At 73.0% G+C, this 40724-nt stretch carries 45 protein-coding genes (1 of these 45 only partly in view); 18 read left to right on the top strand and 27 right to left on the bottom strand.

The genetic code is table 11. From position 1 onward, the window contains the following. The first annotated feature begins 304 nt into the window (after window positions 1-304). Together ACGF4F_RS12785 and ACGF4F_RS12780 are read left to right on the top strand one after the other, a co-directional pair. Window positions 305-445: a helix-turn-helix transcriptional regulator gene (locus tag ACGF4F_RS12785; protein WP_357441060.1), complete on the top strand. Its 141-nt coding sequence runs from the start codon at window positions 305-307 to the stop codon at window positions 443-445. After that, window positions 423-1073 carry a DUF5753 domain-containing protein gene (locus tag ACGF4F_RS12780; protein WP_357441057.1) on the top strand — a complete coding sequence of 217 codons (651 nt, stop codon included), beginning with the start codon at window positions 423-425 and terminating at the stop codon, window positions 1071-1073. The genes ACGF4F_RS12785 and ACGF4F_RS12780 overlap by 23 nt, the downstream gene beginning before the upstream one ends. A 107-nt stretch (window positions 1074-1180) precedes the next feature. On the opposite strand, the gene ACGF4F_RS12775 is transcribed toward ACGF4F_RS12780, so the two are convergent. Beyond that, a complete protein-coding gene (locus ACGF4F_RS12775) occupies window positions 1181-1558 on the bottom strand; it encodes a hypothetical protein (protein WP_393077133.1) in 378 nt (125 codons plus the stop codon). 425 nt (window positions 1559-1983) lie between these two features. Here ACGF4F_RS12775 and ACGF4F_RS12770 point away from each other — a divergent pair, with 425 nt between their 5' ends. Then, a complete protein-coding gene (locus tag ACGF4F_RS12770; protein ID WP_393077130.1) occupies window positions 1984-2445 on the top strand; it encodes a hypothetical protein in 462 nt (153 codons plus the stop codon). A 411-nt stretch (window positions 2446-2856) separates the two neighbouring features. Next, window positions 2857-3210, top strand: coding sequence for a VOC family protein (locus ACGF4F_RS12765; RefSeq protein WP_357441049.1), 354 nt, complete (start codon window positions 2857-2859; stop codon window positions 3208-3210). 109 nt (window positions 3211-3319) lie between these two features. On the opposite strand, the gene ACGF4F_RS12760 is transcribed toward ACGF4F_RS12765, so the two are convergent. After that, the gene (locus ACGF4F_RS12760; protein ID WP_393077127.1) at window positions 3320-3733 is read right to left on the bottom strand and encodes a hypothetical protein; all 414 of its coding nucleotides are present in this window, start codon (window positions 3731-3733) and stop codon (window positions 3320-3322) included. A 74-nt stretch (window positions 3734-3807) separates the two neighbouring features. On the opposite strand from ACGF4F_RS12760, the gene ACGF4F_RS12755 reads away from it, so the two are divergent. Beyond that, entirely contained in the window at window positions 3808-4011 is a 204-nt protein-coding gene (locus tag ACGF4F_RS12755) for a response regulator transcription factor (protein ID WP_357441043.1), read from the top strand. Between the two features lie 142 nt (window positions 4012-4153). Then, on the top strand, window positions 4154-7117 hold the full coding sequence (locus ACGF4F_RS12750) for an Hsp70 family protein (RefSeq protein ID WP_393077124.1): 2964 nt from the start codon (window positions 4154-4156) through the stop codon (window positions 7115-7117). Between the two features lie 161 nt (window positions 7118-7278). On the opposite strand, the gene ACGF4F_RS12745 is transcribed toward ACGF4F_RS12750, so the two are convergent. Then, window positions 7279-7818 (bottom strand): hypothetical protein, encoded by a 540-nt coding sequence (locus ACGF4F_RS12745; RefSeq protein WP_357441037.1) that lies wholly within the window; start codon window positions 7816-7818, stop codon window positions 7279-7281. Window positions 7819-7917: 99 nt separating this feature from the next. On the opposite strand from ACGF4F_RS12745, the gene ACGF4F_RS12740 reads away from it, so the two are divergent. Together ACGF4F_RS12740 and ACGF4F_RS12735 are read left to right on the top strand one after the other, a co-directional pair. Then, window positions 7918-9138 carry a GNAT family N-acetyltransferase gene (locus ACGF4F_RS12740; RefSeq protein ID WP_393077121.1) on the top strand — a complete coding sequence of 407 codons (1221 nt, stop codon included), beginning with the start codon at window positions 7918-7920 and terminating at the stop codon, window positions 9136-9138. A gap of 151 nt (window positions 9139-9289) precedes the next feature. Next, window positions 9290-9712, top strand: a complete 423-nt coding sequence (locus ACGF4F_RS12735; RefSeq protein ID WP_357441031.1) for a hypothetical protein — start codon at window positions 9290-9292, stop codon at window positions 9710-9712. 3 nt (window positions 9713-9715) lie between these two features. Here ACGF4F_RS12735 and ACGF4F_RS12730 read toward each other — a convergent pair whose 3' ends face one another. The 4 genes from ACGF4F_RS12730 to ACGF4F_RS12715 form a co-directional block, all read right to left on the bottom strand. Next, window positions 9716-10186 (bottom strand): ribose-5-phosphate isomerase, encoded by a 471-nt coding sequence (locus ACGF4F_RS12730; protein ID WP_357441028.1) that lies wholly within the window; start codon window positions 10184-10186, stop codon window positions 9716-9718. A 72-nt stretch (window positions 10187-10258) separates the two neighbouring features. After that, on the bottom strand, window positions 10259-11458 hold the full coding sequence (locus tag ACGF4F_RS12725; protein ID WP_393077118.1) for a DUF1015 family protein: 1200 nt from the start codon (window positions 11456-11458) through the stop codon (window positions 10259-10261). A 100-nt stretch (window positions 11459-11558) separates the two neighbouring features. Further along, window positions 11559-11945 carry a hypothetical protein gene (locus tag ACGF4F_RS12720; RefSeq protein ID WP_357441023.1) on the bottom strand — a complete coding sequence of 129 codons (387 nt, stop codon included), beginning with the start codon at window positions 11943-11945 and terminating at the stop codon, window positions 11559-11561. A gap of 164 nt (window positions 11946-12109) precedes the next feature. Continuing rightward, complete coding sequence (locus ACGF4F_RS12715; protein WP_393077199.1) at window positions 12110-12709, bottom strand: disulfide bond formation protein DsbA; 600 nt, start codon at window positions 12707-12709, stop codon at window positions 12110-12112. 247 nt (window positions 12710-12956) lie between these two features. Between ACGF4F_RS12715 and pepN the strand changes: the two genes are divergently transcribed. From pepN to ACGF4F_RS12700, 3 genes are all read left to right on the top strand, one after another. Further along, complete coding sequence (pepN, locus tag ACGF4F_RS12710; protein WP_393077115.1) at window positions 12957-15506, top strand: aminopeptidase N; 2550 nt, start codon at window positions 12957-12959, stop codon at window positions 15504-15506. Window positions 15507-15590: 84 nt separating this feature from the next. After that, window positions 15591-15893 (top strand): Uma2 family endonuclease, encoded by a 303-nt coding sequence (locus ACGF4F_RS12705; protein ID WP_393077112.1) that lies wholly within the window; start codon window positions 15591-15593, stop codon window positions 15891-15893. Between the two features lie 4 nt (window positions 15894-15897). Further along, window positions 15898-16152: a Uma2 family endonuclease gene (locus ACGF4F_RS12700; RefSeq protein WP_393077109.1), complete on the top strand. Its 255-nt coding sequence runs from the start codon at window positions 15898-15900 to the stop codon at window positions 16150-16152. A gap of 61 nt (window positions 16153-16213) precedes the next feature. Here the strand turns inward: ACGF4F_RS12700 and ACGF4F_RS12695 are convergent, their stop codons facing one another. The 14 genes from ACGF4F_RS12695 to ACGF4F_RS12630 form a co-directional block, all read right to left on the bottom strand. Further along, window positions 16214-16627: a DUF5130 family protein gene (locus tag ACGF4F_RS12695; protein ID WP_357441014.1), complete on the bottom strand. Its 414-nt coding sequence runs from the start codon at window positions 16625-16627 to the stop codon at window positions 16214-16216. Then, window positions 16614-16898: a hypothetical protein gene (locus ACGF4F_RS12690; protein WP_073836601.1), complete on the bottom strand. Its 285-nt coding sequence runs from the start codon at window positions 16896-16898 to the stop codon at window positions 16614-16616. The genes ACGF4F_RS12695 and ACGF4F_RS12690 overlap by 14 nt, the downstream gene beginning before the upstream one ends. A gap of 76 nt (window positions 16899-16974) precedes the next feature. Then, window positions 16975-18435 carry an amidase gene (locus ACGF4F_RS12685; protein WP_357441012.1) on the bottom strand — a complete coding sequence of 487 codons (1461 nt, stop codon included), beginning with the start codon at window positions 18433-18435 and terminating at the stop codon, window positions 16975-16977. 123 nt (window positions 18436-18558) lie between these two features. Further along, window positions 18559-19560: an amidohydrolase family protein gene (locus tag ACGF4F_RS12680; RefSeq protein ID WP_357441010.1), complete on the bottom strand. Its 1002-nt coding sequence runs from the start codon at window positions 19558-19560 to the stop codon at window positions 18559-18561. After that, window positions 19560-20084 (bottom strand): 3-hydroxyanthranilate 3,4-dioxygenase, encoded by a 525-nt coding sequence (locus tag ACGF4F_RS12675; protein WP_357441007.1) that lies wholly within the window; start codon window positions 20082-20084, stop codon window positions 19560-19562. Before ACGF4F_RS12675 ends, ACGF4F_RS12680 begins: the two co-directional genes overlap by 1 nt. After that, a complete protein-coding gene (locus tag ACGF4F_RS12670; RefSeq protein WP_393077104.1) occupies window positions 20081-20509 on the bottom strand; it encodes a RidA family protein in 429 nt (142 codons plus the stop codon). Before ACGF4F_RS12670 ends, ACGF4F_RS12675 begins: the two co-directional genes overlap by 4 nt. Window positions 20510-20636: 127 nt before the next feature. After that, window positions 20637-21410: a fumarylacetoacetate hydrolase family protein gene (locus ACGF4F_RS12665; RefSeq protein WP_357441001.1), complete on the bottom strand. Its 774-nt coding sequence runs from the start codon at window positions 21408-21410 to the stop codon at window positions 20637-20639. Next, complete coding sequence (gene dmpG, locus ACGF4F_RS12660; protein WP_073836608.1) at window positions 21407-22462, bottom strand: 4-hydroxy-2-oxovalerate aldolase; 1056 nt, start codon at window positions 22460-22462, stop codon at window positions 21407-21409. Before dmpG ends, ACGF4F_RS12665 begins: the two co-directional genes overlap by 4 nt. Further along, window positions 22459-23424, bottom strand: a complete 966-nt coding sequence (locus ACGF4F_RS12655; RefSeq protein ID WP_357440996.1) for an acetaldehyde dehydrogenase (acetylating) — start codon at window positions 23422-23424, stop codon at window positions 22459-22461. Before ACGF4F_RS12655 ends, dmpG begins: the two co-directional genes overlap by 4 nt. 53 nt (window positions 23425-23477) lie before the next feature. Then, window positions 23478-24275 (bottom strand): fumarylacetoacetate hydrolase family protein, encoded by a 798-nt coding sequence (locus ACGF4F_RS12650; protein WP_357440994.1) that lies wholly within the window; start codon window positions 24273-24275, stop codon window positions 23478-23480. 56 nt (window positions 24276-24331) lie between these two features. After that, window positions 24332-25813, bottom strand: a complete 1482-nt coding sequence (locus tag ACGF4F_RS12645; protein ID WP_357441118.1) for a 2-hydroxymuconic semialdehyde dehydrogenase — start codon at window positions 25811-25813, stop codon at window positions 24332-24334. Between the two features lie 20 nt (window positions 25814-25833). Further along, a complete protein-coding gene (locus tag ACGF4F_RS12640) occupies window positions 25834-27168 on the bottom strand; it encodes an NAD(P)/FAD-dependent oxidoreductase (protein ID WP_357440991.1) in 1335 nt (444 codons plus the stop codon). After that, complete coding sequence (kynU, locus tag ACGF4F_RS12635; RefSeq protein WP_357440988.1) at window positions 27165-28562, bottom strand: kynureninase; 1398 nt, start codon at window positions 28560-28562, stop codon at window positions 27165-27167. The genes ACGF4F_RS12640 and kynU overlap by 4 nt, the downstream gene beginning before the upstream one ends. A gap of 14 nt (window positions 28563-28576) precedes the next feature. Next, on the bottom strand, window positions 28577-29461 hold the full coding sequence (locus tag ACGF4F_RS12630) for a tryptophan 2,3-dioxygenase family protein (RefSeq protein WP_357440985.1): 885 nt from the start codon (window positions 29459-29461) through the stop codon (window positions 28577-28579). A 140-nt stretch (window positions 29462-29601) separates the two neighbouring features. Between ACGF4F_RS12630 and ACGF4F_RS12625 the strand changes: the two genes are divergently transcribed. The 3 genes from ACGF4F_RS12625 to ACGF4F_RS12615 all read left to right on the top strand — a co-directional run bounded on the left by ACGF4F_RS12625 (window position 29602) and on the right by ACGF4F_RS12615 (window position 31954). Further along, complete coding sequence (locus tag ACGF4F_RS12625; protein ID WP_357440982.1) at window positions 29602-30072, top strand: Lrp/AsnC family transcriptional regulator; 471 nt, start codon at window positions 29602-29604, stop codon at window positions 30070-30072. A gap of 112 nt (window positions 30073-30184) precedes the next feature. After that, window positions 30185-30694: a hypothetical protein gene (locus tag ACGF4F_RS12620; RefSeq protein WP_357440978.1), complete on the top strand. Its 510-nt coding sequence runs from the start codon at window positions 30185-30187 to the stop codon at window positions 30692-30694. Between the two features lie 486 nt (window positions 30695-31180). Then, complete coding sequence (locus ACGF4F_RS12615) at window positions 31181-31954, top strand: class F sortase (protein ID WP_357441115.1); 774 nt, start codon at window positions 31181-31183, stop codon at window positions 31952-31954. 30 nt (window positions 31955-31984) lie between these two features. Here the strand turns inward: ACGF4F_RS12615 and ACGF4F_RS12610 are convergent, their stop codons facing one another. Together ACGF4F_RS12610 and ACGF4F_RS12605 are read right to left on the bottom strand one after the other, a co-directional pair. Beyond that, window positions 31985-32524: an HNH endonuclease gene (locus tag ACGF4F_RS12610; protein ID WP_073836615.1), complete on the bottom strand. Its 540-nt coding sequence runs from the start codon at window positions 32522-32524 to the stop codon at window positions 31985-31987. Beyond that, on the bottom strand, window positions 32517-32639 hold the full coding sequence (locus tag ACGF4F_RS12605) for a hypothetical protein (RefSeq protein ID WP_274534575.1): 123 nt from the start codon (window positions 32637-32639) through the stop codon (window positions 32517-32519). Before ACGF4F_RS12605 ends, ACGF4F_RS12610 begins: the two co-directional genes overlap by 8 nt. A gap of 179 nt (window positions 32640-32818) precedes the next feature. On the opposite strand from ACGF4F_RS12605, the gene ACGF4F_RS12600 reads away from it, so the two are divergent. From ACGF4F_RS12600 to ACGF4F_RS12590, 3 genes are all read left to right on the top strand, one after another. After that, window positions 32819-33859 carry a mechanosensitive ion channel family protein gene (locus ACGF4F_RS12600; protein ID WP_357441112.1) on the top strand — a complete coding sequence of 347 codons (1041 nt, stop codon included), beginning with the start codon at window positions 32819-32821 and terminating at the stop codon, window positions 33857-33859. 249 nt (window positions 33860-34108) lie between these two features. After that, on the top strand, window positions 34109-35500 hold the full coding sequence (locus ACGF4F_RS12595; RefSeq protein ID WP_393077194.1) for an MFS transporter: 1392 nt from the start codon (window positions 34109-34111) through the stop codon (window positions 35498-35500). An 83-nt stretch (window positions 35501-35583) separates the two neighbouring features. Further along, window positions 35584-35973, top strand: a complete 390-nt coding sequence (locus ACGF4F_RS12590; RefSeq protein WP_357441106.1) for a globin — start codon at window positions 35584-35586, stop codon at window positions 35971-35973. 48 nt (window positions 35974-36021) lie between these two features. Here ACGF4F_RS12590 and ACGF4F_RS12585 read toward each other — a convergent pair whose 3' ends face one another. The 4 genes from ACGF4F_RS12585 to ettA all read right to left on the bottom strand — a co-directional run bounded on the left by ACGF4F_RS12585 (window position 36022) and on the right by ettA (window position 39622). After that, the gene (locus ACGF4F_RS12585; protein WP_357440974.1) at window positions 36022-36606 is read right to left on the bottom strand and encodes a YbjN domain-containing protein; all 585 of its coding nucleotides are present in this window, start codon (window positions 36604-36606) and stop codon (window positions 36022-36024) included. A gap of 131 nt (window positions 36607-36737) precedes the next feature. Then, the gene (locus ACGF4F_RS12580; RefSeq protein WP_357440971.1) at window positions 36738-37406 is read right to left on the bottom strand and encodes a hypothetical protein; all 669 of its coding nucleotides are present in this window, start codon (window positions 37404-37406) and stop codon (window positions 36738-36740) included. 103 nt (window positions 37407-37509) lie between these two features. Continuing rightward, window positions 37510-37953 carry a thioesterase family protein gene (locus tag ACGF4F_RS12575; protein ID WP_357440968.1) on the bottom strand — a complete coding sequence of 148 codons (444 nt, stop codon included), beginning with the start codon at window positions 37951-37953 and terminating at the stop codon, window positions 37510-37512. Beyond that, window positions 37946-39622 (bottom strand): energy-dependent translational throttle protein EttA, encoded by a 1677-nt coding sequence (gene ettA, locus ACGF4F_RS12570; protein ID WP_357440965.1) that lies wholly within the window; start codon window positions 39620-39622, stop codon window positions 37946-37948. The genes ACGF4F_RS12575 and ettA overlap by 8 nt, the downstream gene beginning before the upstream one ends. Before the next feature lie 311 nt (window positions 39623-39933). Here ettA and ACGF4F_RS12565 point away from each other — a divergent pair, with 311 nt between their 5' ends. After that, on the top strand, window positions 39934-40724 hold the 5' portion of the coding sequence (locus ACGF4F_RS12565; RefSeq protein ID WP_073836622.1) for a trehalose-6-phosphate synthase. It continues 610 nt past the right edge of the window; only the first 791 of its 1401 coding nucleotides appear in the window; the start codon lies at window positions 39934-39936; the stop codon falls past the right edge of the window.

Below are 40724 nucleotides of genomic sequence, written 5' to 3'. Positions count from 1 at the left end.
GCCATGGCTGGTCAGCACCTCGACCAAGCCCGTCCGTCGGAGCGATGCAAGGCACCTTCCAAACTGACGGTGCGGGTTCGATTCCCGTCGCCCGCTCCAACGGCCTCCGGCCCAGGTCAGAGGCTGCATCCCCAGATCCTGGCCGGTCGGCCACTCCCCCCTCTGGTCTTGTGGGCCATCCGTGGGCCATTAGCTGCTCTGGCCGCCCTTGCGTCGGGCCTGCCGGGCGATCCGCCGGTCCATGGCCGAGGCGATTTCGCGGTCCCGCTCGCTGGTTGCGTGCTGGTAAATCAACGCCGCGCGCATGCTCGCGTGCCCCATTCGCTGGGCGAACGGTTGGGCACCGTCGAAGGTCTCCCGACTGGAGAACGGCCGCCAGATGCCGGCCCCCGCCGACCTGTACGCGTGGGCACGCGCCTGCGGTGCCGACGACACCGCCCGCTGAGGACCTGTTGCGGATGCTCGGCGAGGTCCAGGCCGCGCACCGCAGCTGGCGCCGCCAAATGCGCCAAGGCCAGGCCGCTGTCCAGGACAGCTACAACCAGCTTGTCGCCGAGTCGCCCCTCATTCGGCACTTCGAGACCGTGTGGGTACCCGGGCTGCTCCAGACCGCCGACTACGCCCGCCGCGCCCTGACCGAGATGGTCGAGCTGCACAACCTCGACATCGCAGACGTGGACACCGCCGTCGCCACCCGGATGCAGCGCCAGCAGTTCCTCTACGACACCACCAAGCGGTTCGAATTCCTACTCGCCGAGCCTGTGCTGCGGTGGCTGCTCGTTTCGCCCGAGGTCATGCGCGGCCAGCTCGACCGGCTGCAAACCGTCGTCGGCGTACCGAACATCCGGTTCGGCATCCTGCCGCTCGGCGTCCCGCTCGCCACCACCCCGCAGAACTCCTTCCAGATGTACGACGATGTCGCCATCGTAGAGACCTTCGTCGGCGAGACCACCTACCGCGACGACGAAGCAGCCACCTACACCAGGGCCATCGAACGACTCTGGGAGGAAGCCGTTACCGGCGAAGACGCCCGCCGACTGATCGTCCGGGCCGCCCAGGACCTCCAAAACTAGGCACGTCCGCTGTGCGGCCACTGCGCCGGGCCACGCCGTTTAGTCCCGACCTAGCAGGCGACCTCGCGGCAACCAGCCGGCCGGACAAGCAGTAAGCGGGTGGCTGCCTACCAGCTTGCCGTCCAGGTGTACCAGCTTCCCTCGATCTGTTCGAACTGTGGTGCCTCCCAGGCACTGTTTCCAAGGTCATCGTTCGGACCAGCAGGGAAGTAACCCCACCCGGAATCGTCGAAGCCAGGGTTCTCGCCGTAGAAGATGTAGCCGCCCGTCACACCGTACGACCCGAGAATGCGACACGAGCCGATCTTGCTAGGTGCGTCGACTGGGTCGTACGCCTCTGAGTCAGTCGGCGGTGCCGGTAGCTTCGCCACCACCTGGTCGAATGCCGCGCGGTCAAAGGAGCACCCTGAGCGGATGACCTGCTGCAGTCCGACGACGAGCGGCAGTCCGACGACGAGCACGGCCGGTACAACCACGGCGACCACCGCGGGTAACCCCGATGATCCACCGCCAGCGCACGACTCGCATTCGCAGAGTCTGCCAGGCGTCCATGGAGAACCTGAAGGACAGGCGGTGACGGCGTACCACTGTCGAATTGACCTCTTAAGGATCAAGGCGGCCCGCAAGCGGGCCGCGCCGGCCCGGCCCCGGCCTGCTGGCGACCTCCGGCCGGCATCGGCCGGGCCGGCCGGCCACGCTGGCGGACTGCAAGACCTTGAAGACCTCGGGGCGCTGCCCCGAACCCCGGCTCTCCTCAGAGATCGGCCGGGGCGGATCACCTCGCCGGGCACCACAAGGGCTACCAGCCCGACGAGGAGATCCGCTGGCTCTAGCTCGACGGCATGCCATCCAAGAGCGGCGAGCCGTGGCCCACCTGCAGGTGGACGACGCAACCCGTAACATCCGCCCGATGGCTCGAACGAACGACGAGGACCGCGGATCACCATTTCCAAAGCTGGGCGTAGGCATCGCTGACACGTTTCGGGTGGAGTTCACGCCGACTAGCCGCGACAAGAGGTTCGGCGTGTTCCAGCTCTACATCGAGGGCATCCCGATCGGAGACGCCAGCACAACTGCGCTGTACCCGCACATTGCGAACCTTTCCCGCCTGTGCGCCATCGCCGAACATCGCAGCGAGCGGAAGCGGAGCCGGTTGCACCTTGGGGACACCTTCGACCACCTGGACATGTACGTGGAGATGAGCCAGGTTGACGTGCTGTTCACCTTTACCACTCGACCTGAGTGTGGTGGGCCGCCACCGTGGGCACCGCCGGTTGGTAGGAAGATGCGGCTGAGCGTCGCTCGGTCACAGTTCATCAGCACCTGGCGCCAGGCCGAACCGCAGTTCCGGCATCTGTTGGCATCGCAGTAGCGGCCGGGGCTCGCTTGCACCCGGACCGTCGCGGGCCATCCATGGGCCAGTAGCCGGGGCGCATAGCGGTCACGAGCGGTTACGAAACGCACCCGAATCTGAGGGCCACCCGCAGGCGTTTCGGGCATCACGACCAGTTGATCGCGCTCTTCCAGAGTGACGGTGCGGTTCGATTCCCGTCGCCCGCTCCACGCATGAAGGCCCAGGTGGACCGCACAACCGCGGCACTGGGCCTTCCACATCTCCCCCAGCTTTGATCTTGCGCGGCGTTCAGTGCCACATCCGGGCTCGGGGCGGCACCGGGCCTTGTTGCCCAGCCGCAGCCCGGGTGGCCCGTGCTTCCGGCAGCGCCAGCCGCAAACGACGGGGCACTCCTGGTTGACGAGGCTGCCGTGCGGCAGCATGGCCGTCATGGCCATAAAGCGCACAATGCCCGACCTGGCAACCGAGGACATCGCGGCGGCCACCGCCTTCTACGTCGAGGTACTTGGCTTCGAGGTCGTCATGGACATGGGCTGGATCGTCACCCTGAGCGATCGCGCCAACCCGGGAGCTCAGCTGAGCCTCATGACCCACGACGCCACCGCACCGGTTATCCCCGACGTGTCTGTGGAGGTCGATGATGTCGATGCCGCGCATCAGGCCGCCCGGAACGCCGGCGCTGAGATCGTGCACCCGCTCACCGACGAACCATGGGGAGTCCGACGCTTCTTCATGCGTGACCCCAACGGCAGGGTCATCAACGTCCTCACCCACAAGAGCTGACGACCCGTGAGTGATGCCTGTTCGCCGACGTCCGGAGCGGAGCCTCGGCAGGCTCCGGTCGTCGGGCCGACCCGTCACGCGCCGGGCCGACCCGACGACAGGTCCACGCTCAATCCTGGGAGCCGGTCAGCTGCGGCCGCAGCGCCAGGATCAGGCCGAGCATCGTGTAGCCGATGAGCAGGTGGCCCGCGCCGACCCAGTCGGCGATGGGCGAGCCGAAGATCCCGAAAGCCGGCACCGTCACCAGCGCCCAACTCTCCGCGACCGCCGGCCAGACACGGGCGGCGCCTCGCCAGCGAGCGGCGAAGGCGATCTTGATGCCGATGATCGCCATGCCGAGCATCGAGAGCGGCCAGAACACATCCAGGATCGCCACCGGGGCACTGTCCCGCCAGGCCGGCACGGCACCGTGCAGGATGCTCCACAAGGTGGCCAGGGTCAGCAGCACGAACTCCACTCGAAGCAGGCCGCGGGCAGCGCGGGAGGTGCCCGTGGCCGAGGTACGCAGCTGGGTGTGCACCAACGCGAACAGGCCGAGCTGAATCGCTGGCCCGCCGGATCGCCGAGTTCTTCACCGCCGGCGCGACCCCCGCGCAGGTGCCGTTTCCGCAGCTCACGGCGCGCGAGCGGGAGATCCTGGAGCTGCTGGCCGCCGGGCGTTCCAACGCGCAGATCGCCGCCGCGCTGTACCTGTCCCCCAAGACGGTACGCAACAACGTCTCGAACGTGTTCGCAAAGCTGCAGGTGGCCGACCGCCCCGAGGCGATCGTCCGGGCCCGGGAGGCCGGCCTCGGCAGTTGAGCGGCCCGGTACGGCGTACCGGCTGCCCACCGTGATCGGCCAGGACCCGGTTCGACCGTCCCGACCGGCGGATGAGCCGGGCGGCGGGGGCTGCGTACGATGCGGGGCCGGACATCCCCGCGTCGGGTGGAGGTAGCCACGGATGTCAGGCCAGCAGGACGGGTTCGCCCTCGGCGTCGACCTCGGCACCTCGAACACGGTGGCGGTGCTGCGCTGGCCGGACGGGCGGAGCCGCCCGTTGCTCGTGGACGGACACCCGATCCTCCCCTCCGGCGTCTACGTCGACTCCGGCGGACGGTTCCACGTGGGACGGGACGCGCAACGGCTGGCCCAGGCCGACCCGGCCGGGTACGAGCCGAACCCCAAGCGCCGGGTGGACGAGGAGACGGTCGAGCTGGGCGGGCGGGCGTACCGGCCGGCGGAGCTGCTGGCGGCGACGTTGCGGACGGTGGCGGACGCCGCCGTGGCCGCGGTGGGTTTCCTCCCGCCCGCGGTGGTCACCCACCCGGCGGCCTGGGCGGCGCCCCGCCGGCAGGTGCTGCACGACGCGCTCGCGCTGGCCGGCTGGCCACCGGCCGCCGAGCACACCCTGGCCGGTCCGATCACGCCCGGCACCCGCCTGCTGCGCGAGCCGGTGGCCGCCGCCCGCTACTACGCCCAGGTGCTGCGACGGCCGGTGCCGGTCGGGGGAGCCGTCGCGGTGTTCGACTTCGGCGGCGGCACCCTCGACGTGGCGGTGCTGCGTAACGAGGGCGCCGACCCCTGGGGCGACTCGGGATTCGCCCTGGTCGCCAGCGGCGGCGTCGCCGACCTCGGCGGTCTGGACCTGGACGGCGCCCTGGTCGGCCGGCTCGGCGAGTTGGTCGGCGCGGTGCACCCGGCCGCGTGGGCGCGCCTGACCAGCGCGACGACCACCGCGGAGTGGCGGGACCGGCATCAGCTCTGGGACCACGTGCGTGGCGCGAAGGAGATGCTCTCCCGGGCCATGGTCGCGCCGGTGGCCGTACCCGGGGTGGAGGCGGCCGCCCAACTGACCCGGGAGGACCTGGAACTGCTCGCCACTCCCCTGCTGGCCCGGGCGGTGGCCGAGACCCGGGACGTGATCGCCGCCGCGGGGCTGGTTCCCGGGCAGCTCGCCGGCCTCTTCCTGGTCGGCGGGTCGTCCCGGGTGCCGCTGGTGGCCCGGATGCTGCACGCCGACCTGGGGGTCGCCCCGACCGTCCTGGAACAGCCCGAGCTGCCGGTCGCCGAGGGCGCGCTGACGGACCTTCCGTTGCCCCGCCGGGCCGCAGCCGGGGCGCCACCGGCGGTGCCCGCCGGCCCGCACGGTGCGCTGCCCCAGAGCGCTCCGGTTCCGGCCGGGCCCGCACCCGCCGGCCCGCCCGGCACCCGACCGGAGAGCGCACCAACGGTCCCCACCGTGCCCGCGCCCGCCGGGCCGCCCGACACGCTGCCCCAGAGCACGCCGCCGGCCGCCGGACCGCACGGCACGCTGCCGGAGGGCGCGGCGCCCGGGGGCGCGCTCCCGGCGACCACGGTGCCGGTCCCCGCCCCGCACGGCACCCTGGTCGACGACGCGCCGACGCTGCCCGGGTACGCGGGCGCCCTGGCTCCGTCCGGGTACGCCGGTGCCGGGCAACCCCCGGCCGTCCCCGGTCAGGGCGGTTTCCCTCCCGGCGGCCGGGGGCTGCCGGGGACACCCGGCGGGGAGCCGCCGGTCTCGCCGGCGCCGGGGGTCGGGGCGGCCCGGCCGGGACGGGGCCGACGGGCTCTCTGGATCGCGGTCGGTGCCGGCCTCGTGGTGGTCGGCGTGGGGGCCGCGGCGGTGCTGTGGGCGTTTCGGGACCCCTACCCGGCGCTGGAGTTCCACACCCCGAAGTTGATCGCCCGGCCCGCGGCGGGCAGCGAGCGACCGGCCGCGATGTTCACCTCGGTGCTGGCCGACCGGGCCTACCTGGCGTATCCGGGCGCGGACAACCGGCTGGAGGTGGTGGCGGTCGACGCGGCCACCGGCGACGAGCGGTGGCGCAAGCCGACCCCGGTGGCGGCGGACCGTTGGCAGGCCGTGCAGGCGCTGCCCGGCGCGGTCGCCGTGCTCGCCGACGCCTCCGGTGCCAGCACCCCCCGCGACCTGGTGGTGCTCGACGCCGGCTCGGGCAACCAGCGCTGGCGGTTGACCATCCGGGGCGACGACGCCCTGTACTTCACGAAGGAGACGGCGGTCTGGCTGGACCGGACCGGTGGCCGGCTGGTCGGGCTGCGGCTCGACAACGGCCAGGAGAAGTGGAAGCACGACAACCCGCGCAACGAATACGGCGACGCCCGCACCGCAGTGGTGCCGGTCGGCACGGGCGAGGCGCTCGGCGGGCCCGCGTACCTCGACGGATCGCCGCGGGCGCCGTGGCTCGGGGACGCGACCCGGCTCGTCCAGGTGGGGGCGGACCGGTCGGTGCGGGTGGTCGACATGGACAGCGGGGAGATGCGCAACCGGGGCAACGTCGCCGACGTCGACGACCTGGTGGCGGCGCGCGACGACCGGCTGTACGTCATCGAGGACACCCGCGGCTACCGGCTGCTCGCCTACGACCTGGGCAGCCTCGGCGAGCCGGTGGTGCTCTACACCGCCCCGGACGAGCGGCGCCGGGCGAAGGCGCTGGTCACCTGCGGCGAGCACCGGGCCTGCCTGCTGGAGGTGCCGGACTCCGGCGCGGAAGGGACGGAAGTGGTGACGGTCACCGAGGGGAAGAGCACCCGCCACTGGTCGGCCCCGGAGGCCGACGGACTGGTACCGCTCGGCGAGCACCTGCTCGTCCGGCGCGACTCCCCGCAGGACGCGGTCACCCTCTTCGACCCGGAGGGCACGGCGGTGCTGCAGGACCGGGACGGGGTGGCCGGGCGGATCGACGCCGGGAACGTGCTGCTCTTCGCGAAGACGCCGAGCAGCGTGGCGGACGACCGCAGCGTGGCCGGGATGTCGGTGAGCGCCGCCGACCCGGTCGAGATGGGGCTGCTCAAGGGGGTGCGCAGCGAGTCCTGCTCGTGGAACGCCGAGGTGCTCGCCTGCGGTGCCGAGGAGGACTTCGTGCTGTACCGGTTCGCGGACTGACCCGCCCGGACGGACGGCTCAGCCCACCGGGCGACGGATGAACCGGGCAAAGCGGGGTAAGGCGACCACGTCCTGGTGGAGTGACGACCGGCGTCGCGGCATCCCGCGACCGGGCCTGCGGGCGGGCGGCGGAACGCCGACCCGCCCGCGGTCACGGCGGATCAGTTGCCGCTGACCCAGTTCCAGGCGGCCACCACCCACTCGGTCTGCTGCAGGTAGGCGACCCCGACACCGGCCAGGAAGATCGCCGTCACCAGGTGGGCTCCGCGTGCGCTGCGGCGTACCCGGCCCAGCTGCCGCTCCCAGACCACCCGGCCGAGCAGGCGGGCGAGCGCGAAGAGGCCGACGGCCGTGAGCAGGCTGAGCACGAAGGTGAGCAGCGGGGCACCGAGATCGCCCCGGCCGGAGATCGCCCAGATCCCCCAGCAGACGAAGGCGAACAGGGCGCCGGCCGCGCTCCACTCGCCGCCCCGGCGCAGCTGGGCCAGATGCCAGCTCAGGGGGCGGCGCGGGGCGGAGTCACCGGACCAGCCCGCCGTCGGGTCGACGGTGGAGAACTGCTCGGTCCGCGGCCTGCTCGGCTGCCCCACCGCGGCCACCCCGCGTCGGAACGCGTCCCGCTGCGGTGGCACCACCCCGACACCGGGCTGCGGCGGCACCTCCACGGTGCGCTCGGCCCACGGCTGTGTCTGGTCCGCCATCTCGTGTCCTCCCCCTCGACCGACGCCGGCCACGGTTCCGAGGGTAGCGAGCCGGCAAATCGGTCGCCGACCCCGAAGGTGATGGGTTAGACAGTTCCGATGATCGACGCTGTGGTGCCCCGGGCCGAGGACTTCGATGAGATCGCTGGGCTGCTGGCCCTCGCCTTCCATGGCGGCGTGGACCCCGAGCTGCGGGAAATCGAGCGGCCCATCTTCGAGCCGGAGCGCGCCCTGCTGGTCCGCGACGGCGGCGCCGCCGTGGCGCACGCCGGCGCGTTCAGCCGCGAGCTGACCGTGCCGGGCGCGACCGTGCCGGCGGCGCACGTGACGATGGTCTCGGTCGCCCCGACCCACCGCCGCCGGGGCCTGCTCACCGGGCTGATGCGCCGGCAGCTCCGCGAGATCCGCGACGCCGGCCGCGAGCCGGTCGCGGTGCTCTGGGCCAGCGAGGGTCGCATCTATCCCCGCTTCGGCTACGGCCTGGCCGCGCAGCGGTACACGCTGAGCTGCGACACCAGCGAACTGCGGCTGCCGGAACCGGCGTCCGTCGCGGGCACGCTCCGCCTGGACCGGCCGGCCGCGCACCAGGCCGAGCTGGCCCGGCTGTACGAGCGGGTCCGCGTCGACCGCCCCGGCTGGTCGCGGCGGGACGAGCGCTGGTGGGCGTACGTGCTCGCCGACGTGACGGGCCTGCGGGGCGGCGCCACCGAGCATCGGGTGCTGCTGCACGAGGGGCGCGACGGCCTGGACGGGTACGCGCTGTACCGGACGAAGGAGGAGTGGGACCGGACCGGCCCGCGCGGCGAGGTCCGGGTCGACGAGGTGGTGGCCGGGAACCCGGCGGCGTACCAGGCGCTGTGGCGGCTACTGCTGTCGATCGACCTGACCCGGCGCCTGTCGTTCGACCGGGCCGCCGTGGACGAGCCGCTGCTGTGGCTGGTGAACGAGCCTCGGCAGCTCGGCGCCCACGTCTCCGACGCCCTGTGGCTACGCGTCGTGGACGTCCCGGCCGCGCTGGCCGCCCGCCGGTACGCCGTCGACGTGGACGTGGTGTTCGAGGTGACCGACGACCTGCTGCCGGAGAACACCGGCCGCTGGCGGCTGGTCGGCGGTCCGACCGGGGCCCAGTGCGCGGCGAGCGACGCACCCGCCCGGCTCGGCTGCGACGTCCGCGTCCTCGGCGAGCTGTACCTGGGCGGGTCCGGGCTCGGGGCGCTCGCCGCCGCCGGCCGGGTCCGCGAACTGGTGCCGGGCACCGTGGCCGAGGTGGCCCCGGCCTTCGGCTGGCACCGTGCCCCGGCCCCGATGGAGGTCTTCTGAGTCTCCGCCGCTGAGCCCGCCGCCCACGTCGATCATGAGGTTGGCCGCGCGATTCGCCCGGTGGTTTCGCCACCGCCAACTCCATGATCGCCGGCTCGGGCTTGCCGGGCGTGGGCGGGCGCGATCAGCGGTGGGACGGTACGGTCGGGTGATGGGTGATGCGGAGCGGCGACGCCGCCGGTTGCGGCACCACGGCGAGGCCGGGGCGCCGGACGGCGAAGGCGCCGCCGGGCGGGCCGGCAGGCATGAGCCCGCCGGCACCTTCGCAGACGGGCCGACCGCCACCACGGCCGCGGTGCACGACGACGGCTCCAGGTCGCGGCGTGCCGCCAGACCCGCCGAGCTGGATTTGGCGGAGCCGCGGGGGCGCCGCGGCGGCCCCGCCGAGGAGGGTGAGCGGGGGTTGCGCGGCCTGGTCGGCTCGGGCTCCTCGCAGGTGAGCGTGACCGCCGCGCTGCGGGCGCGGGACGCCGCCCGGCCGACCGACGCGGACCTGGCCGAGGCGGAGGCCCGCGTCGTGATCGTCCGGCGCAACTGGGTGCCCCGCGAGGAACTCCCCCGCGCGAACCGCTAGCCGTCAGGCGGGCAGGTCGGGCAGTTCGCGGGTCTGCTCGTACGCGGCCACCTGGGTGATCCGGCGGGCGTGCCGCGGGTTGCCCGAGAACGGCGTGGTCAGGAACGCCTCGACCAGGGCGGTCGCCTCGTCCAGGGTGTGCTGGCGGGCCCCGACGGCGATGATGTTGGCGTCGTTGTGCTCCCGCGCCAGCTGGGCGGTGTCGATGCTCCAGGCGAGGGCGGCCCGGACGCCGGCGATCTTGTTGGCGGCGATCTGCTCGCCGTTGCCGGAGCCACCGATGACCACCCCGAGGCTGCCCGGGTCGTTGACCACCCGGTCGCCGGTGTGCAGGCAGAACGCGGGGTAGTCGTCGTCCGGGTCGTAGCCGTGCGGGCCCACGTCGACGACCTCGTACCCCTGCTTGGCCAGGTGGTTGGCCAGGTGCCCCTTCAGCTCGAAGCCGGCGTGATCGGATCCCAGGTAGACGCGCATACCGCGCAGTCTGTCAGGCCGGCCTCCGTGCCGCCGCGCGGGCGGCGGCACGGAGGCGAATTCGTCACAGCATCAGCGCGGCAGCTCGGCCACGACCAGGCCGGCGCGCGCCTTCGGGGTGAACCAGGTGCTCTTGCGCGGCATCTTCTCCCGGGCCAGGTTCACCGCGACGAAGTCGTCCACGGTCACCGGGGCGATCAGGACGGCCAGCTCGGCCCGGCCGGCGTCCACCTCGCCGGTGAGCCAGCTCGCCGGGTAGTCGCCGCCCACGTAGGTGATCCGCTTGTCGCCCGGGTCGAGGCCGAGCGCGTCGCGCAGCAGCAGCCGTTCGACCAGCGCGTGGTCCAGGTTCTCCAGCCGGCCGCCCCCGACCTGCGGCAGGCTGACCGCGTACCCCTGGCCGGCGAGATAGAGGCGGACGGTGCCGCCGGCCGCCGGGACCTCGACCGGGCCGTCGATCGGGCTGACCTCGGCGCCGGCGGCGCGCAGCCGGTCGAGCAGTTCCGCCGGGGTGCTGGTCAGCTCGCTGACCAGCCGGTTATAGGGCTGGATGGCGACCGAGGCGGGCGTGGTGATCACCGAGAGGAAGCGGGTCAGGCCACCGGTCTGCGCGGCCAGGCTGCGGTGGTTGCCGTCCGCGACCACCAGTTCCCCGCCGCCGGCGAGGGCGGTCAGCTCGTCCTGCTCGGGGCCGGGGCCGACCAGCCAGATGGCGTGCGTCCGCCCGGCCTGGTCGACGTCGGTCGCGGCGGGCGCGCCCGCCGACTCGGTCGCCGCCGCGAGCGCGGCGTGCAGCTCGTCACCCCGCCCGGTCTGCAGCAGGAGTACGGGCGAGAGCAGGTGGCCCAGTGCCTCGGCCAGGGCCACCCGCTCCCGCACCTTGGCGATGAAGACGTCCTCGTTGCGGATCACCAGACCGGGCTCGTCGGCCCGGGTGGAGATCTGGTCGGTGTCGACCATGGCGAACAGCCCGTACGCGGGCTCCTCGCCGGGTGCGCTGATCCGGTAGAGCACCACGACCTGCTCGGCCGGGGTGTAGCTGCCGTCCGCCTTGGCCTCGGCGAGGCGGGCCACCGCGTCGGGGAGCGCGTCGAGGAAGGGCTTCCCGACGCTGTCCGGTGCCCGGTGGGGCATCTCGATGCCGAGAGCACTGTGCGGATTCGCCTCGACGATGGCGCTGATCTCCGCGTCGTCGGCGAACTCGTCGTAGTTCTGCGCGCCGGTGCCGCCAGTGGTGATCCAGGCCCGGGCGATCGGATGCACGACCGTCATGCCCGCTGACGCTACCCGCGCCACCCACCGCGCCGTGCCGGACCCTCGCCGCTTCCATCAGGTGAAAGGAGTGGCGCAGGCGGCCCCTTCTTGACAGCCGTCAGGCGGTGCGGTCGGCGCCGGCGCTGCGGTGCCGGCCGGGGGCCGGCCGACGGCCCGGTGCCGGGGTGGCCGGCCGGGACGCGGCGGAGGAGGCGAGGCGTACCGTCGTCGCGCCCGGCGCGGGCCGGCCGGCCGCCGCGCCGGACCGGACCGGGCGGGCGGGCCCGGGCGGCAGGGCGGCGTCGGCGGGCGGGGTCATCCGGGAGGTGGCCACCACCCGGGCGACGCCGACCACGATCGGCGGGGCCAGCAGGTCCACCATCTCGGGCGGCAGGGTCGGCCGGACGGCCGGCCAGTCGCCTTCGGCCACGGACCAGTACGTCGCACCGGAGTCCTCGGTCGCCGGCACCGGCGCGTCGTCGGACAGGTGGCGGTGCTTAGCCATGGAACGCCTCCAGGAGCTGCCGGGGTGCGGCCCCGCGGGCCGCCGGCTGGGACACCTGATGAAACGAACCCCGCGCCGCCGGGGTGACGCCGGCGCCGCGGGGTCGCGCGCTGTCCGGAAGGGGCCCCGCTCCGCCGAAGCGTCGACCGGAGGCCCGTCCACACTCAGTCGAAGATCGGGCCGAGCTGCCGGGTCCGCTTGAGCTCGTAGAAGCCGGGAGTGCCGGCGACCAGCAGCACGCCGTCCCAGAGCCGGCCGGCCGCCTCGCCCTTCGGGGCCGGGGTGATCACCGGGCCGAAGAAGGCGACCTGACCGCCGTCCGGGCCGGGGGCGTGGATCACCGGGGTGCCGACCTCGGTGCCGACCGGCCGCATGCCCGCCTCGTGGCTGGCCCGCAGCGCCTCATCGTACGCGGTCGTCTCGGCGGCGTCGGCGAGCGCCGGGTCCAGCCCGACGTCGGTCAGCGCGCCGACCAGCATCTCCCGGCCGAGCGGCTCCTTGCCGAGGTGGATCCGGGTGCCCATGGCCGTGTAGAGCTTCGCCAGCGTCTCCCCGCCGTGGGCCTGCTCGACGGCGATGCAGACCCGCACCGGGCCCCAGCCCTGCTTCATCAGGTCCTGGTACTGCTCGGGCAGGTCCCGGCCCTCGTTGAGCACGGAGAGGCTCATCACGTGGAACTGGATGTCCACCTCCCGGACCTGCTCGACCTCCAGCAGCCAGCGGGAGGTGATCCAGGCCCACGGGCACAGCGGGTCGAACCACATGTCCACGGCGGCACGTTCGGTCACGGTGATATCCCTTCACGACTTCGCACGCCGGAACTCCGGCGCCCTCCCCCGATCCTCACCCCGGGCGGCATCGACCGGTGCCGGAATGAGAGCGTGACCTCGGCCACCGAAGGGTGTCATTGCATGGAAGACTCGGTGCGGACCGGCCGTCACGAGCGGGCCGGCGAGGCCGGTGCCGCGGGCCGCGGCGACAACAGTGGGATGGAGACGAACAGTGCCGGGAGTGCGTAACCTGACCCAGGTCGAGGCCACCGAGCGGGCCCGCCTGCTCGACGTGACCGGGTACGACATCAGCCTTGACCTGTCCACCGCCGTGCAGGCCGCCACCGGCCGCACGTTCCGCTCGGTGACGGAGGTCCGGTTCCGCTGCGCCGAGCCGGGGGCGAGCACGTTCATCGAGGTGGCCGCCGACTCGGTCCGGTCCGCCACGCTCAACGGCGCGCCGGTGGACACCTCCGGATGGGCGGCGGAGAAGGGCCTCACCCTGGCCGGCCTGGCGGCGGAGAACGTCCTCGTGGTGGACGCGGACTTCGCGTACTCGAACAGCGGCCAGGGTTTGCACCGCACGGTCGACCCGGTCGACGGCGAGACCTACCTCTACAGCCAGTTCGAGACGGCGGACGCGCAGAAGGTGTACGCCTGCTTCGACCAGCCCGACCTGAAGAGCGTCTACACCTGGCACGCCACCGTGCCGGACCACTGGCGGGTGGTGTCCAACATGCCCGTGGAGCGGGAGGAGCCGGCCGGGGAGGCGCTCAAGACCGTCCACTTCGTCGAGTCGGCGCGGATGAGCACCTACATCACCGCGCTCTGTGCCGGCCCCTACCACGAGGTGCGCGACAGCCACGACGGCATCGACCTGGGCGTCTTCTGCCGGGCCTCGATGGCGCAGTACCTGGACTCGGACGACCTGTTCCTGATCACCAAGCAGGGCTTCGACTTCTTCCACGAGAAGTTCGGCGTGCGGTACCCGCTGGCCAAGTACGACCAGCTCTGGGTGCCGGACTTCAACGCCGGCGCGATGGAGAACTTCGGCTGCGTCACGCACGCCGAGTCGCACTACATCTTCCGCTCGCAGGTCACCGACTTCGAGTACGAGCAGCGCGCCAACACGATCCTGCACGAGCTGGCCCACATGTGGTTCGGCGACCTGGTCACCATGCGCTGGTGGAACGACCTGTGGTTGAACGAGTCGTTCGCCGAGTGGGCCAGCCACTGGTGCAACACCCACGCCACCCGGTTCCAGGACGCCTGGACGACCTTCCTGTCGATCCGCAAGAACTGGGGTTACCGGCAGGACCAGCTCTCCTCCACCCACCCGGTCTACTGTGAGATGCCGGACCTGGAGGCGGTCGAGGTCAACTTCGACGGCATCACGTACGCCAAGGGCGCCAGCGTGCTCAAGCAGCTCGTCGCGTACGTCGGTGAGGAGCCGTTCCTGGCCGGCCTGCGGGCCTACTTCGGCAAGCACGCCTGGGGCAACGCCACCTTCGACGACCTGCTCGCCGAGCTGGAGGCCGCCTCCGGCCGGGAGCTGCGCAAGTTCGCCGCCCAGTGGCTGGAGACCGCGCAGGTCAACACGCTGCGCCCGGAGCTCACCATCGGCGCCGACGGCAGCTACGAGCGGGTGCTGGTCCGCCAGGAGGCGCCGGCCGGGCACCCGACGCTGCGTACCCACCGGATCGGCGTGGGCCTCTACGACCTGGCCGACGGGCGGCTGGTCCGCCGGGAGCGGATCGAGGTGGACGTGACCGGCGAGACGACGGAGCTGTCCGCGCTGCACGGCACGCCCGCCGCCGACGTGCTGCTGCTCAACGACGACGACCTCACCTACACCAAGCTGCGGCTGGACGAGCGGTCCATGGCGAACGTGGTGCAGCACATCGCCGGCTTCGATTCGTCGCTGGCGCGGGCGCTGTGCTGGACGGCCGCCTGGGACATGGTCCGGGACGCCGAGCTGTCCGCCCGGGACTACGTCGCGCTGGTGCTGGCCGGCCTGCCCGCCGAGAGCGACATCAACCTGGTCACCGCCACCCTGCGGCAGGCCACCACCGCGCTCACCTTCTACGCCGACCCGGCGTGGGCGCCGACCGGCTGGGCCGAGGTGGCCCGTACCGCCCGCGCGGCGCTGGCCGCGGCCGAGCCGGGCAGCGGGTTCCAGCTCGCCTGGGCCCGGGCGTACACCTCCGCGGCCCGCTCCGCCGAGGACCTGGCGGCGCTGCGCGGCTGGCTGGACGGCGTCGAGGTGCCGGCCGGGCTGTCGGTGGACACCGAGCTGCGCTGGGGGGTGCTCCAGTCGCTGGTGGCCAACGGTGCGGCCGGGGCCGCCGAGGTGGAGGCCGAGCTGGCCCGGGACCGCACCGCCAGCGGCGAGCGGGAGGCCGCGTACGCGCACGCCCTGGTGCCGACCTCGGAGAACAAGGCGGCGGTGTGGGCGGCGCTCACCGGCCCGGAGGCGCTGCCGAACTGGCGCAACCGGGCGCTGCTGCAGGGCTTCACGCACCCGGCGCAGGTCGACCTCGTGGCGCCGTACCGGGAGAAGTACTTCGCCACGGTGGACCAGGTCTGGGGCAGCCGGGACAGCGAGCCGGCGCAGGAGTTCGCCCAGCTCGCCTACCCGGCCTACCTGGTGGAGGACGACACGGTGGCGGCGACCGACGGGTGGCTGGCGGGCGACGGGCATCCGGCTCCGCTGCGCCGGCTGGTCGCCGAGGGCCGCGACGGCGTGGTCCGCGCCCTGAAGGCCCGGGCCAAGGACGCCCGGAGCGCCTGACGCGCGGAGTACCTGGCCGGGGCCGACGTGGGCGACCGCTCATGCCGGCCCCGGCCGTTATGGTTACGGATGGAGGTGGACGTGATGGCACAACCGACCTACGAGTGGCGCCCACCCGAGCGTGGCTGGCGGGAGCAGGACCTCTTCGACCTGCCAGAAGACGGGAACCGCTACGAGATCATCGACGGAAGCCTGCACGTCACCCCACCGCCCGGATACGGACACCAGTTGCTGGCGGACGAGATCCGGTCAGCGATTCAGGCGGCGGCACCGACCGGCTGGTGGGTCATCCGGGAGGCCGGGCTGCGAGCACCGGGGGCCAACCTGATACCGGACATCACGGTGCTGAGGCCGAGCCCCCCCGGACGGCATGTGGACGCAGGCTGAGGACGTGGCACTCGTCGTCGAGGTCGAGTCGCCGAACAGCCGACGGCAAGACCGGTTGACCAAGCCCGCGCCCTACGCGGAGGCGGGCATCCCGGCCTACTGGCGCGTGGAGCGCGGCGACTTCGGACCGATCGTCTACCGGTACACGCTCGTCAAGGGCGTCCACTACAACCTGGTGGGCACGGTCGGGCCGGACGACCCAATCGAGGTGACCGAGCCGTGGCCGATGCGGCTCGACCCGTCCGTCTGGCCCCGTTGACAGCCCGACGAAAAGCCCGGCCCGCAGACTCGCGGGCCGGGCTTCGTCGTAAGGGGAAGGCTCAGCCCTTGCCGGCGTGGCTGGCGAGCTGGTCGAGGCCCTGGATGATGCCGCCGGCCAGGTCGCCGCCGCCGAAGGACGCCACCATGGAGAGCGCGGCCAGCTTGGCGTACGTGTCCGGGATGCGCTTGCGGGCGTACCGGCCGGTGACGATCTCCAGCTGCCGCTGGTTGGGCGACACGGCGATCAGCACCGACTTGTCCGGCTCGGCGAGCTGCCGGTGCAGCCGCTCGGCGTGCTCCCGGATCGGCTCGTCCAGGTGGCCCACATAGACCGAGAAGACCAGCCCGGTGCCCTGGTCGGCCAGGCGGAGCGCCTCGTCGATGCGGAGCAGCTGACGGGTCGAGAAGGGCCCGTCCAGCACCTGGGGCGGGTTGCCCGTCCCGGTCGCGGCCGACATCTCACCAACGGTCACTTGCGCCTCCGGTACCCGCGGCCGGCGCCTCGCGGCCGGCCAGTTCCTGCTTGCGGCTGCTCAGCGCCGGCGCCTGCGCCCCGGCGGCCAGTGCCGTGCCGGCCGAGTCGGCCAGCTGCTCCGGACGGCCCAGGAACCAGACCGGAGTGAAGTCGAAGGGCCGGCCCGGCCGGTAGCGCTTGGCGCCGCCACCGCCGCCACGGCCACCGACGAACGCCAGTCCGGCGATCACCAGCACCGCGGCCGCCGGGATGCCAGCGAAGACCAGCAACGTCTCGGTAACAGACAATCCCAACGCCCCCAGGCGGAAAGAGAGACCAGGAATTTCCGGGTCGGGTGGACGATCATTACGACGGGTCCCCGACCCCGCTTGTGATGTTCACGTTAGCGGAGCCGACCGCCCGCCAGATTGCGGGGTGCTGATCCCACCCGCCACAGCCGTGCTCCAACTGCGCGGCCGTGCCGATCAATGTGGCGTCCGCGCCGTACCGGCCGGTGAGCAGCACCCCGACCGGCAGGCCGTCACCGGTCCGGCCGAGCGGCAGGGAAACGGACGGATCGCCGGTCACGTTGAAGATGGCGCAGTACGGCGAAAATCGGCGCTGCCGGTCGAAATCCTCGGCCGGATCGAGGGCGGCGAACGCGCCCACCGGCGCCTGCGGCGCCGCCAGGGTCGGGCAGAGCAGCAGGTCGCAGCCGGCGGTCCGGCGGACGCCGAGGCGTACCTGGGCCTGCAGTTCGCCGAGCGCGGCCAGCAGCGGACCGGCGCCGACGGCCGCGCCCCGGGAGCGGAGGAACCGGGTCAGCGGCAGCAGCTCGCTCTCCCGCTCCGGCGGCACCGGGGAGAGCGCAAGCACGTACCAGAGGGTCTCGAAGAGCGGCCACGCCGCCGGGCCGAGCGGTGCGGGCACCTCGACCACCTCGTGGCCGGCCGCGGTGAGCAGCGCGGCGGCCCGGTCGACGGCGGCCACGCAGTCGGGGTGGACGGGCTCGTCGGCGAGCATCGGCGTGGTGAAGCGGCCGATCCGCAGCCGCCCGGGCGCCGCGTCGCGGGCGACGCGCAGGTAACCGCCGGCGGGCGCGGCCGGCGGCAGGTACGGCTCGCCGGGCACCGGTTGGCCCATGACGTCGAGCAGCGCGGCCACGTCGGGGACGGTCCGTCCGAGCGGGCCGTTCACCGGCAGCCCGAACCCGCCGAACCCGAGCGGGCCGCCGGAGACCAAGCCCCGGCTCGGCTTGTATCCGACCAGACCGCAGAGCGACGCCGGGATGCGCAGCGAGCCGCCGCCGTCGGACCCCTGGGCCACCGGCACCAGCCCGGCCGCCACCGCGGCCGCCGCGCCGCCACTGGACCCGCCCGCGGTGTACGCGAGGCGCCACGGGTTCCGCGCCGGTGGCGCCACCAACCCTTCCGAGTAGAGCGAGCAGCCCAGCTCGGAGGTGGTGGTCTTACCGAGGCTGACCAGCCCGGCGGCGGTCATGAACCGAACCACGTCGGCGTCGACCGGCGGCACGAGGTCGGCGAAGGCGGCCGAACCGAAGGTGGTCCGTACCCCGGCGGTCAGCGTGAGGTCCTTGATCGCGGTCGGTACGCCGTGCAGCGGCCCGCGCCGGTCCACCGGCACCGCGTCGGCGGCCCGGGCCGCCTCCCGGGCCCGCTCGGGGGTGACGGTGACGAACGCGCCCACGGTGTCACCGAGCGCCTCGACCCGGTGCAGGTGGTGCTCGACCAGCTCCACGCTGGACAGCTCACCCCGGCGGATCGCGGCGGCCTGCTCCAGCGCGGTCAGCTCGTGCGGCTCGGCCATACCGACATCCTGCCTGGTGGCCACGCCCCTCGCACTCATCACCCGCCGCGTGCCTGCGCGCCACGGCCGGCATCGGGATGTGTTGAGACGCCGGGTGGTGTCGCAGCCGAGGCCCGGCCGCCGTCAGCCGTGCAGGAAGCGCAGGGCGTTGCGGGAGAAGAGCTTGTCGCGCTGGTCGGCGGTGAGGAAGTCTGCCTTCCGGACCACCTGACCGACCGGCCGCTCCCCCAGCGGATACGGGTAGTCGCTGCCCACCAGCACCCGGTCCTCCCCCATGGTGTCGACCAGCAGCCGCAGCGCGGCCGGGTCGAAGACCACCGAGTCGACGCAGAACCGGTCGACGTAGGAGCTCGGCGGGGCGGTGGAGGCGCCGCGTACCAGGTCGCCCCGGCGGTGCCAGGCGTTGTCGGCGCGGCCCAGCCAGAACGGGAAGCTGCCGCCGCCGTGCGCGAAGCAGATCCGCAGCGTCTCCGGCACCCGGTCGAAGACCCCGCCGAGGATGAGCGCCAGCACCGAGAGGTGCGTCTCGGCCGGCATCCCGGTCAGCCAGCGGGCCATCCAGCGGTCCAGCCGCGGGCCGCCCGGCATGTCCCAGGGGTGCACGAAGACCGGGGCGCCCACCTGCGCGCAGTGGGTCAGGAACTGCACGATGCCGGCGTCGTCGAGGTCGCGGTCGCCCACGTGGTTGCCGATCTCCACGCCGACGTGACCGGCCGCCAGGCAGCGGTCCAACTCCGCACAGGCCAGGTCCGGGTCCTGCAACGGCACCTGGCAGAACGGCACCAGCCGGTCGCCCCCGGCAGCGGTCACCGCCAAGGTGAGGTCGTTGAAGATCCGGGCCACCCGGACGGCCTGCTCGGCCGGGCGGTCGTAGCTGAAGAAGACCGGGGTGGGCGAGACCACCTGCACGTCGACGCCGTCGGCGGCCATGTCGGCCAGCCGGGTCGCCGCGTCCCAGCACTCCGCGCCGACCGGCCGGAACTCCGTCTCGCCGACCATGATCATGGCGGCGCGCTCGGAGTCCACCCGCAGCCAGGGCCAACCGGACCCGCCGCACGCCGCGGCGAGGTCCGGCCACCCCTTGGGTACGACGTGCGTGTGCACGTCCACGACACGTCCCGGCATCAGCCCTTGCCCGGGTGCAGCGCGCCGCAGTTGGTGCAGGTACGGGCCTTCTCGTCGGCGTAGAACGCCGAGAAGACCGGGGGCAGGTCGGCCGCGATGTCGCGGACCTGGAGTTCCACCTCGTGCACCTTGTGGCTGCATTCGGGGCAGTACCACTGGAACTTCTCCAGCGTGCCCTCCTCGCGGACCCGCTCGATCACCATGCCGATCGAGCCGGCCTCGGGCCGCTGCGGCGAGTGCGGGGTGTTGCGCGGCAGCATCCACATCTGACCCTCGCGGACGTGCACCGTACGCGGGCCCTCGGGGAGCATCAGGTTGACGTGCATGTTGCCCTTGACCTGATAGAAGAACTCCTCGTACGGGTCGACGTGGAAGTCGGTCCGCTGGTTGGGGCCGCCCACCACCATGACGATAAAGTCATCGCTGCCCGGCAGCATCTCCTTGTTGCCCACCGGCGGCTTGAGCAGGTGCTGGTTCTCCCCGATCCAGCCCTGGAAGCTGAACGGCTCGGCGATCTCACTCACGACTGACCTCCCGACGGAAGTAGGGCCACGGCCTGCATCTCGATCAGCAGGTGCGGATGCGGCAGCTGGTGCACCGCCACCGTGGTCCGGGTCGGCCCGGTGGCGTCGAAGAACTCCGCCCACACCTGGTTGTATCCACCGAAATCATTCATGTTGACCAGGTAGCTGGTGACCTGGACCAGGTCGGACAGGTCGGCGCCGACCGACCGCAGCAGATCCCGGATGTTCTCGATCACGGCCCGCGTCTGCACCCGGATGTCCAGGTTGGTCGTGCCGAACTCGTCCACCGACACGCCCGCGAAGGTGTTGTCCGGCCGCCGGGACGACGTACCCGAGACGAACACGAACCCGCCCGCCACCTTGACGTGCGGGAACGCGCCCCGTGGCACGGCCTTCCCGGCCACCACCCGCGCCTCGCCACTCACGACAGACCACCTGTCGGCACCGACCCGCGGACGCCGGCCCCGACGGGGTGCCGGGCAGCCCGGCCGGCGGAGGGATCAAGCCTGACCGCCCGGAGCCGGCCGGGCTGCCCGGCAGCCTCCACGCTGATCATGACGACGCCCGCAAGGAGGCGGTACCGAGCTTCTCGACCACGGCACGGACGTGGGCGCCCGGGCGCAGTGGCACCGCGGCCGTCGCGGCGCCGGCCAGGAAGAGCCAGCCCTCGCGCAGCCGCACGCCCTGCCGGCCGGCCAGCCGGAGCCCCTCGTCCAGGGCCCGGCGCGGGTCGCCGAGGATCGCCGCGGTCGAGCCGACCTGCGCCACCCGGCCGTCGATTTCCAGCAGCACGCCGAGGTTGTCCAGCCCCTCCGGCACCGGCGACCAGGGCCCGACGACGAACGCGGCGGCCGAGGTGTTGTCGGCGATGACGTCCGGCAGGGAGAAGGTGAAGTTGGCGTACCGGGAGTCGATCAGCTCGATGGCCGGGGCGACCGCGCGCACCGCGTCGGTGAACGCGCCGACCGGCTCGCCGGGTTCGGGCAGGCGGTCCAGCAGGAACGCCACCTCCGGCTCAACCCGGGGGTGGATGAAGGCGGCCACGTCGACGGTCCCGCCGTCGGGGACCCGCATCATGTCGGTGAGCCGGCCCCAGATCACCTCGTCCACGCCGACCTGGGCCATCTTCGCCTTGCTGGTCAACCCCATCTTCAGCCCGACCAGCCGCTCGCCCCGGTCGAGGCGCCGCTGGAGCAGCGCGGTCTGCACCGCGTACGCGGTGTCGACGTCGAGGCCGGTCTCGGCCGCGAGCTGCGGGATGGCGGTGGCCCTGTCGGCGGCCGCGCCCAGCTTCTCGGCTATCCCCGCGATGTCCGGCCCGATCATGAGTTCTCCTTGCCCGCGAGGTCCAGCGCCACGTCCACGATCATGTCCTCCTGGCCGCCGACCATCCGCCGCCGGCCCAGCTCGACCAGGATCGAGCGGACGTCCACCCCGTACTTCGCGGAGGCGCGTTCGGCGTGCCGGAGGAAGCTGGAGTAGACGCCCGCGTACCCCAGGGAGAGGGTCTCCCGGTCCACCTGGACCGGCCGGTCCTGGAGCGGGCGGACCACGTCGTCGGCCGCGTCCATCAGCGCGAACACGTCGCAGCCGTGCTTCCAGCCGTGCAGCTCGGCGACCGCGACGAAGACCTCCAGCGGAGCGTTCCCCGCGCCCGCGCCCATGCCCGCCAGTGAGGCGTCCACCCGGACAGTCCGCCCGGACGGGGAACCGAGTGGCCCGTCCCCGAGGATCCGGCCGTGCTCGACCGCGACCACACTGTTCGCCACCCCGAGCGACAGGTTGTGGTGGGCGTGGATGCCGATCTGCGTCTCCGGCTCGAGCACCTGCCGGTACGCGTCGATCCGCTCGGCCACGTCGGACATCAGCAGCCGGCCGCCGGAGTCGGTCACGTAGACACAGTGCGCCCCGTAGGACTCCATCAGCTTGGCCTGGGCGGCCAGCCCGGCCGGGTCGTTCATGTGCGACATCATCAGGAACCCGGCGACGTCCATGCCGTTCTCCCGGGCCCAGGAGATGTGCTGGGCGGAGATGTCCGCCTCGGTGCAGTGGGTGGCGATCCGGACGCTGGTCACCCCGAGCGCCTTCGCGGCCTTCAGGTCGGCGATGGTGCCGATCCCGGGCAGCAGCAGCGTGGTGAGCTTCGCGCCGGTCAGCACCTCGGCGGCGGCGGAGATCCAGTCGGCGTCGCTGGCCGCACCGTGGCCGTAGTTGACGCTGGACCCGGCCAGGCCGTCGCCGTGGGCCACCTCGATGGCGGCCACCCCGGCGGCGTCCAGCGCGGCGGCGATGGTCCGCACCTGGTCCACGGTGTACCGGTGCGCGATGGCGTGCATGCCGTCCCGCAGCGTCACGTCCTGGATGTAGAGATCAGTCATCGGACGGTCACCTCCGCGTGCCGCGCCGGCGCGGGGCCGTGCCCGGCCGAGCGCAGAGCCACCAGCCGCTCCGCGGTGCGCAGCGCGGCCGAGGTCATGATGTCCAGGTTGCCGGCGTACGCGGGCAGGTAATGCCCGGCGCCGGAGACCTCCAGGAAGACGGAGACCTGCAGCCCGGCCAGCTGCCGCCCCAGCGACGGCACGTAGGTGTCGACCCGGTCGAACTGCACGTCCTGCTTGAGCCGGTAGCCCGGAACGTACTCCTGCACGGCGGCCACCATCTCGGCCACCGAGGCGGCGATGGCGGACCGGTCGGCGTCGACGTCCGAGCAGAGGCAGTAGACGGTGTCGCGCATCAGCAGCGGCGGATCGGCCGGGTTCAGCACGATGATCGCCTTGCCGCGCTCGGCGCCGCCGACCACCTCGATGGCCCGAGCGGTGGTCTCGGTGAACTCGTCGATGTTGGCCCGGGTGCCCGGCCCCGCCGACTTCGAGGCGATCGAAGCGACGATCTCCCCGTACGCCACCGGGGTGACCCGGCCGACGGCGGCGACGATCGGCACGGTCGCCTGCCCACCGCAGGTGACCATGTTGACGTTCGCCTCATGCAGGTGCTCGTCGAGGTTGACCGGCGGCACCACGTACGGGCCGATGGCGGCCGGAGTCAGGTCGACCACGGTCCGGCCGTGCGCCCGCAGCACCGCGTCGTGGCGGCGGTGCGCGCCGGCCGAGGTGGCGTCGAAGACCAGCTCGACGTCGGCGAACTCGGGCAGCGCCACGAGCCCGTCCACGCCCTCGGCGGTGGTCGCCACGCCCAGCCGCCGGGCCCGGGCCAGGCCGTCCGACGCCGGGTCGATGCCGGCCATCGCCACCATGCGCAGGCGGTCACTCAGCCGCAGCACCTTGATCATCAGGTCGGTGCCGATGTTGCCCGACCCCAGCACCGCCACTCCAACTGTCATCGCCGAGCCCTCTTCGTTCACGACTGCGGGGCTCGCAAGCTCACTCCTCGCGCTCACGACGCCTCCTTGGAGAAACAGGTCCGCACCGAGCCGAGCCCGGAGATCCGCGCCTCGTACGCCGCCCCGGGGGTGACCGGCACCATCGGGCCGAGCGCCCCGGAGAGCACCACGTCCCCGGCGCGCAGCGGATCGCCGGCGCGGGCCATCGTGCCGGCCAGCCACTCCAGCGCGTGCAGCGGGTTGCCGAGGCAGGCCGCCCCCGCCCCCACCGAGACCGGCTCACCGGCCTGCTCCAGCACCATGCCGCACAGGCGCAGGTCCACATCGGCGAGCCGGCGGGGCGCGGTGCCGAGCACGAAGAGCCCGCTGGAGGCGTTGTCCGCCACGGTGTCCACGATGGAGATGTCCCACCCGGCGATCCGCGAGTCGACGATCTCGATGGCCGGCAGCACGTGGTCCACGGCCCGGATCAGGTCGACGGTGGTGACCCGCTCGTCGGGCAGGTCCGCGCCCAGCACGAAGGCGATCTCCGCCTCCACCCGGGGCTGGAGCAGCCGGCCCATCGGCACCTCGACGCCGTCACCGACCGCCATATCGTCGAAGAGCACCCCGAAGTCGGGCTGGAACACGCCGAAGCTCTCCTGCACCGCCCGCGAGGTCAGCCCGATCTTCGCCCCCACCCGGCGGTGGCCCTTGCCGAGCCGCTGCCGGGTGTACACCTGCTGCACCTGGTAGGCCGACTCGATGTCGCCCTCCGGCAGCAGCCGGCCCCGCAGGGGCGGGCACGGCTTCTCGTCCTGCCGGGCGACGGCCAGTTCCCGGTTGGCGGCCTCGATGTCGACGGTGGTCATCCCCGCTCCTCGCTGCGCTCGCTGACGACCCCGTGCATTCTGCCCGGAACGTGCGCTCATGTGAGGTCCACACAGACGTTGGTGAGCTCAGAGTAGAAGTCGAGCGAGTGCACCCCGCCCTCCCGGCCGACGCCGGAGGCCTTCACCCCGCCGAACGGGGTGCGCAGGTCGCGCAGGAACCAGGTGTTCACCCAGACGATGCCGGCGTCCAGCCGGGACCCGGCCCGGTGCGCCCGGCCCACGTCGCGGGTCCAGACCGTCGCCGCCAGGCCGTAGTCGGTGCCGTTGGCCAGGGCGTACGCCTCGTCCTCGTCGTCGAAGGGTGCGACGTGGACGACCGGGCCGAAGATCTCCTCCCGGTTGGTGCGGGCGTCCGGCCCGAGCCCGGTCAGCACGGTCGGCTGCACGTACGCGCCGCCGTCCCGAGCGTCGCCGAAGCGCGGCACCCCGCCCCCGGCGCACACCTCGGCGCCTTCGGCCCGGGCCAGGTCGTAGTGGCCGAGCACCTTGTCGCGGTGGCCGTGCGAGATCAGCGGCATGTTCGCCGTCGCCTCGTCGGCCGGCCAGCCGTACGCCAGTTCGTCGGCGCGCTTGGCGAGCCGCGCGGTGAACTCCTCGAAGACCGGCCGCTGCACGTAGATCCGCTCGGTGCAGAGGCACACCTGGCCGCCGTTGGTGAAACTGGACCGGACCGACCCGGCGACCGCCGCGTCCAGGTCGGCGTCGGCGAAGACCAGGCCGGCGTTCTTGCCGCCCAACTCGAAGCTGACCGCCTTCACCCCGTCCGCGGCGGCCCGCATGATGGCGCTGCCGGTGGCGGACTCCCCGGTGAAGGTGATCGCGTCCACGCCCGGGTGCCGGGTGAGGAACTCCCCGGCCGAGTCGGGGCCGAAGCCGTGCACCAGGTTGAACACGCCCTCCGGTACGCCCGCCGCGGCCATCACCTCGGCGAGCAGGGTGGCCGACGCCGGGGTCTCCTCGCTGGGCTTGACCACCACAGCGTTGCCGCAGGCCAGGGCCGGGGCGACCTTCCAGGTGAGCAGCAGCAGCGGCAGGTTCCACGGCACGATCACCGCGACCACACCGACCGGCTTGCGGACCGCGTAGTTGAGCGCCCGGCCGCCGGCCGGGGTGACCGTGGTGAACGACTCAGTCGGCGCGGTCGCCACGATCTCGGCGAACGCCCGGAAGTTGGCCGCGCCGCGCGGGATGTCCAGCGTACGGGCCTGGGAGATGGCCTTGCCGGTGTCGGCCACCTCGGCGGCGACCAGATCGTCGAAGCGGCGTTCCAACTCGTCGGCGATCCGCCGCAGCACCTCGGCGCGCTCCCGCTCGCCCATCCGGCCCCACGGGCCACGCAGCGCCGCCCGGGCCGCCGCCACCGCGTCGTCCACCGTGGACGAGTCGGCCTCGACCACCTCGAAGACCGGCTCGCCGGTCACCGGGCTGCGCTTGGTGAACCGCCGCCCGGCGGCGACGAACTCGCCACCGACGAAGTTGCGCAGCAGGCCCGGGCCGTCCGGCGCGTGCCCGGCCATCAGCCGCGGATCCCAGAGCCTCATCGCCGCCTCCCTCGCCCGAGCACCATCGCCGCGCCGGCCAGCGCCGCCACCGCGCCGACCGCGACCGCACCGAGCACCTGGTACTGCCGGCGCACCCGGCGGCGCACCTCGGCGTACGGGGTGGTGGAGAAGGAGACCAGCTCGTACTGCGACACGTACCGGCCGGGCAGCGCCCGCTCCAGGGCGTGCTCGATCCGCTTGCGGGTCTGGAACACCGGCGAGGCGACCTTGTCCCGCATCTCCACGAAGTTGGCCAGCGCCATCCGGGCGATCGCCTCGGCGTTGGCCTGCCGCCGCTGCTCGAACAGCGGCAGCGCCACGGACCACTGGTCGCCGCACTCGTCCAGGCAGCGGTCCAGCTCGACCACGTCCTCGAACGCGCAGTTCGCGCCCTGGCCGTAGAACGGCACGATGGCGTGCGCCGCGTCGCCGAGCAGGCCCACCCTGCCGTCCACCTGCCACGGGGTGCAGCGGACCGTGCCCAGCACCCCGACCGGGTTGTGCTGGTAGTCGTCCACCAGGTTCGGGGCGAGCGGGATCAGGTCCGGGTAGTGGGTGTGGAAGTACCGCTCGATGGCGGCCGGGCTGCCCAGCGAGGCGAAGCTCGCGGTGCCGTGGGTGGGCCAGAACAGGGTGCAGGTGAAGGAGCGGTCCGGGTTGGGCAGGGCGATCATCATCGAGGTGCCCCGCGGCCAGATGTGCAGGGCGCCCGGATCCAGGGCGAACTCGCCGCCGATCGGCGGGATGCTGAGTTCCTTGTAGCCGTAGTCGAGGAAGTCCAGGCTCTCGGTCAGCGCGCCGTACCCGAGGAGCTGCCCGCGCACGGCGGAGCCGGCGCCGTCGGCGCCGAGGATGACCGACGCGGTGGCGGTGACCTTGCCCTGCGGGGTCTCGAAGGTCATTTCCCCGGTCGTCGGGTCGAGCCCGACCAGCCGGTGGTCGAACGCGACCCGCACACCGGGCCGCGCGGCGGCGGCGGTGAGCAGGGCGTTGTTCAGCGCGCCCCGGCTGATCGAGTTGATCGCCCGGTCGCCGGAGCCGCTGTACGACTGGAACTGCGGCTCCCCCTCGACGGGGTGGATCATCCGGCCACGCATCGGCAGCGCGTCCGCCATCACCTGCCGCTCCAGCCCGATCCGGCGCAATGCGTCAAGGCCGCGCTCGGACAGCGCCAGGTTGATCGAGCGGCCCCGCTCGACCTGCCCGCTGCGCGGGTCCGGCCGCCGCTCGTAGAGGGCCACCGGGTAGCCGCGCCGGGCCAGGTAGCAGGCCAGCAGGCAGCCGGCCAGCCCCGCCCCGACGACGGCGATCTCGTCGCGTTCCCTACTCATGCGGTGGCCTCCACGGTCGCGGCCAGCGCGTCGGCGACCCGCCAGCAGTCGTGGTACGTCGAGTAGAGCGGCACCGGGGCGAACCGGACGATGTCCGGCTCCCGCGCGTCGGCGATCACGCCGTGCTCGTGCCGCAGCCGCTTGGTCAGCTCGTTCGCACTGCCCACCCGGCTTCCTTCCGTTCGCGACTGCGGGGCTCGCAAACCCGGCTCACTCCTCGCGCTCACCCTGCTCCCTTCCGTTCGCGACTGCGGGGCTCGCAAACCCGGCTCTCTCCTCGCGCTCACCCCGATCCGCACGGAGAGTTGGCAGCCCCGGCGGGCCGGGTCGCGGGGGGTGACCACGGTCAGCGGCCGGCCGACGGTCACCTCGTCCAGCAGCCGCTCCAGGTAGCCGGTGAGCCGGAGGCTGCGCTCCCGCAGCGCCGGCATGCCGACCGAGTCGAAGAGTTCCAGCGAGGTACGCACCGGGCCCATCGCGAAGATCGGCGGGTTGGAGATCTGCCACGCCTCGACGGTGGCCGGCGGCCGGGAGACCGGGGTCATCTCGAACCGGGTGGCGGCCTCGGTGCTCCACCAGCCCTCGAACCGGGGCAGGCCGGGGTCGCCCAGGTGTCGTTCGTGAACGAAGACACCGGCCAGCGCGCCCGGCCCCGAGTTGAGGTACTTGTACGAGCACCAGGCGGCGAAGTCGACGTCCCAGTCGTGCAGCGCCAGCGGGACGTTGCCGACCGCGTGCGCCAGGTCCCAGCCGACCACCGCACCGGCGGCCCGCCCGGCAGAGGTGATCGCCGGGACGTCCATCAGCTCGCCGGTCAGGTAGTTGACCCCGCCGAGCAGCAGCAACGCCACGGTGTGCCCCTCGGCGGCCAGGAAGTCGAGGACGTCCTGGGTGCGCAGGGTGTCCTCGCCCGGGCGCGGCGCCAACCGGACCACGGTGGCGTCCGGGTCCAGGCCGTGGAACCGGGCCTGGCTGCGCACCGCGTAGCTGTCCGACGGGAAGGCGCTGTCCTCGATGACGATCCGGGTCCGCTCGCCGGCCGGCCGGTAGAAGCTCACCATCAGCAGGTGCAGGTTGACCGTGAGGGAGTTCATCACCACGGTCTCCGCCGGGAGCGCGCCGACCAGGCGCGCGGCCGGCGCGGTCAGCAGCTCGTGGTACGGCAGCCAGGGCCGCTTCGCCTCCAGGTGCCCCTCCACGCCCAGCCGGCGCCAGGCGTCCAGGTCGGCGAGGAGTTCGTCCCGGGTGGCCCGGGGTTGCAGGCCCAGCGAGTTGCCGGCCAGGTACGCCACCTCGGGGTACCGCCCGCCCTCGGCGGGGGGCACGTGGAACAGGTGCCGGTGGCCCGGGTCGGCGGCGTCGAGCCGGCGGGCTTCTTCTTCGGGGGTGGGCATGTCCTTCTCTCCGGTCACATCGCGGTCCGGGCCGACCACAGCTCGGGGAACACCACCCGGGCCATGCTGCGCTGCAACCAGGCCAGCCCGGCCGAGCCGCCGCTGCCGACCTTGGCGCCCATGGTCCGCTGCACCGCCTTGATGTGCTGCCAGCGCCAGTCGCCGAACCGCTCGGCCACCTCGGTCAGCGCCTCACCCAGCAGGCGCAGGTGGTTGTCCGGGCCGCCGTCGGCGTAGATGCGCACCCAGGCCGCCTCGACCGTGGGGTGCGGGTCGTGCTCGGTCGCCACGTCCCGGTCGAGCAGTTCGCCGGGGAGGTCGAAGCCGCGCCGGGCGAGCAGGGCGATCACGTCGTCCCAGAGGCTCGGCGTGGCGAGGGCGGCGGTCAGCTCCGCGTGCACCTCGGTCTGCCGGCGGAACGGGCGGATCAGGGCCGGGTCGCGCAGGCCGAGCAGGAACTCCAGCTGCCGGTACATGGCGGACTGGAAGCCGGAGCCCTCGCCGAGCCGGTCGCGGAAGCGGTTGAAGTCGGCCGGGGTCATCCAGCGCAGCCCCTGCCAGGCGGCGTTGAGCCCTTCCAGGTGCAGGGCGGCGCGGCGCAGCGGGGGCAGCGCCTCCCAGATCCGGTTGGCCCGCAGCTCCCGCTGGGCGTGCCGCAGCTCGTGGCAGGTCAGCCCGAAGTACAGCTCCATGATCTGGCTGACCATCAGGAAGGACATCTCGCCCGGATCGTCGCTGAGCGGCTCCTGCAACCGGTGCAGCGTGCTCGCCCGCACGTAGGCGTCGTAGGGCACCCGGTCGGCGAACTCCAGCGTCGGCTCGCCACCGTTACGCGCCGCCCGGGCCGCCCGCTGCTGCGGGGTGGCCGGACGAACCGCCGTCGTCTGTTCCACCGTCATCTCCCTCGGTACGCGGGGTAGACGACATGATCCCGCTCCTGGATCCGCGAATGGAATGCCTGTTCAACGGCGGTACGGTGGTTTGACCTGTCGTGTTGAAGGCCGCACGGCTCCCGGGTTCACGAAGGAAAGGTCACGCAGTGGACGACATGGACTGGGCCCTGCTGCGCGAGCTCCAGGCCGACGCCCGGCTCTCGTTCAGCGAGTTGTCCCGCCGGGTGCACCTGTCGCCGCCGGCGGTGGCCGAACGGGTCCGCCGGCTGGAGGAGTCCGGGGTGATCACCGGCTACCACGCGCACGTGGACCTGACCCGGGCGGGCCGTACCGTGGTCGCCCTGATCCGGATGTCCTGCTACGGGTCCCGGTGCATCCTCAACGACCCGGACGTGGCGGGCTGGCCGGAGATCATGGAGATCCACCGGATCACCGGGGACGCGTGCAGCATGCTCAAGGTCGCGGCGGGCTCGATCGACGAGTTCGAGCGGGTCATCGACCGGCTCGCCCCGTACGGCCAGCCGTCCAGCACGATGGTGCTCTCCACCCCGCTGGACTGGCACCCGGTCACCCCGCTGCCCCGCACCGGTTCATCGTCGGCCGGTCGCCGCCGCTGAGCGTGATCCCCCGGTCGGCGGTCCCGCACCGGTTTGCCGCGGCGCCAGCGGGAAAGCAGCCGGCACTGCCCGTCAGCAGGATTCCGGTGCGCCGCACCGGGAGGGGGGAACCATGCGAGGGCTCGTGTCACACCGCGCCCTGTCCGCCGTACTGGGCGTGCTCGCCCTGGTCGGGGCGTTCATCCTGATCACCGCCACGCCGGCCCGCGCCGGGGAGAACGTCTTCGTCGAGGTCACGCCGAATCCCGCGCAGGCCGGCACCCGGGTGAACATCCGGGCCAGTTGCGACAACGCGAACAACCGGCAGGCCGAGGTGAACTCGGACGCCTTCGGGCGGGTGATGCTCCGACCGGACAACGGCTTCCTCACCGGGGCGGTGACCATCCCGGCCAACAAGCAGGCCGGTGACTTCCCGGTCGACCTGCGCTGCTCCAACGGGAACACCGCACAGACCGTGCTGACCGTGCTGAACATGGCCCAGCCCAGCAAGGGCCCGGCCACCGGCGGGGGCGGCACGGCGGGCGGCCGGGGCGCCGGCTCGCTGCTGCTGGTCGGCGGACTGGTCGCGGTGGCGGTGGTGGCCGGCGTCGGCGCCCGCCGCAGGACCGGGTCGCGCTTCTGACGAGGTGCGGCCATGGCAGGCCCACGGACCCGACCCGGCCGGCAGCCGGACGCCCGGGACGACGGTCGTAGCCCGCGGATCCGCGGCGACGGCCGCACCCCGGCGACGCGGGATGGAGCCGGCGGTGTCGCCGCCCTGACCGGCGCGCCCGTGCCGGCCGGCCCCGGCGGACGCCCCACGCGGATCGACGGCAGGGGCCGCGGCCTGCGGATCCAGGGCGACGGCCGGGCCGCCCGTCGGGACGGCCGCATGCCGCCGGCCCCCGGTCGCCGCGGCACCCGCATCCACGGCGACGGCCGCACCCGGCGGATCGGCGGCCGGCCGGCCCGCCTCGACGGCAGCCCGCGCATCCAGGGCGACGGCCGCACCCGGCGGATCGGCGGCGGCCGCGGCCGGCCCGCCCGGGGCGTGGGCCACGTGCGGAACGTCCGGCCGCAGGCGAACCGGGACGCCCACAGGACCCGGCCCGGCACGGCCGGCCGCAGGCTGCGGACCTCGCTCCGGCTGGTGACCCGGGCGACCCGTCGGTTCGCCCGCACCGCCGGCCAGGCCGCCACGGCCAGCGTCGCCACCGCCGACCCGCGCGCCCGCACCGCGCCGGTCCGGCCCACCCGGACCGCCGCCCGCTGGCGGTACGCGGCGCGGCGCGGCCCCGGCGCCCCGGTGCTGGTGATCGGCACGCTGATGGTGCTGATCATCGCGATGCTCGGCGTGGAGCGAGTGACCGGTGTCACCGTGCTGCCGGACCGGCTCTTCGCCGGGATACGGCCGCCGCCGAAGAAGTTCCCGGTGCTGGCGGCGAGCCCGCCGACCGACATCGCGATCGGCAAGCTCGGCCTGCGTGCCCCGGTGCACCGGGTCGGCATCGCCGCCGACGGCAGCATCGCCGTACCCGCGCTGGAGCGGGCCGGCGAGGCCGGCTGGTACGACCAGGGACCGACCCCGGGGCAGAACGGCCCGGCGGTGATCGTCGGGCACGTCGACACCACCACCGGCCCCGCCGTCTTCCACGATCTCAAGAAACTGGACGACGGCGACCGGGTCGAGGTGACCCGGGAGGACCACTCGGTGGCCGTCTTCGCGGTCACCTCCGTGCAGCGGTACGGCAAGGAGCGGTTGCCGGTGAACGAGATCTTTGGCGACTTCAGCCAGCCGAACCTACGCCTGATCACCTGCGGCGGCCGATGGGTGGGCGGCGCGACCGGATACGCCGACAACCTGGTGGTCTACGCGTCACTGGTCGAGGCGCGTGGCCCGTGAGCCCGGGCTCAGGGCGGGCGGTGAGCGGGCTCAGGCGGCCTCGGGCTCGGGCTCGCGCAGGTCCAGCCAGTCCGCCCAGCGCGGGTCCGGCGCCCGGTGCCCGAGAACCCGCCAGGCCGTCCCTTTCGGGGCCGCCGGCAGGCTGTGCAACCGCCAGCCCAGCTCCGCCGGCGTCTTGTCCCCTTTGGTGTGGTTGCACCGGGCGCAGGCGGCGACCACGTTCTCCCAGGCGTGCCGGCCGCCCCGGCTGCGCGGGAAGACGTGGTCGATGGTCTCGGCCGGGCCGCGGCAGTAGGCGCACCGCCAGCCGTCCCGGGCGAAGATGGCCCGGCGGGAGAGCCCGACATGGGTGCGGTAGGGCACCCGGACGTAGCGGGTCAGCCGGACCACCGAGGGGACCGGGAGCGCGTTGCGGGCGCTGTGCAGGACGCCGTCGCCGTCCGCGACGCAGACGGCCTTGGCGGAGAGCACGAGGATCGCGGCGCGACGCACCGACACGACACACAGCGGCTCGTAGGTGGCGTTGAGAACGAGTGCACCGGAGCCCGCCGTGGGTCGTATGTCAGGCATCGTGCTCACCCTCCCGGTCCAGCCGCTCCTGCCGCTGTTTGCGCCGGGGGGTGCCCCGCAGGCAGCGGGGAGCCGCACCGACGCCGGCCGGATCACCGACGTCCGCTGCGCCCATCGTCCCTGATCGGACCCGCGATTGCACGTACTAATCCGGGGTACCCTCATGAACCTTTCGTGGCTGTGCCACGATGACCGGTTCACCGGGAGGTCGTGACCGGGCCCCCGTCCTGGTGGGTCAGCAGCGGGCGCCCAGGAGCCGTGCGGTACGAAAGCAGGGTGAGTACCGCCGACCTGATGCTCCGCGTTCTGGCCGCCGCGCCCGACCCCGGCCCGAGTCCGTCCGTCGACTGCCGGACCGACCCCCTGTGCAAGCAGGTACTGGAGCTGACCGGCTCAGTCTGGTTCGCCGAGGGCAGCTACTGGATCGTGCTGAAGCCGCTGCGGATCATCCTGATCCTGCTGCTGGCCTTCGTCGCCCGCTGGGCGTTGCACCGGGCGATCAACCGGCTCGTCCGGACGACCAGCGAGACCGCGGTGCCCACCCTGCTCAAGCCGCTGCGCGAGCGGATCCCCAGCGCCGGGGCGAACCCGGAGGACTTCGTGCCGGAGCGGCGGCGGCAGCGCGCCGAGGCGATCGGCTCGGTGCTGCGCAGCATGGTCACCGCCTTCATCTTCGGTATCGCGCTGCTGATGGTGCTGAAGGAGTTCAGCTTCGACCTGGCCCCGCTGCTGGCCAGCGCCGGCATCGCCGGCGTCGCCCTCGGCTTCGGCGCGCAGAGCCTGGTCAAGGACCTGATCGCCGGCCTGTTCATGCTGATCGAGGACCAGTACGGCGTCGGCGACACCGTCGACCTCGGCGAGGCGACCGGCGTGGTGGAGGCGGTGGGCCTGCGGGTCACCACGGTCCGGGACGGCCGGGGCGTGCTCTGGTACATCCGGAACGGCGAGATCGTCCGGGTCGGCAACAAGAGCCAGGGGTGGGCCCTGGTGGTGGTGGACCTGCCGATCGGCTTCGCCGGCACCGAGGAGGCCAGCGCGGTGCTGCGTACGGCGGCCGCGTCGGTGGCGATGGACCCGGAGCTGGCATCCCAGATCGTCGAGGCGCCGGAGGTGCTCGGCGTCGAACAGATGACGGTGGACGGGGCGGTGATCCGCACGGTGGTCAAGACGACCGCCGACGGGCAGTTCGCCGTCGGCCGCGAGCTGCGCCGCCGGCTGGCCGAGGCGCTGGAGAACTCCGGCATCACCGCCCGGATCGCGGCGGCCCGGCTCTACCCGGGCCTGCCGCCCAACGTCCCGACTCCCGGGGAGACGGGCACCGGCGGCGCGACCTGAGATCGGCCGCCACCCGGCCCTTGCGGGGCCGGCGGTTGGCGGGGGTCGCGCGCCGAGCGGCCCCTCGGGTATCGTCCGATCGTTCAGTCGGAGATGCGACGATCAATCCGTTCACCCTAGCCAGTTGTCAGACGATCGGGCAGAATCCGGTAAGCACGCTCCGGTCGGAGCGTGCTCGTGTCCTCGCTGATCCGTAAACCTGACGACGGTTCCCGGTCGGTCCCACCACGAGTGGTCGGCCCGGGGACGATGGAGGCGACGGTGTCCGACGAGCGACCCGCCCAGGAGGGCTCGGCCACCTTCCGCGACGTGTTCAGCCAGTCGGAGTTCCGCGCCCTCTTCACCGCCAGCACCCTCTCCTGGGTCGGCGACTACCTGGCCAAAGCCGCCGTCACGGTCCTGGTCTACCGGGAGACCGACTCGGTGGCGCTCTCCGCCGCCGCGTTCGCGGCCAGCTACCTGCCCTGGCTGATCGGCGGTCCACTGCTCTCCGCGCTGGCCGAACGGCACCGGTACCGGCAGGTCATGGTGATCTGTGACGTCATCCGGATGGCGTTGATGGCACTGGTGGCCGTGCCGGTGATGCCCCCCTGGGCGATCCTCGCCCTGATCTTCGCCGCCACCCTGGCCAACCCGCCGAGCCAGGCCGCCCGGTCCGCGCTGACGCCGCACATCCTCACTGGCGACCGGCTGGTGCTGGGCCTGTCGGTCACCGCGAGCACCGCCCAGGCCGCCCAGGTCGTCGGCTACCTGCTCGGCGCGGCGATCGCCGCGATCGACCCCAACGTCGCCCTGCTGATCAACGCGGCCACCTTCGGCCTGTCGGCCGCCCTGTGCCGGTTCGGCCTCCGGGACCGGCCGCCCGCGATGACCGCCGCGCACCGCAGCCACCTGCTGCGGGAGACCGGTGAGGGCTTCCGCATCGTCTTCGGTCAGCAGGTCCTGCGGGCCATCGCCGTGGTGGTGTTCAGCGCGGTGGTCTTCTCGATCGTGCCGGAGGGGCTGGCCGCCCCATGGGCCGCCGACCGGACCGACGGCGCGATGGACGCTGGCACCGCCCAGGCGGTGATCATGGCGGCCAACCCGGTCGGCTACATCCTCGGCGGGCTGCTGATCAGCCGGCTCGTCGCCCCGGGCCGCCGGGTGGCGTTGATCCGCCCGCTGGCGGTCCTCGCCCCGGCGGCGCTCGTTCCCGCCCTGCTCGACCCGCCGCCGCTCCTGGTGGCGCTCCTCGCCGCCGGCTGCGGCTTCGCGGTGGGCGGGCTGCTGCCGGTGGCCAACGGCCTGTTCGTCCGCGCCCTGCCCGATGGCTACCGGGCCCGGGCGTTCGGCGTGATGGCCAGTGGGACGCAGATCACCCAGGGTGGAGCCGTGCTGGTCACCGGGGCGCTCGCCGAACGGTTCAGCATCCCCACGGTGGTGGGCGTGTGGAGCGCCGCCGGGGTGGGGCTGATGCTCCTGGCGGTGCTCACCTGGCCGCGCCCGGAGACGGTGGCCGCGACCGTCGCGGCGGCCGAGGCCGACTCGGTCGCCCGGGACGCCGCCGGCCCAGACCCGCACACCCCGGCCATGACGGGCGCGTCCGGCGTGATCGGCAACCGCTCCGGTGAGCGGGGCCGGCGCCGGCACGCGGTGGGGTGACCTGACTCCCGCCGGCCGGTGGGCACGGCGGTTGCGCAATCGGCACCTGGCAGGATGGAAGGGTGAATTCCCCAGGCGAGTCGATGACCCTCTTCGAGGCGGTCGGCGGCGAACCCACCTTCCGCAAGCTGGTGGACGAGTTCTACGCGGGTGTGGCCGATGACCCGCTGCTGCGGCCGATGTACCCGGAGGAGGACCTCGGCCCGGCGGCCGACCGGCTGACCCTGTTCCTCATGCAGTACTGGGGCGGCCCGCACACCTACTCGGAGCAGCGTGGCCACCCGCGGCTGCGGATGCGGCACGCGCCGTTCCGGATCGGGGCGGCCGAGCGGGACGCCTGGCTGCGCCACATGCGGCGCGCCGTGGACCGGCTGGACCTGCCGCCGGAGATCGCCGACGCGCTCTGGGACTACCTGGAGCGGGCCGCGTACTTCATGGTCAACGTGATGGAGGACCCGGCCGCCGGGGCCTGACGGCAGCGGATCGCGCGGCGCCGGGGCCCGGGGGCCCCGGCCGACCGGTCAGAGCAGGGCGCCCTCGTCGTGCAGCCAGTCCACGAAGGTGGTGGCCACCGCGGCGCCACAGTCGAGCATCTCGACCAGCAGCGCGTCGTGGGTGCCGGCGCCGAGCGGGACCTGGAGCTCCGCGTAGATCGGGAGCTGGCCGCGCTCGGTCGGGTCGCCGATGTACGCCTTGCAGAACCGTCGAGTGTGGTTCCACTCGTTGACCACGCGGTAGGCGCGGTCGGCCCAGTCCGGCGGCACCGTCGCGTGTGGACGGGCCCGCATCACCAGGATCTCGTCGTCCGGCCCCTCCAGCGTGACCAGCACCGCGTGCCGCTCCCACATGGCCAGCAGGTTGCCGTCGCCGTCGGCCAGGTAACGCACGTCGAGCAGGTCGAGCGCGTCGCAGACCCGGCGGAGGGTGACCGGGGCGACGGTTGCCGGCATGTCCGCGATCACGGGCCGCTCGGCGGCCGGGGTGTCGTCCCCCGGCTGGCGGGGGGTCGGCGGTCCGACCCGGACGGTTTCCTCCACTGTGATCCCGGTTCGAGTTTCCGGATCGCCGCCACTGGCGGGACCTGGGCGCCATGACCACCACGGCATCGCTCGCGCACCTCACTCCCCAGCGGATCCAGCCGCCTACGGTGCGTTGGATCCGAGCATGGACGGTACCCGTACAGCCGGGCTGAGGCATCCCCCCAACGGGCGCACCAAACCGGAAGGATGATCCGGGGTCATCCGTTCGGATGAGTGATTGTGGGCGTAAGGCTCAGTTCCGCCACCTTCCGCGACCAGGCCGCTCCGTACGGTCCGACCAGACCGACCCATCGGCCGGCGACGCGTACCCGGATGTCGCCGGTGCCGACGAAGCCCATCCGGACCAGCCCCTGCACCAACCGCTGCGGCACCTCCACCGGGGCGTCCGGCGCGTCGTCCGGAGTCACCACCACGGCGACGTGGTCCAGCAGCGCGTCCCGCAGCGCGCGCTGCCCCACCGCGCGGCCCGCCACGCCGTGCCTGGCCGCCTCGCGCAGTGTCCCGGCCGCTGCGGCGGCGATCCGGCGTACGTCCTCGGCGGGCAGGGACTCCACCGCCCGACTGGCCGGCGGCGGCAGCGGCCAGCGCCAGCCGTCGTCGCGACGCCGGGGCAGCGCGGCACCCCCGGCCGACAGCTCGGCCAGCAGCTCCCCGGCGGCGACGGTGACGTCACCCGGGGCCGTTCCGGTGACCGTGCGGACCACCAGGACGCCCCACGGCAACCGGGCCCAGAGGGCGGTACGGCCGACGCCGGGCACCGGCCGGAGCCGGACCAGGGTGGCCGGGTCCAGCCGGACCAGCCGGGCCAGGAAGGCGCCCGCGTCGGCCACCCCGTCGAGCCCGTGCCCCGCCGTCGGGCCGGTCACCCAAGCTCCTCGGTTCCCGGCGTTCCCCGGACCGGCCCGCGCCGCACGCTCACGCCGCCCCCTCGGCTCCCGGCCGCGGGGCGCGCGGAGCCGCTCCGCGCGCTCACTCCGCCACCCCCGGCGCGTACCCGAGCAGGAAGGCCCGCTCCTCCGGGGAGATCCGGCGGGGCCGCTGTGCCGCCAGGTCGAACGGGACGAGGACGGACCGGGCTCGGCTGGCCAGCACCTCGCCGTCGTACAGCTCGTAGGCGACGGTGAACGAGGCGGCCCGCAGCTCCTCCACCCAGAGCTCGATGCGGACCGTCGGCGCCGCCTCCGCGGTGGCCCGGCCCAGCGCGTAGTCGACCGGGCGCAGGTAGTCGACCTCGTGCCGGCGGATGACCACCCCGTCGGCGAACGAGCCCACCCCCCACGCCCGGCCGCCGGCGAACATCAACGCCACCCGCGCCTCCTCGTAGAGGGTGAGGAAGCGCGAGTTGTTGACGTGCCCGTACGCGTCCAGGTCGGACCAGCGCAGCGTGCAGTGGTAGACGAAGCGGTCAGTCACGGGTGAGCTTGCGGTAGGTCACCCGGTGCGGACGGGCAGCCTCGGCGCCGAGCCGGTCGATCTTGTTCTTCTCGTACGCCTCGAAGTTGCCCTCGAACCAGAACCACTTGGCCGGGTTCTGGTCGTCGCCCTCCCAGGCCAGGATGTGCGTGGCGACCCGGTCCAGGAACATCCGGTCGTGGGAGATGACCACGGCGCAGCCCGGGAACTCCAGCAGCGCGTTCTCCAGGCTGCCGAGGGTCTCCACGTCCAGGTCGTTGGTCGGCTCGTCGAGCAGGATGACGTTGCCACCGATCTTCAGGGTCAGCGCCAGGTTGAGCCGGTTCCGCTCGCCACCGGACAGCACCTTGGTCGGCTTCTGCTGGTCCGGCCCCTTGAACCCGAACGCGGCGATGTACGCCCGCGACGGCATCTCGACCTTGCCGACCAGGAGGTGGTCCAGCCCGTCGGAGACCGTCTCCCAGACCGTCTTGTCGCCGGCCAGACCCGCCCGGCTCTGGTCGACGTACGACAGCGAGACCGTGTCGCCGACCTTGACCGAGCCGGTGGTCGGCTCCTCCAGCCCGACAATGGTCTTGAACAGGGTGGTCTTGCCGACGCCGTTGGGGCCGATCACGCCGACGATGCCGTTGCGCGGCAGCGAGAAGCTGAGGCCGTCGATCAGCACCCGGTCGCCGAACGCCTTGGTGAGGTTGTTGACCTCGATGACCGTGCTGCCCAGCCGCGGGCCCGGCGGGATCTGGATCTCCTCGAAGTCCAGCTTGCGGGTCTGCTCCGCCGCGGTGGCCATCTCCTCGTACCGGTCGAGCCGGGCCTTGGACTTGGTCTGCCGGGCCTTGGCGTTGGAGCGGACCCACTCCAGCTCCTCGTCGAGGCGCTTCTTCATCTTGGCGTCGCGGCGCCCCTCGACGGCCATCCGGGCGGCCTTCTTCTCCAGGTAGGTGGAGTAGTTGCCCTCGTAGCCGATGGCCCGGCCGCGGTCCAGCTCCAGGATCCAGCCGGCCACGTTGTCGAGGAAGTACCGGTCGTGGGTGATCGCGATGACCGTGCCGGCGTACTTGGCCAGGTGCTGCTCCAGCCACTGCACGCTCTCCGCGTCCAGGTGGTTGGTGGGCTCGTCGAGCAGCAAAAGGTCGGGCGCCTCCAGCAGCAGCTTGCACAGCGCCACCCGGCGGCGCTCACCGCCGGACAGCTTGGTCACGTCGGCGTCCGGCGGCGGGCAGCGCAGCGCGTCCATCGCCAGCTCGAGCTTGGAGTCGATGTCCCAGGCGTCGGCGTTGTCCAACTCCTCCTGGAGCCGGCCCATCTCCTCCATCAGCTCGTCGGAGTAGTCCGTGGCCATCTGCTCGGCGATCTTGTTGAACCGCTCCAGCTTGGCCTTGGTCTCGGCGACCGCCTCCTCGACGTTGCCGAGGACGGTCTTGGCGTCGTTCAGCGGCGGCTCCTGTGCCAGCATGCCGACGGTGTAGCCGGGCATCAGCCGGGCCTCGCCGTTGCTCGGCTGGTCCCAGCCTGCCATGATCTTGAGGAGGCTGGACTTGCCGGCGCCGTTCGGGCCGACCACACCGATCTTGGCCCCCGGCAGGAAGTTCAGCGTCACGTTGTCGAGCACGACCTTGTCGCCGTGCGCCTTGCGCGCCTTTTCCAGGACGTAGATGAACTGGGCCACGGTGCGGGCTACCTCCGTCGGTTGCGTCTGGGTCGCGGGCACGGGCGCGGGTCGGCATCTCCGCCCGCCGCCGCCGGCCGGGGCCGGCCACGCGCACGCCACCGTCAATCCTGACAGGTACGGCCCGCTCCGCCCACATCACCCCGCCCCGAGCGACTGGTCGAGGTGCTCGTCGGGGTTGTCTACAAGATCACGTCTGTGGTTCGGTGGGGGTGGGACGGGTACCTGACTCCGCACGGGGGAACAGACGCCGCAGATACGCTCAGTACGCTCATCGCGGTGGACCCGTCAGCACCCGGAGGTGGCCGATCGTGACCGTCCGTAGCTCCTTTGTCGTAGTGGCGAACCGACTGCCGGTCGACGAGGTGAGCACACCCGAAGGACGGCAGTGGCGGCGGAGCCCGGGCGGGCTGGTCACCGCGCTGCATCCGGTACTCGCCGACCACCAGGGCACCTGGGTCGGCTGGGCCGGCGGCACCGGGGCCGCGCCGGAGCCGTTCGACCTTGAGGGGATCCGGCTGCATCCGGTGCCGCTGAGCGCCGAGGAGTTGGAGCGCTACTACGAGGGCCAGTCCAACGCGACGATCTGGCCGCTCTACCACGACGCCGTGGAGACCCCGGTCTACAAGCGCCGCTGGCGCGAGACGTACCGGCTGGTCAACGCCCGGTTCGCGGAGGCCGCGGCGGACGTCGCGGCCGAGGGCGCGACGGTCTGGGTGCAGGACTACCAGCTCCAGCTGGTCCCGGCGATGCTCCGCGAGCTGCGGCCGGACCTGCGGATCGGGTTCTTCCTGCACATCCCGTTCCCGCCGATCGAGCTGTTCATGCAGATGCCGTTCCGGACCGAGATCCTGCGCGGCCTGCTCGGCTCCGACCTGGTCGGCTTCCAGCAGCGGCTGGCCGCGCAGAACTTCGTCCGACTCGCCCGGCACCTGCTCGGGCTGCGCTACGAGGGGCAGATGATCCAGGTCGACGGCCGGCAGGTGAAGGCCGGCGCCTTCCCGATCTCCATCGACACCCGGGAGATGGAGCGGCTGGCCGAGGACCCGGCGATCCAGGCCCGGGCCAAGCAGATCCGCGAGGAGTTGGGCAACCCGAAGAC

It is taken from the genome of Micromonospora sp. NPDC047740 (genome assembly GCF_043204735.1).
Lineage (GTDB): Bacteria > Actinomycetota > Actinomycetes > Mycobacteriales > Micromonosporaceae > Micromonospora.
Note: the sequence above shows the minus strand (reverse complement) of the source record. Positions and strands in the feature narration are given on the sequence as shown.

What these genes read in the sequence shown, in the direction of transcription:
- ACGF4F_RS12785 (WP_357441060.1), top strand. Translation starts at nt 305, where the DNA reads ATGCTCGCGTGCCCCATTCGCTGGGCGAACGGTTGGGCACCGTCGAAG.
- ACGF4F_RS12770 (WP_393077130.1), top strand. Translation starts at nt 1,984, where the DNA reads ATGGCTCGAACGAACGACGAGGACCGCGGATCACCATTTCCAAAGCTG.
- ACGF4F_RS12765 (WP_357441049.1), top strand. Translation starts at nt 2,857, where the DNA reads ATGGCCATAAAGCGCACAATGCCCGACCTGGCAACCGAGGACATCGCG.
- ACGF4F_RS12750 (WP_393077124.1), top strand. Translation starts at nt 4,154, where the DNA reads ATGTCAGGCCAGCAGGACGGGTTCGCCCTCGGCGTCGACCTCGGCACC.
- ACGF4F_RS12745 (WP_357441037.1), bottom strand. Translation starts at nt 7,818, where the DNA reads ATGGCGGACCAGACACAGCCGTGGGCCGAGCGCACCGTGGAGGTGCCG.
- ACGF4F_RS12740 (WP_393077121.1), top strand. Translation starts at nt 7,918, where the DNA reads ATGATCGACGCTGTGGTGCCCCGGGCCGAGGACTTCGATGAGATCGCT.
- ACGF4F_RS12735 (WP_357441031.1), top strand. Translation starts at nt 9,290, where the DNA reads ATGGGTGATGCGGAGCGGCGACGCCGCCGGTTGCGGCACCACGGCGAG.
- ACGF4F_RS12730 (WP_357441028.1), bottom strand. Translation starts at nt 10,186, where the DNA reads ATGCGCGTCTACCTGGGATCCGATCACGCCGGCTTCGAGCTGAAGGGG.
- ACGF4F_RS12725 (WP_393077118.1), bottom strand. Translation starts at nt 11,458, where the DNA reads ATGACGGTCGTGCATCCGATCGCCCGGGCCTGGATCACCACTGGCGGC.
- ACGF4F_RS12720 (WP_357441023.1), bottom strand. Translation starts at nt 11,945, where the DNA reads ATGGCTAAGCACCGCCACCTGTCCGACGACGCGCCGGTGCCGGCGACC.
- ACGF4F_RS12715 (WP_393077199.1), bottom strand. Translation starts at nt 12,709, where the DNA reads ATGTGGTTCGACCCGCTGTGCCCGTGGGCCTGGATCACCTCCCGCTGG.
- ACGF4F_RS12705 (WP_393077112.1), top strand. Translation starts at nt 15,591, where the DNA reads ATGGCACAACCGACCTACGAGTGGCGCCCACCCGAGCGTGGCTGGCGG.
- ACGF4F_RS12685 (WP_357441012.1), bottom strand. Translation starts at nt 18,435, where the DNA reads ATGGCCGAGCCGCACGAGCTGACCGCGCTGGAGCAGGCCGCCGCGATC.
- ACGF4F_RS12680 (WP_357441010.1), bottom strand. Translation starts at nt 19,560, where the DNA reads ATGCCGGGACGTGTCGTGGACGTGCACACGCACGTCGTACCCAAGGGG.
- ACGF4F_RS12665 (WP_357441001.1), bottom strand. Translation starts at nt 21,410, where the DNA reads ATGATCGGGCCGGACATCGCGGGGATAGCCGAGAAGCTGGGCGCGGCC.
- dmpG (WP_073836608.1), bottom strand. Translation starts at nt 22,462, where the DNA reads ATGACTGATCTCTACATCCAGGACGTGACGCTGCGGGACGGCATGCAC.
- ACGF4F_RS12655 (WP_357440996.1), bottom strand. Translation starts at nt 23,424, where the DNA reads ATGACAGTTGGAGTGGCGGTGCTGGGGTCGGGCAACATCGGCACCGAC.
- ACGF4F_RS12650 (WP_357440994.1), bottom strand. Translation starts at nt 24,275, where the DNA reads ATGACCACCGTCGACATCGAGGCCGCCAACCGGGAACTGGCCGTCGCC.
- ACGF4F_RS12645 (WP_357441118.1), bottom strand. Translation starts at nt 25,813, where the DNA reads ATGGCCGGGCACGCGCCGGACGGCCCGGGCCTGCTGCGCAACTTCGTC.
- ACGF4F_RS12640 (WP_357440991.1), bottom strand. Translation starts at nt 27,168, where the DNA reads ATGAGTAGGGAACGCGACGAGATCGCCGTCGTCGGGGCGGGGCTGGCC.
- kynU (WP_357440988.1), bottom strand. Translation starts at nt 28,562, where the DNA reads ATGCCCACCCCCGAAGAAGAAGCCCGCCGGCTCGACGCCGCCGACCCG.
- ACGF4F_RS12630 (WP_357440985.1), bottom strand. Translation starts at nt 29,461, where the DNA reads ATGACGGTGGAACAGACGACGGCGGTTCGTCCGGCCACCCCGCAGCAG.
- ACGF4F_RS12620 (WP_357440978.1), top strand. Translation starts at nt 30,185, where the DNA reads ATGCGAGGGCTCGTGTCACACCGCGCCCTGTCCGCCGTACTGGGCGTG.
- ACGF4F_RS12610 (WP_073836615.1), bottom strand. Translation starts at nt 32,524, where the DNA reads ATGCCTGACATACGACCCACGGCGGGCTCCGGTGCACTCGTTCTCAAC.
- ACGF4F_RS12605 (WP_274534575.1), bottom strand. Translation starts at nt 32,639, where the DNA reads ATGGGCGCAGCGGACGTCGGTGATCCGGCCGGCGTCGGTGCGGCTCCC.
- ACGF4F_RS12600 (WP_357441112.1), top strand. Translation starts at nt 32,819, where the DNA reads ATGCTCCGCGTTCTGGCCGCCGCGCCCGACCCCGGCCCGAGTCCGTCC.
- ACGF4F_RS12595 (WP_393077194.1), top strand. Translation starts at nt 34,109, where the DNA reads ATGGAGGCGACGGTGTCCGACGAGCGACCCGCCCAGGAGGGCTCGGCC.
- ACGF4F_RS12590 (WP_357441106.1), top strand. Translation starts at nt 35,584, where the DNA reads ATGACCCTCTTCGAGGCGGTCGGCGGCGAACCCACCTTCCGCAAGCTG.
- ACGF4F_RS12585 (WP_357440974.1), bottom strand. Translation starts at nt 36,606, where the DNA reads ATGCCGTGGTGGTCATGGCGCCCAGGTCCCGCCAGTGGCGGCGATCCG.